Here is a 56309-nt window from a genome sequence, read left to right as displayed (position 1 = left end):
TGCGCTTCTACGCAGGTGAGGCACTGCGCGCCACCGGCGCGACCTTCCCCGGTCCGGGCTCCACCACCGTCTACACCGTGCGCGAACCGATCGGGATCGTCGGTGCGATCACGCCGTGGAACTTCCCGCTCAACATCCCCTCCCGCAAGCTCGGGCCCGCGCTCGCCGCCGGCAACACGGTGCTGTTCAAGCCGTCCGAGATCACCCCGCTGATGGGACAGCGACTCGTCGAGGCCCTGCTCGCCGGTGGTCTGCCGGCCGGCGCGATCGCACTCGTACAGGGCGACGGCAAGGCCGGTGCGGCAGTCTCCGGCGACGAGCGGATCGCCGCGGTGACCTTCACCGGGTCCACCGAGGTCGGACGCGCCATCCACCGCAGCGTCGGCCCCGACCGGCGCGTACAGCTGGAGATGGGCGGCAAGAACCCCGTCGTCGTCCTGGACGACGCCGATCTCGACGCGGCGGCCGCACTGATCGTCAAGGGCGCCTTCGGACTGTCGGGCCAGGCGTGCACCGGCACCAGCCGCGTCGTCGCCGTCGACGCGATCCACGACGAGTTGCTCGAGAAGGTCGCCGAACGCACCCGCGCCCTGCGGGTGGGACCGGGTTCGGGTGCCGCCGTCGATGTCGGCCCGCTCGCGAGTCGCGGTCAGCTCGACAAGTTCCTCGAGTACGTCACCATCGGCACGGACGAAGGCGCACGGCTGGTGTGCGGCGGCGTGCGATGCGAGGACGACACGCTGCGTGGCGGATTCTTCGTGCGGCCCACGGTCTTCGCGGACACCGCACCGGGGATGCGCCTGCTGACCGATGAGATCTTCGGCCCGGTCCTGGCCTTCCAGCGCGCCGGTTCCTTCGACGAGGCCCTCGCCCTTGCGAACGACACCGCCTTCGGGCTCAGCGCCTCCGTCGTCACCCGGAGCCTGTCCGCCGCACAGCGATTCATCGCAGGGTCGCGGACCGGACTCGTGAAGGTCAACCAGCCCACCACGGGAATGGCCATGAACGCGCCGTTCGGCGGCTACAAGCAGTCGAGCACGCAGACCTTCAAGGAACAGGCCGGCCCCACGCTCATGCAGTTCTACCAGTCCGAGAAGACCGTCTACCTCTCCCCCGACGCCTGACCGGCGACACCGACCCTCGACAAGCCTGGAGGAAAGACCATGGAGTTCAAGCGAGTGGCCCGATCCGGGCAGGTGCCCGAAGGCATCGTCCGCCGGTTCTACGCCGAGGACTACGAGTTCGCCATCTCCCGACTGGACGGCAAGGCGTACGCCACGTCCAACTACTGCTCACACCTCGACTGCCTGCTGTCGTCCGGCAAGCTCGTCCAGGACGGCATCGGATGCTCCTGCCACGGAAGCGCATTCGACCTCGAGACCGGCGAGCCGATCTGCCCGCCGGCCACCGAACCCATCAAGACCTATCCGTGCGAGGAGCGCGACGGCGAGATCTTCGTCGGGATCGACCCCGCCGAGCCGCCGGAAGGACCCCGTCGACGTCGGATGCGGTCGGCATGACCCGGCGCGCGACACGACCGGCGACGCTCGCGACCGGAGGCATGGTCGCGTCCAGTCATCCACTCGCGAGCCTCGCCGGGGTCCGCGTCCTCGAGGACGGTGGCAACGCCGTCGACGCGGCCCTGGCGATGGCAGCGGTCACCTGGCTGACGCTACCCGGCCAGTGCGGCATCGGCGGTGACGCGTTCGCCGTGGTCCGCGAGCCCGACGGGTCGGTGTGGACCGTCAACGGCAGCGGTTACGGACCCGACGGCGGCACACCGGACTTCTACCGGGAGCGGGGACTCGACGCGATCCCGCTCGACGGGGCGCTCGCCGTCGCCGTCCCCGGCGCGCCCGCCGCGCTGGCCGCACTGCACCGGCGGGGAGCGAGCAGGTCGCTGCCCGAACTGTGGGCGCCGGCAGCCCGGATCGCCGAGAGCGGCCTGCCGTGCTCGGCGAAGACCCGGACCGATGTGCAGGTCGCGCTGCGTGCGATCCGCGGCGACGCCGGACTCGCCTCGGTGTACACACCGGGCGACCACGTCCCGCGCCTCGGCGACGTGCTTCCCCAGCCCGATCTGGCCCGCACGATCCGTGCGCTGGCCGAGGATCCGGGCTCGTTCTACACCGGCACGCTCGCCGAGCGCTGCGTGGCTACGCTGCAGGGGGGCGGAGCACCGTTCAGCGGCGACGAATGGCAGGCCGGGGCGGCAGTGGACGCGGAGGCGGCTCTCACCGGCACCTATGCGGGGCACGTCGTGCACCAGACCCCGCTCCCGACGCCGGGATGGATGGTCCTGCACCAGGCCGCCCTGTGCGACGACGCGCTCGGTACCCACCCTGTGCTCGGCGCGGCGTCGATCGACCGGATGGCCCGCGCGGCCACCGTCGCCTTCGAGGACAGGCTCCGCTGGTGCTCGTCGGACAACGACGGGGTCGCACGGGTGCTCGAGCCCGCGAACATCGCAGCCGGTCGCGCACGGATCGAAGAGCGTGCACTCGCCGAGGCCTTCTCGGTCTCCGCCGGGGACACGACGTCGTTCGTCACCGTGGACTCCGAGGGGCGGGCGGTGTCGTTCATCCATTCGCTGGCGTTCACCTTCGGAGCGAAGCTCACGGTGCCCGGTACGGGCATCGTGCTCAACAACCGACTCGGTCGCGGTGCCTACCTGATCGACGGGCATCCGAACGAGGTGGCGCCGCGCCGCAAGCCCCTGCACACGCTCAACGCGTGGATCGTCACCGACTCGGCGGGCGAACTGCGGCATGTGGGCAACACGCCCGGCGGCGACGGGCAGGTGCAGTGGAACATGCAGTTGCTGTCGCACCTGCTCGACCACGGTCTCGACCCCCAGGAGGCGGTCTCGGCGCCGCGCTTCACCGTCTTCCCGGGATCGGACGCCAACGTGCTCGGCGAACCGACCGCGTTGCGGATCGAAGGCGACGTCGCCGACGGCGTGTGCGACGAACTGCGCGAACTCGGTCACCGGGTGGAAGTGCTCGAACCACTGGGCGCAGACGGAAGCGCACAGGTGATCTCGATCGACGACCGCGGAGTGCTGTCCGGAGGCAGCGATCCACGACAGGAGGGGGTGGCGCTGGGTGTCCTCTGACATTGCTGCTGTTGCACCTCGGCCGCAGGGCCGGTACGTCCCGGCCGTGCTGGCCGGTGACACCGTCCGCACGGCGGGCATGACCCCGCGTCGCGACGGCGAACTGATCCTCACCGGACGGGTCGGCGCGGAGGTCACCGTCGAACAGGCCCGGGCCGCCGCGGTCGTCGCGGTGGGCAACGCGTTGGCGGCGATCCGCGCAACGGTGCCGGAGGGCACGTCGTTCCGGCCGGTCGAGATGGTCGTCTACATCGCGAGCGCGCCCGGCTTCGTCGACCTGTCGGTGGTCGCGGACGGCGCGTCGGACGTGATCGAACGCGAACTCGGTGTGGACGCACTACCGGCACGCACCGCAGTCGGCGTCCACACCCTGCCCGGTGGAGCGCCGCTCGAGATCGCGCTGACCGCCGTGTGCCGGTAGGCGGGGGTTCACAACCGAGAAACGAGGCTCACAACCCTGGTGGTCGACCCTCAGGGTTGTCAGCCTCCTCTGTGGGTTGTGAACCTCGGCGACGAACGCTCAGCGCTTCGCGCCGATGTCCTCGAGTTCGGCTGCAAGATCGACGCTCTCGGACGGTCGCTGCCACCGATACACTCCCCCGCCCTGGGCGTAGGAGAGGTGACCGCCGAGGGCACCACCGACACCGACGGCGCCGAGACCGATCAGGGTCCACACCGTCCCCGCCCGGTCGTGGCGGGCACGTCGCGCGCGATAGGACGTCGCCATGCAGATCACCCCGATCGCGTTCGACACGGCGTGCACCGCGCCGACCCTGCGCTGAGGGACCTCCTCCAGCGTGGAGAAGTCGGTGTACCCGGTGACGATCGTCGGGACGGCCGCGCCCAGTCCCAACGCGACGAGTCGCCGGGACGCGGTGCGCTGCCCGGGCAGCGCGTCCAACGCCGCCGCGGACACCCACGACCCGATCGGGACGGTGACGAGAAGGGGATGGACGGGGTGTCCGAGCCAGGAACCTCGGAGCAGGTCGTCGACGACGGAGCCGTCGAGGACTCGCCGTATGCGCTGCGCGATGCGCTCGGCGGGCCGATCCACAGCGTCGAAGGATTCGACGGCGCGCAGGAGTTCGTGCAGGTTCATGATGAGGCCATACCCGTCGACAGCAGAGACGAATCGCCGACGCGGTCGATGCGACCTGGGACTCGGTACGACTACTTCTCGTCGAGCGGTTTCGCTCCCAGCACGTCCTTGAGCAGCTCGATCGCGACTTCCTCCGGATCGCGGCGCGTCGACGGGTCGCCGGGCGTGGCGGCCTCGGCGAACATCTCCTCGACGTCCGCCTCCGTCATCTGCGACGGGTCGGGCGGCGGCGCGTCGTAGCCCGAGCCCGGATCGTCGGGAAGGTCGGGCGCTTCGGGCGGCGGAATGTCGTCGACGTTCTCCGCGGACGGACGTGTGAACGTCGGAGCAGCCGACGGTGCCGCCGCCGGTCGCTGCGGTGGGGCGGGGGCTTCGACGGGAGCGGGCGCCGCGGCGTTCTTCGCCTGACTCGGCCGGGAGAAACGCGGTTGACCCGCCGGACGCGAATTCTTCTCGGGCGCCGGGGTTCTGGCAGGCGCCTCCGCAGCAGCGGAACCGTGGACGCAGGTGACCTCGAACTCCCCGCCGAAGACCGCCTTCAGCGCATCGGCGATGACCGTGGCGTTGCGCGCGTCGGCGAGTCGCTTCGCGAGCGGAGCGGAGTCGTGCACGAGCACGACGCGGGTGCCGTCGACCGACCGCACGGTGGCGCCCGAGAGCATCACTTCGACGGTGCGGCTGCGTTCGCGGACCTTCGCACGCACCTCCGACCACACACCCCGCATCTGGGCCGCGTCGGGACCGCCTGTCGCGCGGGCGGGTTCGGGTTCGGGTTCGGGAGCAACCGGCTCCTCGGGGGCGGGCGGCGGAACCTCCTGCGCGGCAACCTCGTCGGGCACACTCTGCGGCTGCGGCGCCTCCGGGACGACGGGAGGTTGCGCGGCGGCGGGAGACGGCGTCGGGGTCGGTACCGGCTGGGCCGGTTCGGGCTGCACCGGTTCGTGCTGGGCAGGGGGTTGCTGGGCAGGAACTTCCGGTTGCGGCTGCGCGGCCTCGCGGGGCTGAGCAGTCTCGGTGGACGGTGCGGCAGGTGCCACCTCGGCTGCCCGGCGCTGGGAGGGACGCTGGAAACGTGCCGCGGGTTCGTCGGGCGAGATGGGCGGTGCGGCAGGCGCGGCGGGTGCTGCCACTGGCTTCGGCGCGGCACCTCCGACAGGAGCCGCGACGATGCCCTGTTCGAGTCGTTCGAGACGTTGCAGGACAGCAGTTTCCCCGTCGGACGCCGCGGGGAGCAGCATGCGCGCGCACATCACCTCGAGCAGCAGACGCGGCGACGTCGCACCGCGCATCTCGCCGAGCCCGGCGTGCACGATCTCGGCGTAGCGGGTGAGGGTGGCCGGGCCCAAGCGGGTCGCCTCGTCGCGCATCCGCTCGAGGACGTCGCCGGGTGCGTCGACGAGTCCGCGCTCGGCGGCGTCGGGGACGGACTTCATGAGGATGAGATCGCGGAGGCGTTCGAGGAGGTCGACGGCGAAGCGACGCGGGTCGTGCCCGGCGTCCATGACCTTCTCGACGGTGCCGAACAGCGCCGCGCCGTCGCCGGCCGCGAGCGAATCGACGGCCTCGTCGATGAGCGCGACGTCGGTGACGCCGAGCAGCGACAGGGCGCGCTCGTAGGTGACACCCTCGGGGCCGGCACCGGCGAGGAGCTGGTCCATCACCGACAGCGAGTCGCGGGGGGATCCACCGCCGGCACGGATGACCAGCGGATAGACCGCGTCCTCGACCGGCACGTTCTCCTGGCCGCAGATCTGTTCGAGCAGACCCCGCATCGCCGTGGGAGCGAGGAGCCGGAAGGGATAGTGGTGCGTGCGCGACCGGATGGTGGGCAGCACCTTCTCGGGCTCGGTGGTCGCGAAGACGAAGATGAGGTGCTCCGGCGGCTCCTCCACGATCTTGAGCAGGGCGTTGAAGCCCTGCGTGGTGACCATGTGCGCCTCGTCGATGATGAAGATGCGGTAGCGCGACTCGGCCGGAGCGTAGAACGCGCGGTCGCGGAGTTCGCGGGTGTCGTCGACACCGCCGTGGCTCGCGGCGTCGAGTTCGGTGACGTCGAGGTTGCCTCCACCGCCCGGGCCGAGCGACACGCACGACCGGCACGTGCCACACGGCGTGGACGTGGGGCCGGTCTCGCAGTTGAGCGAGCGGGCGAGAATTCGGGCCGAGGACGTCTTGCCGCATCCCCGAGGACCCGAGAACAGGTAGGCGTGGTTGATGCGGCCCGTGTCGAGCGCCGTGCTGAGGGGCACGGTGACGTGCTCCTGCCCCACCACCTCCGCGAAGGTCGCAGGTCGATACTTCCGGTACAGAGCCACGCGCCGAGCGTACCGGCGGCTCCCGACATGCACGGAGGTCGGTCCGTCGACATCTGTGGCCGAGACCACTCTTGCGTTAACGATATATCGAGATCTATCGTGATCGTATCGACAAAGAAGGAGACGCACAGATGCGCACCCACGAACATCCCCGCGGCCGTCGCCGCGCTATGCACGATCGAAATCTCCCCGGCGGCCCGTTCCGCGCCGACGGACCCCACCGTCGCGGACACCACCCGCACGACGACGAACCCGGCTTCCACCCGCACCGCGATGGCGGCGGACGGGGACGCGGAGGCCCGCGAGGAGGACGACGCGGCCGAGCACAGCGAGGCGACGTCCGCGCGGCAGTCCTGCGCCTGCTCGGCACCGAGCCGATGCACGGCTACCAGCTCATGGAAGCGATCGCCGAACGGACCGGCGGCGCCTGGCGCCCCAGCCCCGGCGCGATCTACCCGACGATCTCCCAGCTCGAGGACGAAGGACTCGTCACGGTCGAGAAGGAGGGCGGACGCAAGCTCGTCTCACTGACGGACGCGGGCCGCACGTACATCGACGATCCGGGGAACGAACTCATCGACCCCTTCGCCGGTCACGACGCCGATTCCGGCGCCCCCGACCTGCGACTCGCACTGCGCGAACTGCAGGTCGCGACTCGGTCGGTCGCCATGAGCGGTTCCGACGCCGAGGTCGCCGCGGCACACGCGGTCCTCACCGAAGCCAAGAAATCCCTCTACCGGATCCTCGCCGGCGACGTCGACACGTCCGATCAGGAGTGAGGGCTCAGCCGCGGGCGAAGAGACGGATGCGCTGCTCGCGGCTGCGCTCGAGATGAGCACGCATGTGCTCGCGGGCCGCGGACTCGTTCCGCGCCCGCAACGCGTCGAGGATCTGCGCGTGCTCCTGGTTGAGCAGATCGGGCTCGCCGTAGTTGGACGGCGGCCCGGAGTCGTAGATCCGCAGCTGGGTGGTCAGTCGCACGAGCAACGCCATGATCGTCGAATTGTGCGCGGCCTGCCACAACGCCTCGTGGAACCGGAAGTTCCCGATGCGCACCGCGGCGTCGTCGGTGGCGGAGCAGCACGAATCGTGCAGCCGCTCGAGCCGGGCCATGTCGAGATCGGTGTGCCGGATCGCCGCGGCACCGGCCGCCTCGGATTCGAGCGCGACGCGCGCCGCATAGATCTCGATGACGTCCTCGGGGGTGCCCGAACGCACCCGGAAGCCGCGACTCGCCCGCTCGAGCAGACCGTCGTGCGCGAGCCAGTTGAGCGCCTCGCGGATCGGGGTGCGCGACGCCCCGTAGGTCTCGCTGAGCTGGGTCTCGTGCAGAGCGGCGCCGCGCGGGAACTTCCCCGCGAGGATGTCCGAGCGCAGGCGCAGGTACTGCTTGGAGGTCTGGTCGTCGCGCCCGGTGGGCGATTCGACGAGAAGAGAGCTCTCCAGCTCGGCCGTCGCGTCCTGCTCGGTCATCTACATCCTCCGTAGGCATGCCGTTTACGTGCGCCGATTATGCCACCGTCAACGTACGCATACTTGCGTATACGTTATTCGTCGTTTAGCGTCGCTCCTCGAACACGACGAGAGGACCCAACGCGTGACCGAGGCGGCTTTCCGGGACGAACAGGTGCTGATCAGCGCCGAAGAGCTCGCGAGCGACCCCGGCGCCCACACGGTCCTGCACGCCACGGTCGCCTTTCCGAAGCCCCGTTTCGACGGCGACTACCGTCCGGAATCCGGCTACGCGACCTGGCGCGCCGCGCACATCCCGGGCTCCGTGCACGCCGATCTGCTCGGCGGATTCAGCGCCCCCGGCACCGACCTGCACTTCTCTCGTCCCGCCCCGGACGACCTCGCGGCGGCCCTGGCCGAACTCGGCGTGACTCCCGACACCGACCTCGTGATCTACGACGACGGCGGCATGACCTGGGCGTCCCGCCTGTGGTGGATGCTGCGCAACATCGGTGTCTCCGCCCGCGTCCTCGACGGCGGTTTCGCCCGCTGGACCGCGCTCGACCTGCCCGTGGAGACCGGCGACGCCGCCGAGCGCACTGCCACCACATCCCGGACCGGGTTGCCCGACCACGGCCTGTGGCGCGATCGCGACGACGTGCTCGCCGTGGTGTCCGGCGATGCACCGGGCACTCTTGTCTGCGCGCTCGACGCCGAGCAGTTCGCAGGCACCGCCACCACTCGTTACGCGCGCCGCGGGCATATCAGCGGGAGCCGGAACCTGCCGGCCAAGAGCCTGCTCGGCGACGGCGTCCTGCGGAGCACCGATCGGATCGCCGAGCTGGCCGAGCAGGCCCTCGCCGATGCCTCCCGGCCCCTGATCCTCTACTGCGGTGGCGGCGTCTCGGCCTGCCTGGTGGCGCTCGCACTGGTCCGGACGGGCCACGACGATATCGCCGTCTACGACGGATCCCTCGAGGAGTGGACGGCCGACCCCGCGCTCCCCATGCGGACACTCGGAGAAAGGGAAGGGCGACGCATGATGCGATGTCCGCGATCCTGACCCGCTTCATCCCCTCCCCCATCTCCCGACAGGATCTTCCGTGACCACGACCCCCACCGTCGACGATCTCGCCGTCACCCTCGACGCCCTGCGTGCCCGGACGCCGCTCGTGCACTCGCTGACCAACATCGTCTCGGCCAACTTCCTCACCAACGTGCTGCTCGCCGCAGGCGCCAGCAACGCGCACATCGACAACGCGCACGAGGCAGGCGATTTCGCGCGCATCGCCGGTGGAGTGCTCGTCAACCTCGGTACGCCCTTCGACGAGACCTCGGTGGCCTTCACCCGCGCGGCGGAGGCCGCGCACGACGCCGGCACCCCGTGGGTCCTCGACCCCGTCGGCGTGGGCGGACTCGCGTGGCGCACCTCGCTCGCCGCCGACCTGCTGAAGTTCCACCCCACCGCGATCCGCGGCAACGCCTCCGAGATCATCGCGCTCGCCGGCCTCGGCGGCGATACGCGCGGCGTCGACAGCGCCGACGAGGCCGCTGCCGCCGTGCCCGCCGCGCTCGCGCTGCTCGACCGCGCGGATGCCGTGTCGGCCTCCGGTCCCGTCGACCACCTCGTCGGCCGCGACCGCGACGGTGGGATCGTCGGGCTGCGCATCGCCGGTGGCAGCGCCATGCTGCCGCGTGTGACCTCCACCGGATGCTCCCTCGGCGGACTCGTCGCGGCCTATCTCGCGGTCGCGGAGACCCCTCTCGTCGGCCTCGCGGCCGCCCACGCGCACGTCGCCGTCGCGTCCGAGATCGCCGAGGAGAACTCCACCGGCCCCGGCTCGTTCGCCGTCGCCTATCTCGACGCCCTGTTCGCCGTGGACGCCGACACGCTGCGTGCTCGCGCCCGCGTCGAACCGTTCGAACTCCTCTCGAAGGACACGAAGTAATGCCCATCAAGACCTTCTGGTATCTCACCCAGGCCGACGGCGACTACCCCTGGAGCCCCGGCGGGTTGTACCCGGTGGACGGGCAGCGGCAGATCGAACTCGCGAAGACCATCGACGACGGCGGCTTCGAAGGTGCGCTCGTCGCGACCTGGCCGAACGACCCCTTCATCTCGGCGACCTGGGCCGCGGCACACACCAGCCGGATGAAGTTCCTCGTCGCGATCTACGCGAACATGACGCCCGCGCGACTGCTCGCCGAGAAGGCCCTGACCTTCGACGCGTTCAGCGGTGGTCGTCTGATGATCAACTCGGTCAACGGCCGGGAGAACATCCTCACCAAGTACGACATGAACGTCGAGCACGACCGTCGGTACGAGCTCGGTGAGAAGTACTGGGCGGAGTTCCGGCGCATCTATGCCGAGGGCACCGCGTCGAACTTCCCGAACACCCCGCTGCGCATCGATGCTCCTGCGGACCACTCGGTCCCGCTGTGGGGAACGGGCGACTCCCCCGCCGGTCTGCAGAACGCCGGCAAGGTGCTCGACGCCTACCTGATCATGCTGCGCGAGACCTCGTTCGTCACGGAGAAGTTCACCGCTGCACGCGAATCCGCTGCAGCGGAGGGGCGCGGGTACACCGACTTCGGCGCCCTGTCCGGCGTCATCGTGCGTCCGAACCGGGACGAGGCACTCGAGCGGTTCCGGTCGCTGTTCGAGAAGGCCGGGATCGAGCAGATCCAGGACGTGCTCGACAAGGCGGTGCGCCGCCGCACGCACGGCAAGCAGGATCTGAAGACCTTCACCGCGCGCGACGCGCAGCGGCAGGGCTGGGTCGACACCATCAACGCCGGCAAGCTCCCCGAACCCGAGGACCTGTATCTCGGCGACGGACTCTACGCGGGCATCACCGCGTGGTCACCGCTGGACATCTTCGCCACGGGCTCGTCGGCGGTCTATTACGTCGGCGACCCGGACGAGATCACCGGCCACGTGCGCACCCTGCGCGACGCGACCGGACTGACCTCCCTGATCCTCGCCGGATGGCCGCTCATCGACGAGGCGAAGAACGTTGCGGAACATCTGATTCCGCGTTTCGACACGCTCTGACGGTAACGCGGGCGGGATCGGTCAGGGGGTGTCGACGAGACGGAACCCCGAGCCGATCCCGTCGCGCGCGTCGATCTCGGCGAGGATCCGATCGGCCCGCTGGTAGGCGGCGAACCTCGTGTCGGGAACCTGCCGGTCGTCGGAGACCGCGGTCTGCGGGAACCGGTAGCCCACCGACAGTCCCATCCATTCCCCCGTCTCGGCGCGCACGAGCGGACCGCCGGAGTCGCCCGGCCGCATGAGCAGCGGCGACGACATCAGGTTCCCGTCCACCCGCACATCGCCGGTCGCGCAGGCCACCGACGTGCTCCGCCCTGCCGCACAATGTGTTCCGACCGGCAGTTCACCCTCGCCGAACGCCGCGACCGATTCGAGCACGACTCGCTCTCCCCGGTCGTTGGGCACCGACGTATTCGATCCCCGCACGCGGGTCTCGTCGAGCACGACCACCGCGTAGTCGGCGATCTCGTCGGTGGGGAATCCCAGCTGATCGACCGAACCCGTACTCGCGACGTCCGTTTCGGTTCCGATCGGCCCTCGATGCTGCTCGTCGACCTTCCAGACGGGCGACGATCCCGTCTGGTAGCAGTGCCCCGCCGTGATCGCGACGAGACGACCCGCGTCGTCGTGTCCGACCGCTGCCACGGAACACCAACCCGGTGTCGGCTCTGCGGAGAACACGATCCCGTCGCCGGGCCGGAGGACGACCCGGTCGTCTCCCCCGCCGGCCGAGGCCACGCCCACGGCCCCCGCGGCGAAGGCGACGGCGGCGCCGCACACTGCTACGACACGCCTCATGACTTCTTCGCTGCCTTCATCGACTTCTTGAACTCGCGCACCTCGCGCAGCGACTGCTCGTCGACGACGTCGGCGATCGACCGGCGCGCATCCTCGTGCCCGTAGTCGCCGGCGGCCTCGCGCCATCCCTCGGGCCGCACACCCATCTGCTTGCCGAGCAGCGCCAGGAAGATACGTGCCTTCTGGTCGCCGTAGCCCGGCAGCTTCTTCAACCGTCGCAGCACTTCCTTGCCGTCCGGGTCGCCGGAGGTCCACAGTGCGGAGGCGTCTCCGTCGTAGTCCTCGACGATCGCCGCGCACAGCGCCTGGATCCGCTGTCCCATCGACTTGGGGAACCGGTGGACGGCCGGTTGCTGCGCGCACACCGCGACGAACTCGTCGGGATCGGCCGACGCGATGCGGTCCACGTCGAGACCGCCGAGACGGTCGGCGAGTTTCTTCGGTCCCGCGAACGCGACCTCCATCGCCACCTGCTGGTCGAGCAGCATGCCGATGAGAAGCGCCAGCGGGTTCTCGGCCAGCAGTGCGTCGGCGTCGGGATCTCCGACCAGGTTCAGCGTCGATGACATGCAGACGATCATGCCCTGCGCGTCAGGGGCGGCGCCACACGACCACCGCGATCACGATGCCCAGCGTGAGCGCGATCGACGTGGTCAGAGCATGCAACCAGTGCGGGAAGAGCGTCGGTTGTGACGTTGCCGGGACGGCAGCGAGTGCGGCGAACAGCGCCACGACGGCGATGACCGAGGCCGCCGCGGACCAGCCCTGGGCCAGGCGGGTGTGCCTCGCGCCGCGCAACTCCGCACTGCGCAGCAGGGCGTGCTCGACGACGTCCACGGCATCGGACAGTTCCGCGTCGAGTTCGGCCATCTCGTCGGCGACCCGGCCGGCCATGAGCGCTCGCAGCTGGGTGGGTTGTGTCCACGAATGGAACCGGTCGTCGTGGATCGATTCCTTGCGCAGCAGGGCACGCTCCATCCGGCGGGCCTGCATGACCGCGATGTCGTCGAGGACCGTGGCCAGCCGATCGCCGTCGAGCCCGTCGGGGTGGCGCAGGTGCTCCACGGTCGTCCAGTAGTCGGCGGAGGCCCGTGCCCGCACCGCCACCCACGGGATGAGCCCGTAGATCATCTCGCGGGTGCCGTGCCCGACGTAGTCGCTGCCGAGGGCGGTGGCTTCGAGGTCGAACAGCACCGCACCGGAGTCCTCCCGCACGGCGATGGCCGCTCCCGGCTGCACGGGCCGGTCCACCAGCGGAACCCGATCCCACTTCCACAACACGCCCCAGGACCGAGCGGCGGCGCGGGCCTGGGGTCCGATGCGCGGACCGTCGACGAGCGAGCGGACCCGTTCGCCGCCGCTCGAGACCACTTCCACGACCATCCCCTCGACGACCTCCCGATCACCGACCCCCCGGTGACGGTGGACGACGAGTTCGTGCAGGGGCCGGTAGGTCGTCGGCGCGCACAACCGCCTGTTCAGTCCGGGAAACACGTCGTTCAGGCAGGCGTCGGAGGTCAGTTCGAAGGGCGCGAGGAACTCGCCGAGCACCGGGCGCAGACCGGCGCCGTCGCGGTCCTGCAGCGGGTCGCTGCGCCAGTCGATCAACGGCGGGCCGTGGTCCGTCAGCGACTCCAACGCCAGGACGAGGCCATGGCCGGGGACGTCCCACAGCGACACGCATGTCGCGGGGTGTCCCACATACGGCCGGGTCGCGTCCGGCGCCTCACGCAGCGAACCCGTCGATGCACCGAACGAGACCTCCGGTCGTGTCGGGTCGACGACGTGCCGGAACGCGAGCAGACACGGCGGACGAACACCGTGGTCCGAATCGGGCCGATCGGCGATACGTGCCGGCAGGAAAGGCTCCACCTTCTCGACGGGCGGGACCCGCGGTGGCGTCTCGGGCGCCGCCTCGATGTCGAGCGCCAGGAGGAACACCTTCAGCACACCGAGACACCCCGTGACAGATCCGACGGCCGATGCGCCGACTCCGGAGTTCACGAGAGCGCGGTTTTCCATCACACTCACCACTTCCGAACCCGCCGCACGGTATGCGGCGACCCTGACCAGCGAGTATGTCAGGTCGGTCGGGGAAAGCAAGTCGCTGTCACGACGGGTACCGATAACGCCCCGACCAGGGGTGATCCGAGTTGTCCACCGTCGGTCCACGTGTTGTGCACAACTTTATCCACAGGTTGGGAACAAACTCACACTCGGAGTGCAGATTGTTGCCGACGGAGGCACGCAACAAAGAAACGAGGCTCGCAACGTCGGCAGTGACTGCCGATGTTGCGAGCCTCGTCCTCGCGTTGCGTACCTACCCGCGCACTACTTGTCGGCGAGCGCCTTCTCCGCCGCGGCCAGCAGCACGCAGGTCGCGACGCCGTCCATGGCCTTCTCGAGCTCGCCGAGCGAAGGGAAGCTCGGCGCGAGGCGGATGTTCTTGTCCTCGGGGTCCTTCTTGTACGGGAACGCCGAACCGGCACCCGTCAGCGCGATACCCGCTTCCTTCGCCAGGGCGATGACGCGGGCCGCCGTGCCCTCGACGACGTCGAGGCTGATGAAGTAGCCGCCCTCGGGCTCGGTCCACGACGCGACCTTCGACGAGCCGAGACGCTCCTCGAGGATGCGGCGCACCAGCGCGAACTTCGGCGCGAGGATCTCGCGGTGCTTGGCCATGTGGGCACGCACGCCCTCGGCGTCGCGGAAGAAACGCAGGTGACGCAGCTGGTTGACCTTGTCGGGGCCGATGGTCTTGATGCCCAGATGCTTCTGGTACCAGGTGAGGTTCTCGGTGGAGCTGCCGAAGAAGCTCACGCCCGAACCGGCGAAGGTGATCTTCGAGGTGGACGCCAGCGCGAACACACGGTTGGGGTGACCGGCCTGCGCGGCCAGACCGAGGATGTCGATCGCGGGCGCGAGGTGCTCGGTGAGCGGGTGCACCGCGTAGGCGTTGTCCCAGAAGATGCGGAAGTCGGGAGCGGCCGTCGGCATCGACACCAGCTCGCGGGCGATCTCCTCGGAGTACACCGCGCCGGTGGGGTTCGAGTAGGTCGGCACGGCCCACATGCCCTTGATCTGCGGGTCGTTCGCGACGAGATCGGCGATGAACCGCACGTCGGGGCCGTCCTCGCGCAGCGGCACGGGGATCATCTCGATGCCGAGCGACTCGGTGATCGCGAAGTGCCGGTCGTAGCCGGGCGCCGGGCACAGGAACTTGACGACCGATTCCTGCGACCACGGGCGCGGCGAGTCGACGGTGCCGTGCAGCAGCGACCAGACGACGAGATCGTGCATGATCTCGAGGCTCGCGTTGTTGCCGGCGAGCAGGTTCTCGACCGGGATGTTCAGCAGCTCGGCGAAGATCGCGCGCAGCTCGGGCAGGCCGGTGAGGCCGCCGTAGTTGCGGGTGTCGGTGCCCTTGCCGTCGCGGAAGTCGTCGGCGCCCGGCAGCGACAGCAACTCCGCGGAGAGGTCGAGCTGCTCGGGCGAGGGCTTGCCGCGGGTCAGGTCCAGCGTCAGCTTCTCCGACTTCAACCGTTCGTAGTTGGCGGACTGGCGCTCGTGCTCTGCAACGAGTTCCTCATGGCTCATCAACCCGTACTGGGTCTGCGTAGGCATGCGGAGGGACCTTTCACCGTGCACGGCGACACGGGCATCGGCGGAAATTAAGAGGACCCCGCGCACCCGGCAGAGCCCGTTGACCCTTGCTGCCTTCCGGCCCTGGGGGAGTTCACAGGATGCGCGCCGCGCGGGATCCATCGGCAAGTGTAGAGGAACGAGCGCCCCGGCGGCGAACCCGCCCCCGCAGCACCGCCGGAATCAGGGTGCGACGTGCTCGTTTGGCAAGTTGGGGTCTCCATTCGGTATGCTTCCCCACGGAGGATTCGCCTAGTGGCCTATGGCGCTCGCCTGGAACGCGGGTTGGGTTAACGCCCTCAGGGGTTCAAATCCCCTATCCTCCGCCACGGAACCCCGTGGGGCGCACAGCGTCCCACGGGGTTTCTGCTTTTCCACCGCCCCTGTTCGCGTACCGGGCCGATCTCGGGCACGATGCGTCTCGTGACCGCGGACGACAATTTCCCGCTCGCCGGCGACGCCGACCACGAGCAGGCTTCGGTCTGGGTGGAGATGCTGGACCGGGAGATCGACGAGGTGTCCGCAGCCATCGAGAAGACCGAACAGAAGGCCCTCGCCGAACACCGGGTGGGGGCCGTGGACCGGGCGCGCCGGTTCGACGCCGAGGTCGAGCGGCTGGGCGCCCAGCTCCGCGAGCTGCACCGCATGCGCCGCAATCTCACCGACCGCTTCAGCTGACCTGGAGATCACGGCGGTGTGCGCTACTCGCAGGCGACGCCGTCCCCGTCACCGTCCATCTTCGGCCGGTAGCCGGGCTCACCCACATACAGCGGCGCAGCTCCGGCGGCCCGGGCCGCCGCGCAGTTCTTGTAGTACACGTCCGCCGGAGCAGGGGCCGGCTCGGCGGGTGCGGGTGCGGGTGCCGGAGCCGGAGCCGGTTCGGGTGCCGGCGCAGGCGCGGGGGCCGGTCGCGTCGTCGTGGTGGGTGCGGGAGCGGGTGCAGCGGCGGGAGCTCCGCCTCCGCATTCGGTGAGGACCCGCACCATCGCGTCGTGCTCGGCCTGCGTCACCCACAGGCCGTAGATCGCCTTGACCTCGATCTGCCGCGCGACGTACGTGCAGCGGTACGCGCGGTTCGGCGGCAGCCAGGTCGCGGCGTCGCCGTCGCTCTTCTGCTGGTTGGTCGGCCCGTCCACGGCCTGGAGGTTGCGCGGGTCGTTGGCGAAATCGGCACGGGTTCCCGCGTCGAGCTGCTGCGCACCCTTCTGCCACGCGTCCGACAGCGCGACGACGTGATCGATCTGCACCGCGGTCGAGGTGTCCTGGCCGCGCGTGAACGCGATCGTCGTGCCGGTGTACACGTCGTTCAGGGTTCCGGACGCGACGACGCAGTCGCGGGTACCGGGCCGGTAGACGATGTCGACGAGGTCGCGTCGCAGGATGTCGTTGCGGGTGTCGCAGCCGTTGCCTCCGAACTCCACCGACACGTCGTCGCTCCACGCCTGGCCGAACAGGTCGCGGCTGTACCCGGTCTTGGGTGCGCGCCCCTTGACGGGCAGGGTCGCCAGCCGGGCCAGGGCCTCCGACGAATCCGCCGACGCTGCCGGGTTCGACACTGCCGGGTTCGACGCAGCCGGACTCGGTGCAGTCGTCGAGGTGGGGCGCGTCGTGGTGGGTGACGGTGTCGTCGTGGGAGTTTCGGAGCTCGGCGCCGGGGACTGTTCGGAAGTCGCCGCCGGAGCGACGGAGGTGTCCTCGGTGGTCGAATCGCACCCGGTGAGGGTCAGACCCGCGACCGTCGCGACGACGAGCAGGGACAGCCGGGACGACAAGCAGGGCAAGGACATCGAGGGAACTCCTGAGAACGACGGTGCCGGACGGCTCCCCTTGTCCATCGCGCCCATGACGCCCGGTCGTTACACCGCGTAAGTATCCGGGAGCCGACGTCGTCGGCATCCCGGCGGGAACGGTTCCTACTATCGTCTGGTGGTCGGTTACGGCAGGCAGTTGCAGGGACTCGCCATCGCGCTGTCCTCTCTCGCAGGGTTCATCGATGCCCTCGGTTTCATCACCCTGGGCGGCGTCTTCGTGTCGTTCATGAGCGGCAACTCCACGCGTTTCGCGGTCGGGGCGGCCGACGGTGCGTGGCAGACGGTCGCCCTCATCGGCGGCGTGCTCGCGCTGTTCGTGGTCGGGGTGATCCTCGGCAGCGTGGTGGCGGAACTGACGGACCGAGATCGGCGGACCCGCAAGACCGCGGTTCTGGCGACGGTGACGGTGTTGCTGACGATCGCCGCCGCGGCCGTGCTCGTGGGCTGGACGCCGGTCGCTGTGATCGCGATGACCTTGGCCATGGGAACGGAGAACTCGGTGTTCCGGCGGCACGGGGAGACGACCGTCGCCCTGACCTACATGACGGGTGCGCTGGTCAAGATCGGGCAGCGGATCGCGGCGGCGTTCTTCGGTGGTCCGCGCTGGAGCTGGCTGCCCTATCTGGGTCTGTGGGGCGGTCTGGTGACGGGTGCCGTTCTCGGCGCGCTCGCCCACCGGGTGCTGGGTTTGCACGCCCTGTGGATCGCAGCGGCGTTCGCGGCCGCGCTGACGGTATCGGTCCGTTTCCTCTCCGATCGCGAGCTCACCGGCGGGATGTGATTCCCGCCTCCCCGTACGTTCGTACGGTGGAGAGCTCGGCTACGGTGCTCCCCATGCGCACGCGCCCCTACGTCACCACCAGCCCCACCAGGCTCGCTGCGGCCCTGCTCGACGTGGCCGCACGCAACGGTCTCGACGCGGCGAGTGTGCGGGAGGTGGCCAACGAGGCAGGGGTCTCGATCGGGGCGGTGCAGCACCATTTCCCGACCAAGGACGAGATGCTCGCGTACTCGTTCCGCACCCTCTCGGACCGGGTGCTGAACCGGTTGACGAACGTCGATCCCGACATCGATCCGGCGCGCACCCTGTTTTCCGCGCTCAGCCAACTGCTCCCGCTCGACGAGGAACGCGGCAGCGAGGTGCACGTGATGTCGGCGTTCGCCGTGCGGGCGGTCACCTCCCCCGCGCTGAGCGCCATCCGCACCGCCACCCTGTTCACGATCCGCACCGGCATAGCGCGCGTATTGATCCGCGCGGGTACACCCGATCCGGAGACCCGGGCCGCCCTGCTGCTCTCGGCCGCGAACGGGCTCGCGCTCGACGCGGCGGCCAGCCCCGAGCTCTACCCGCGGGAGTATCTGACCCACGCTCTGCACGCCCAGGTCCAGCTCGTCCTCGACGGCGCCGACGCGCACTGACCCGCGCCCCGGAATCCGGGACGCGGGTCGGTGAAGGCGATCGCACAGTGCGATCAGTGCGGTCAGTGGGCCGACCAGCCGCCGTCCATCGTGTACGACGCGCCGGTGACCATCCCGGCCTCGTCGGAGGCCAGCCACGACACGAGCGAGGCCACCTCCTCCGGCTCGACCAGCCGGGTCACCGCCTGATCGGTGAGCAGGACATCCGAGAGCACGCGATCCTCCGGGATGTCATGCGCGCGAGCCTGTTCCGATATCTGCTTCTCCACCAGCGGGGTACGCACGTAACCCGGATTGACGCAGTTGCTCGTCACGCCGTGGGGGCCACCCTCGAGCGCGACGACCTTGGAGAACCCCTCGAGGCCGTGCTTGGCGGTGACGTACCCGGCCTTGAAGGCCGACGCCCGCAGCCCGTGGACCGACGAGATGTTCACGATCCGGCCGAAGCCCCGCTCGTACATTCCGGGCAGCGCGGCCTTCACGAGCAGGAAGGGCGCCTCGACCATGAGCGTCTGGATGCGGCGGAAGTCGGCGAGGGCGAAGTCCTCCACCGGCCGCACCACCTGGATGCCGGCGTTGTTGACGAGGATGTCGACGTCGAGGCGGAAACCGTCGAGGCCGTCGGTGTCGAGCAGGTCGACGCTCCACGCCTCTCCCCCGATCTCGTGGGCGAGCGTCTTCGCGGCGACCTCGTCGACGTCGGCGACGGTCACGCGGACTCCCTGCCGAGCGAGCGCGCGGGCGCAGGCCGCCCCGATCCCGCCGGCACCACCGGTCACGAGTGCGGTGCGGGCCCTCATGCCGAGACCCTGGTGTTCTCGGCGGCCTTCTCCTGGGCGACCGTCTCCGCGTCCGCGGCGTCGATGTCGCGCAGCGAGATGCCCTTCGTCTCCCGGGCCACGATCACCGCGACGATCGTGATCAGCGACGATCCGAGCAGGTAGAAGGAGATCGGGACCGACGAATCGAAACGGCTGAGCAGGCTCGCGGCGATGATCGGGGCGAGCGACCCGGCGACGATCGAGGTGACCTGGTAGCCGAGCGAGACGCCCGAGTAGCGCATGCGGGTCGGGAACATCTCCGCCATGATCGCGGGCTGCCCGGCGTACATGAACGAGTGGAAGACGAGTCCGATGACGATCGCCGAGACGATCCACGCGCTGTTGCCGGTGTCCATCATCGGGAAGGCGAGGAAGCCCCAGGCACCGGCGGTGACGGCACCGATCATGTAGACGGGGCGGCGTCCCAGCGTGTCCGACAGTCGCCCGACCACCGGGATGATCACGAAGTGCACGGCGTGCGCGGCGAGCATCCACCACAGGATGTGGCTGGTGTCGGCACCGACGACGATCTTCAGATAGGTGATCGAGAAGGTGACGACGAGGTAGTACATGACGTTCTCGGCGAACCGCAGGCCCATCGCCGTGAACACGCCGCGCGGGTAGCGCTTGAGCACCTCGAAGACGTTGAACGACGTCTCCTTGAGCTTGTCGGCCTCCTGCTGCGCTTCGAGGAAGATCGGCGCGTCGGTGACCTTGGTGCGGATGTAGTAGCCGATCAGCACGATGACGGCCGAGAGCCAGAACGCGACTCGCCAGCCCCACGACAGGAAGGCCGATTCGGGCAGCGTGGTGGTGAGAACGAGCAGGACGATCGTCGCGAGAAGATTGCCCATCGGAACGCCGGCCTGCGGCCACGACGACCAGAACCCGCGCGAGCGGTTGGGGCTGTGTTCGGCGACCAGCAGCACCGCGCCGCCCCACTCGCCGCCGACCGCGAAGCCCTGGACGAACCGGAGCGTCACGAGCAGCGCCGGCGCCCAGTACCCGATGGCACCGAAGGTCGGCAGGCAGCCCATGAGGAAGGTCGCGACGCCGACCATGATGATGCTGGTCTGCAGCAGCTGCTTGCGTCCGAACCGGTCACCGAAGTGGCCGAAGACGATGCCGCCGAGCGGCCGGGCGACGAAGCCCACGGCGTAGGTGACGAACGCCGCGATGATCGCGTCGAGTTCGTTGCCGCCGTCGGGGAAGAAGACCTTGGCGAAGACGAGGGTCGCGGCGGTGCCGTAGAGGAAGAACTCGTACCACTCGACGACGGTGCCCGCCATGGACGCACCGACGACCCTGCGCAATGCCGACGGCGAGCTCTCCGGCCCGTCCGTTCGTGCCTGTTCGACGCTCATGCCTGCACCCTCCCGGAATGCTCTGTGACGGGGAACACTTCCAAACACATATGCCGAGTATCGGTACGCACATATGCATCCACAATGACGCGATTCGCAGATGCGATCTGCAAAACTGCACACATGAGCGTGCCTTCGGCCGATGACCTCCTCGTCCTGCTCGCCGTCGGGCGCAGTGGCAGGTTCACCAGCGCCGCCGACGACCTGGGCGTCAACCACACCACGATCTCCCGGCGGATCGCCGCGCTCGAGCGCAGCCTCGGCGGTCGCGTGCTCACGCGGTCGGCGGCGGGATGGGAACTGACCGACCGCGGTCGCGAGGCGCTCGAGGCCGCCGAACGCATCGAGGCCGCGGTCGGAAGTCTGCGGAACCCCCGGGGCGAGCGCCGCCTCGAGGGCGTCGTGCGTATCTCCGCCACCGACGGCTTCAGCGCCTACATCGCCGCCCCGGCCGGCGCGCTCGTGCGGCAACGCCACCCGGGTATCTCCGTCGAGATCGTCGCGACCACCCGTCGCGCCTCGCAGCAACGATCCGGCATGGACATCGAGGTGGTCGTGGGACGCCCGCAGGTGCATCGGGCCGAAGCGCACCGCCTCGCCGACTACAACCTGGGCCTGTACGCCTCGCGCGACTATCTCGCCACGCACGGCTCCCCGTCGTCGGTCCGCGACCTGCGCGAGCACACCCTCGTGTACTTCATCGATTCGATGCTGCAGGTCGACGATCTCGACGTCGCGCGGCGCATCGCCCCCGACATGCAGGATTCGATCAGCTCGACGAACGTGTTCGTGCACGTCGAGGCGACCCGCGCCGCCGGAGGCCTCGGTCTGTTGCCGTGCTTCATGGCCGACCGGCACCCCGATCTCGTCCGGGTCCTGCCCGGCGAGGTCGAGGCGCGTCTGGCCTACTGGCTCGTCGCGCGCTCGGAGACGCTGCGGCGGCCGGAGGTCGCGGCCGCAGTCGCGGCGATCCGGGAGGTCGTGCACGCCCAGCGAGCGGTGCTCCTGGGTGTCGCTCGATAGAGTGCACGGGTGTCACTTTCGGACGAGGACGAAGCAGGAGCGGGTCGCTTCGCACCGAGTCCCTCCGGCGACCTGCATCTCGGCAATCTGCGCACCGCCGTCCTGGCGTGGTTGTTCGCGCGGTCGACGAACCGCCGGTTCCTCGTGCGCGTCGAGGATCTCGACCGGGTGCGTCCCGGCGCGGAGCAACGCCAGCTCGCGGATCTCGCGGCGATCGGTCTCGACTGGGACGGTCGGGTGGTCCACCAGTCCCGCCGCCGGCGCCTGTACGACGAGGCGATCGCGCGGCTCGAGCAGGCCGACCTGACCTACGAGTGCTACTGCACCCGACGCGAGATCCTCGAGGCCACCTCCGCACCCCACGCCCCTGCGGGCGCCTATCCGGGCACCTGTCGCAATCTCACCGACGAGCAGCGGGCCGAGCGCCGGGCCTCCGGCCGCGCCCCCGCGATCCGGCTGCGGGCGACCGAGGAGTGGTTCACCGTCCACGACCTGCTGCACGGCGATTTCACGGGCATCGTCGACGATCTCGTGTTGCGCCGCAACGACGGAACCCCCGCGTACAACCTCGCGGTGGTGGTCGACGACGCCGACCAGGGCATCGATCAGGTGGTGCGCGGCGACGATCTGCTCACCTCCGCGCCCCGACAGGCCTGTCTCGCACACCTTCTCGGACTGTCGGAGCCCGTCTACGCGCACGTGCCGCTCGCGCTCAACAAGGAGGGCAAGCGACTGGCCAAACGGGACGGCGCGGTGACACTGGCCGATCAGCTCGCGCTCGGACACACGGCCGCCGACGTGCTGGGCACGATCGCCGTGTCGCTGCGACTCGCCGACCCCGGCGAGCCCGTGTCGCCGGAACTGTTGCTGGACCGCTGGAATCCCGTGCTGCTTCCCCGGGATCCGTGGGTGTTCACCCCGTCGGAGGAAGGCATCCGATAGGACACGATGCGGACATAGCGGATGCAGACCCGAGGTGATATCCGTACTCTCTCGGAAGTGTCCGATCCCGGAGACGAGAGGCAGCCATGACCACCGGTGGTTACGACCCGAATCAGGATCCGAAGAACCCGGGTGGTTATCCGCCACCCGGAAACTACCCGCCACCCGGAAACTATCCGCCGCCCTCGGGCGGTGGCACTCCTCCGTCGGGTGGGAACTATCCTCCGCCCGGCAACTACCCGCCGCCGGGGAGCTATCCCCCGCCCTCGGGTGGCAACTACCCGCCGCCGGGTGGGTCCTACCCGCCGCCGGGGAACTATCCGCCTCCTCCGTCGGGTGGTGACTACCCGCCTCCGCCGGGTGCATACGGCGCCGGGAGCTTCGGTGGTCCGCCCCCGAATCAGCTGAGTGTCGGCGACGCGATCTCCTACGGCTGGTCGAAGTTCAGCGGCAACGCCGGCGTGTGGATCGTCTTCATGCTCGCCGCGTTCGTCCTCCAGGGCCTGATCAGTGGCATCTTCAACGGGTTCGACTTCACCGACGAGGCGACGGACTTCACCCTCCTGAACGCGATCGGCAGCATCGTCACGACGATCGTCGGATACCTGATCCAGGCCGCCTTCGTACGCGGCGCACTGGCCGAAACCGATGGGCAACGACCCGCTTTCGGAACGTTCCTCCAGATCGGCCCGATCGGCGCGGTCATCGTCGCAGGTCTGCTCGTGGGCATCGGCACGTCGATCGGTCTCGTGCTGTGCATCATCCCGGGCCTGGTGTTCGCGTTCTTCGCGTGGTGGACGATGCAGTTCGTCATCGATCGCAATCAGGACGCCGTCACCGCGATCAAGTCGAGCTTCAATGCCGTGAAATCGAATGCGGGAACGCTGGTGCTGCTCGCCCTCGCACTGCTCGGCATCAACCTCGTCGGTGCCCTGCTGTGCCTGATCGGCCTGCTGGTCACGGTGCCGGTGTCGATCATCGCCGTCACGTACGCCTACCGGGTCACCACGGGTGGTCCCGTAGCGGCCTGACACAACCCCCGGCGGGATCCTCCCGTCGCATCCGGAGGCATCTACCGACGCGCCACGGCACGCTGTACCGTGGCGCGTTGCCATGCCGATCGCGACAAGGGAGACATAAGTGACCACTGGTGGCTATCCACCCCCTCAGCAGGATCCTCGGGCGACGGGCGGTCATCCAGGCGGCGCCCCGTCCTACGGCGCCACCCCGCCCGACTACACCCAGCAGTTCCCGCAGTACGGCGCGCCCCAGAACGGTAGCCCTCAGTACGGCGCGCCCCAGTACGGAACACCGCAGTACGGAACCCCGCAGAACGGATCGCCCCAGTACGGTGCTCCCCAGTACGGTGCACCGCAGTACGGGGCGCCGCAGGGCGGTGGGTTCGGCGGCCCCGGATTCCCCGGCCCGGATCCGAACTTCGGCACCGGCGCCCCGGGAGAGCTGCTCCCGCGTCTCGGCGCCCGCATCATCGACGGCCTCATCGTCGGTATCCCCATGGGGATCCTGACCGCGATCATGCTCCTCGCGAGCGGCGGAAGCGGCTTCGTGAACTTCTTCATGACGGTCGCCAGCGGTATCGTCGCCTTCGGCTACTGGACGTACATGGAGTCCGCTCGGGGCGCGACCGTCGGCAAGAAGCTCCTCGGCCTGTCGGTCGCCGGTCCCGCCGGTGGCAACCCCACCCTCGAGCAGGCCGCCAAGCGTAATGCCTTCGTCGCGCTGCAGATCCTCACCGGCGTCCCGCTGCTGGGCTTCCTCGCCGGTCTGCTGTCGCTCGCCGCATACATCGGTATCGCGGTCACCATCGAGCAGGACGGCGACAAACAGGGCTTCCACGACAAGTTCGCCGGCGGCACCCGGGTACGCAAGTCCTGATCTCCCGCGCGCTCCGGGTCCCGTCCTCGTCAGGACGGGGCCCGTTCGTCGCATATGGGGTGTTCGCGCACGTACAGACCGTCCGCAACTTCGTGATCACCCTGTGGTGATGCTTGGATGTCCGGGTGACCGAGCACGGATCGAACACCTCCCCCGCCCTCTTCGACCACGCCGCCTTCGCGCGCGTGGGCCGCAGCCCGTACACGGGGATCGTCGTGCTGTTCACCGCGGTGCTGATGATCTCCAACATCTCCGCGACGAAGGGCATCGCGTTCTTCACCGGCTCCGAACTCACCGCCGGTCCGCTGCAGATCCTGCCGATCATCACCGACGGCGGGTTCTTCCTGTTCCCCCTCGCCTACATCCTCGGCGACGTGCTCAGCGAGGTGTACGGCTTCGCGGCCACCCGCCGCGCCGTCTTCTACGGCTTCGGGGCGGTCGCGCTGTCTGCGCTGTGCTTCTGGATCACGCAGCAGCTACCTCCGGCCGACTTCTACGCCGGTCAGGAGTCCTTCGAGAACGTGCTCGGCGTGGTGCCCCGGATGCTCATCGCCGGGCTCGCCGGGTACGCGGTCGGGCAGCTGCTCAACTCGTACGTGCTCGTCCGCATCAAGGAACGCACCCGGGAGAAGCACCTGTGGGCGCGGTTGATCGGGTCGACCGTCGTCGGCGAGTTCGCCGACACCCTCATCTTCTGCTCGATCGCCGCAGGTGCCATCGGCATCACGACCTGGGCCGACTTCGTCAACTTCGTGATCGTCGGGTTCCTGTGGAAGACGCTGGTCGAGATCGTCGTGCTCCCGGTGACCTACCGCGTGATCGCGTACGTCAAGAAGCGCGAACCCTCCTACGCGTGACGACTCACGCCTGACGACTCAGGCCCGACGACTCAGGCCTGGCGCCGGCTCGCGTAGAACCGGCCGAGCGTCTCGGCCTTGAACTCGGCGAGGGTGCCGTTCTCCATGTTCGTCCGGATGTCGTCGACGAGGCGCACCGTGAACCGTTCGTTGTGGATCGTGCACAACGTCGAGGCAAGCATCTCCTTCGCCTTGAACAGGTGGTGGATGTACGCCCGCGTGTAGTTCCGGCAGGTGTAGCAGTCGCAGTTCTCGTCGATCGGCGTGAAGTCGCGCCGGTGACGGCTGGTGTTGATGTTGAACCGGCCGTCCGGATGGTAGATCGCGGCGTTGCGCGCGACCCGCGACGGATTGACGCAGTCGAAGGTGTCGACGCCGTGCTCGACCGCGACGAAGATGTCGTCGGGTTCACTGATGCCCAGCAGGTGCCGCGGCTTGTGCTCGGGCAGCTCCTCGGTGCACCACCGCACGATCGTGCCGAGATTGTGCTTCTCGAGCGCCCCACCGATGCCGTAGCCGTCGAACCCGCGGCCGGTCTCGCCGACGATGGACTCGAGGCCCCGGCACGCCTGTCGTCGCAGGTCCTCGTACTGCGCGCCCTGCACGACGCCGAACAACGCCTGGTAGGGACGGTGGGCACGTTCGGCGGTGAGCTTCTCGTGCTCGGCGATGCACCGCACCGCCCACGCCTGGGTCCGCTCGAGGGAGCGTTCCTGATAGCCGCGGGTGTTCATGAGGGTCGTGAGCTCGTCGAAGGCGAACATGATGTCGGCGCCGAGCTCGTGCTGGATGCGCATCGACACCTCGGGGGTGAACCGGTGCCGCGCCCCGTCGAGGTGCGATTTGAAGGTCACCCCGTCGTCGTCGACGTGGGCGAGCCGTTCCTTGCCCTTGGCGATGACGTCGTCGTTCTGGACGCCGACGGACTCCATCGCGATGACCTTCTTGAACCCGGCCCCGAGCGACATGACCTGGAATCCGCCGCTGTCGGTGAAGGTCGGGCCGGGCCAGTTCATGAACTTCCCGAGCCCGCCGGCCTCGTCGACGATGTCGGAGCCGGGCTGCAGGTAGAGGTGGTAGGCGTTGGCGAGCAGCGCCTGCGAGCCGAGCTCGGCCATCGTCTCGGGCAGCACCGCCTTGACGGTCGCCTTCGTACCCACCGGGACGAAGGCCGGGGTGCGGATGTCTCCGTGCGGGGTGTGGATCGTGCCCGTGCGGCCGAGTCCGTTGTCGAGACGCGCTCCGACCGTGAAGAAGGGATCGGGCGGGGTCGGAATGCTGGAATCGGTCACTTCCGTATCCAATCACGTCGGGAAGGTGCGGCCTTCTCACGGCGGCGAACGGAGATCGCGAACACGGCGACACCGGCGAGCGCCAGCAGCACACCGACCGCGGCGGGAGCGGTGTAGCCGAATCCGGCCGCGATCACGACCCCGCCGATCCACGCACCGAACGCGTTCGCCAGGTTGAACGCGGCGTGGTGCAGCGACGCCGCGAGCGTCTGGGCGTCCTCCGCGACATCCATCAACCGCACCTGGAGAGCCGGGCCCACCGCGGCGCATCCGACACCCAGACCGAAGACCATCACGAAGGCGGTCCACGGGTTGTGGGCCGCGGCGACGAACAGCGCGAGCAGCACCGCGAGCGAAGTGATCGACGCGTAGACGCCGGGGATCACACCGCGATCGGCGACGCGACCACCGATGGCATTGCCGACGACCATGCCCACGCCGAAGAGCATCAGCGCGACCGGCACGAGCGATCTCGACACTCCGGCGACGTCGGTCAGCGTGGTGCTGATGTAGGTGTACACCGCGAACACACCACCGAAGCCGATGACGGCCACGGCGAGCGTGAGCCAGACGGTGCTGCTCTTCAACGCCCCGAGTTCGACCCGCACGCTGGTCGTCGGTATCGACAGTGTCGGCACCCAGGCGGCGAGAGCGACGACGGTGGCCACTCCGATCACCGCGACCAGCACGAACGCCGCGCGCCAGCCCAACGCCATGCCGAGCCACGAGGCGGCGGGCACCCCGACGACGTTCGCCACCGACAGCCCCATCATCACCAGCGACACCGTACGCGCGCGGCGACCGGGTCCGGCGAGATGCGCCGCGACCAGCGCGGCGACCCCGAAGTACGCGCCGTGCGGCAGGCCGGCGACGAACCGGGAGACGACGAGCAGACCGTAGTTCGGGGCCAGCACCGTGGCGGCGTTGCCGAGGGTGAACGCGACCATCAGCGCGACCAGCAGTGTCTTGCGCGGCACGCGGGCGGCGATCGTCGCGATGAGCGGGGCACCGACGACGACACCGGCCGCGTAGGCGGAGACGACGTGGCCCGCGGTGGGTTCGGAGACCCCGATGCTCGTCGCGATCTCGGGGAGCAACCCCATGGCGACGAACTCGGTGGTTCCGATCCCGAACCCGCCGAGGGCGAGCGCCCACATCACGAGCGTGCGCGCGGGATGTCCGGAGTCGGTGTGGGCAGGATCGTCGAGTGGGCGGCCGGAAGCCGTGGTGGTCATCGGTGAGGAAACCTTCGATCTGTCGATGGTCCCGGAGCCGGAGGTCGTGCGGGCCGGGACGCGGGCGCGCTCGGGGAGCGACGCGGGGCAGCCTCCATTCTGGGGCAGTCCGGCCCCGCACTTCTCCCCGCGGCGACGTGAGTTCCGCCATCTCCCGATCGTCAGGTGAGGAAGGTCGTATCCGCCCGCTCGGCCCTGCGCGCCTCGATCCTCCTGGCGACGAACTTGCCGAGCTCGTCCACCCACAGCACCGACGAGCCGACGGCGACCGCGAGCAGCCACTGTTCGGAAGTGAGCGAGGTGGTGTCCATGAATCCCTGCAGGGCGCCGAGTTGCACGACGCAGATCTGCAGGACGACGACGGCGATGATCGCGATCCAGATGGTGTGGTTGGTGAACGTCTGTGCCGAGAACACCGATCCGAGATCCGAACGCACGTTGAACAGGTTGAACACCTGGTAGAAGACGAACGTCGTGAACGCGAGGGTCGTGGCGAACAGCGGGTCGGATGCGCTGTCGGGGAACAGTTCCGGGCCGAAGTGCAGCACCGCGATCGTGCCCACCGTCATCACGATGCCGAGGCCGAGGATGCGCTGCACCCGGGAGCGTTCGAGCAGGGCCTCGTTCGCGGGCCGCGGTCGTCGCCTCATCGCGTCGGGGGCGGTCGGGTCGACACCGAGGGCGAGCGCCGGCGGTCCGTCCATGATGATGTTCACCCACAGGATCTGCAGTGCGCTGAAGGGCGCGCCACCCGCGAGTCCGAGCACACCGGCCGTCAGGAAGATGAGGACGAAGCCCCACGCCGTGGTGAGCTGGAACTTCACGAATTTGACGATGTTGTCATAGATTCCGCGTCCCTCGGCCACGGCGGCGACGATGGTCGCGAAGTTGTCGTCGGTGAGGATCATGTCCGCGGCGCCCTTGGAGACGTCGGTTCCCGTGATCCCCATGGCCACACCGATGTCGGATTGTTCGAGCGCGGGAGCGTCGTTGACGCCGTCGCCCGTCATCGCGACGATCTGCCCGTCGGCCTGCAGCGCTTCGACGAACCTGATCTTGTGTTCGGGCGCCACGCGGGCGAGGACGCCGAATTTCTTTGCCCTCCGGCGCAGTTCGTCGTCGGTGAGTTTGTCGAGATCCGAACCGGAGGCAGCCGACCCGCGGATTCCGAGTTCCTCGGCGATCGCGGAAGCCGTCACCAGATGGTCGCCGGTGATCATGTGCACCGAGATGCCCGCCTCGTGGGCGACGGCGATCGCATCCTCGGCTTCGGTCCGCGGCGGGTCGACGATGCCGACGATCGCGTGGATCGTCAGGTCGGCCACCTTCTCCTGCAGCGCATCGGTGTCGCCGCGGGGAACGGCATCGAGGTCGCGACCGGCGATCATGAGGGTTCGCAGACCTTCCGACGCGAGCGCCTCCACGGCCCGGTGGATCCTCGCGCGACCGTCGTCGTCGAGCGGAATCGGGCCGTCGGGACCGGCGATCGAGGTGGCACGATCGAGGAGCACACCCGGCGCGCCCTTCACGAAACAGCGGTATCCGCCGTTCGGCAGGGTGTGGAAGGTGGCCATGTACTTGTAGTCCGAGTCGAACGGCACCTCCGAGATGCGGTTCAGCGCGGCCCGCGCACCCTCGACGTCGATGCCGCCCTTCTCGGCGAGCACCACGAGGGCACCCTCGGTGGGATCGCCGACCAGCACTCCGTTGCGCACGGTCGCGTCGTTGCACAGTCCCATCCCGAGCAGTGCGTCCGTGAAGTCCGGTGCGGGCAGACCGTCACCGACGAGGATCTTGCCGTCGGTTCCGTACCCGGTGCCGGTGACGCGGAAGGCACGACCCGCGACGAGCAGTCGCTGCACCGTCATCTCGTTGAGGGTGAGGGTGCCGGTCTTGTCGGTGCAGATGTGGGTGGTGCTGCCGAGCGTCTCGACCGCGGCGAGGCGTTTGACGATCGCACCGCGGGCCGCGAGACGTGAGGCTCCCATCGCGAGGGTGAAGGCGACGACGGCCGTGAGCCCTTCGGGGATCGTCGCGACCGCCAGCGACACCGCGGTGACGAGGAGATCCGACCAGGTCTGTCCCCGCAGCAGACCGAGGACGAACACCAGCGCCACTGTCACGATCGCGACGATCGTCAGGGTCTGGGCGAGCTGGCCGATGCGCCGTTGCAGCGGCGTCTGTTCGCCACCGGCCGATCCGAGAAGGGTTGCGATGGCACCCATTTCGGTACGCATGCCCGTGCCGGTGACGATCATCGCGGCACGTCCGCGTGTGACCTCGGTGTTCATGAACAGCATGTCGGTGCGGTCGCCGAGCGGCGCGTCGGGATCGTCGACGACGTCGGCCTGTTTGTCGACGGGCTGGGATTCACCGGTGAGGGCGGCCTCCGCGACCTGCAGCCGGACGGCGGTGACGAGTCGGCCGTCGGCCGGGACGGTGTCGCCGGCCTTGAGGAGCACCACGTCTCCGGGGACGAGTTCGGCGCGGGGCACCTCCGTCCCCCTGCCGTCGCGCAGCACCCGGCTGGTCGACACCGACATCTTCTTCAACGCGGCGAGGCTGCTCTCGGCCCGGGATTCCTGCACGTAGTTCAGCACGGTGTTGAGCGCGATCACCGCGAAGATGACGACGGGGGTCTCCCACTCGCGGGAGACGGTGGCGCTGACCACCGCCGCCACGACCAGAACGAGGGTCATCCTGTCGGCCAGCAGCGAGAGCACGCGCCGCCAGGTCGGTACCTTCTTCGCCTCGTCGAGCAGGTTCGGGCCGTACTCGCCACGCCGTCGTTCGACCTCGTCCGCACTCAACCCTCGTTGCGGATCGACCTCGAACGCCTCGGCGACGTCGGTCGCGGCGCGGGTGTGCCAACTCGAGGTGGTCGCGGGAGCTTGTGCGGACATCGGCACTCCTCGTTCGGGCTGCTCTCGGCGGATCGGGCGAACACGGTCCTGACGGCCGGTTTCACCGTAACCGGCGGAGCGTTCCACTGCGCCGGAAGCCGGTTCGTGATGTGCTGGATACGGCAGCGGAACCGGAGGAGTGAACGCGATGAGCGACAACCCGAACACCGACGATCCTGTCGTCCCACTCGACGAGGACCAGTGCTGGGACCTGCTCGCGACGGGCAAGGTGGGCCGCCTCGTCACCGTCGTCGGCGGGCGACCGGAGATCTATCCCGTCAACTACGTCACCGACGATCGCACGGTGTACTTCCGCAGCGGTGAGGGCAGCAAGCTCTCCGAACTGGCGGTGCACCCGCAGGTGGCCTTCGAGGTGGACGAGATCCGCGAGGACTCCGCGTGGAGCGTCGTGCTGCACGGGCACGCCCGGATCCTGCGGAGCTTCGACGACGCGGCGCGGATCGACGCCCTCGGACTGTCGCCGTGGGTTCCCACCCCGAAATACGACTACGTCGCGCTGACGGCCACCGACCTCACCGGGATGCAGCTCACGCTCGTCAAGCGGTGAACGGTGGCGCCCTCTGCGCAGCAGCACCGCCTGTTGATGCGGTTCATGCTGCTGTCGGTGGCGACCGCGCTCGCGACGATGCTGCTGAAGGCATCGGCGGCGTGGATCACCGGATCGGTGGGTCTGTTGTCGGACGCGCTCGAATCCGGGGTCAACCTCGTCGCGGCGCTCGTCGGTCTCGCGGCGCTACGTCTCGCCGCGAAGCCGGCCGATGCGAACCACGATTTCGGGCACGGGAAGGCCGAGTACCTCTCCGCCGCGGTCGAGGGCACCATGGTCTTCGCCGCCGCGACGGTGATCCTGTGGACCTCGGTCGAGCGCCTGATCTCCCCGCAGCCGGTGACCGAGGTCGGACTCGGTCTCGTCCTGTCGGCCGGATCCTCGGCGCTCAATCTCGTGGTCGGTCTCCTGCTCATCCGGCAGGGCCGCGCACACCGGTCGATCACGCTGGTCGCCGACGGGAAACACCTGCTGACGGACGTGTGGACGTCGGCGGGCGTGCTCGTCGGCGTGGCGCTGGTCGCGCTGTCCGGCTGGGACGTGCTCGACCCGATCGTGGCGATCCTCGTCGCCCTGAACATCCTGCGGATCGGTTTCGGGCTCGTGCGGCAGGCGGTCGTCGGCATGCTCGACGCGGTTCTTCCCCCGGAGGACGTGACGGCGGTGAACGCCGTCCTCGACCGCTACCGGGAACCGGGGGTGGTGACGATCCTGCCGCCGCGCACCCGCGAGTCGGGACGGCAGCGCTTCGTCTACCTCGTCGTGCGGGTGCCGGGTGACTGGACGGTGCGCGCCGGCCACGACCTGCTCGACCGCATCGAGGCCGATCTCGGCGAGGCACTACCCGGCGTCGTGGTGTTCAGCCATCTCGAACCCGACCGCGCCCCCACGGGACGCAGGTGAGGTGATCAGGCCGAGGCGACGAGTCCGGCACCGAGGCCGAGCATCAGGACCGCGACGCCGCCGTCGAGGATGCGCCACGAGGACGGCTTGGCGAACCAGGCACGCAGATAACGGGCGCCGTACCCGAGGGCGGCGAACCACACGACGCTCGCGGTGATCGCCCCGGCACCGAACCACCACCGGCCGGGGTTGCCGTAATGGTTGGCCACCGAACCGAGCATGAGCACGGTGTCGAGATAGGTGTGCGGGTTGAGCCAGGTCAGCGCCAGGCAGGTCAGCAGGGCCGCGCCGATGGTGACGGCACCGCCCGGGGCGGCGGACAGTGCCGACGGCTTCAGCGCGCGGCGTGCCGCGAAGAGTCCGTAGCAGATGAGGAAAGCGGCACCCGCCCAACGGATCACGTCGATCGCGCCGGGAGCGTGGTCGAGGATCGTCGCGATCCCGGCGATGCCCGCGGTGATGAGCACGGCGTCGGAGATCACGCAGATCGCGATCACAGGCAGCACGAATCGTCGCGCGATGGCCATGCGCAGGACGAAGGCGTTCTGCGCACCGATGGCGACGATGAGGGACAGACCTGTGACGAATCCGGCGACGACGAGTGACATGGCATCGACGCTAGGAATCCTGTCGAGATAAGAACAGTTGATTTTGCTGTACCTGCATTAGAGTTTCTTGATGTGGATCTCGACTTCGCTCAACTTCGCACTTTTGCAACGGTATTGGACGAGGGCACTTTCGAGGGTGCGGCGGCTGTTCTTCGCGTCACACCGTCCGCGGTGAGCCAACGCATCAAGTCGCTCGAACAACACGTCGGTCAGGTGCTGTTGCGACGGACCCGGCCCGTCAGCGCGACCGCGGCCGGCGAGGTGGTGATGCGGCTCGCCCGGCAGGTCGCGCGGCTGGAACAGGACGCCTCCGAGGAACTCGGGCTCGGCGCCGACACCGGGAGCTACGCCACGATCCCGCTCGTCGTCAACGCCGATTCGATGTCCACCTGGTTGCTGCGCGCCCTGGCCCGGATGCCCGTGCGGTATCGGGCACTGTTCGAACTGCACCGCGAGGACGAGTTCCACTCCACGGATCTGTTGCGCGACGGCACCGCCATGGCGGCGGTCACCTCCGTCCCCGAACCCGTGCAGGGTTGCACGTCCGAGAAGCTCGGCGCCATGCGCTATCACGCGATGGCGAGCGTGGACTTCGCCGAACGCTGGTTCCCCGAGGGTATGACCCCCACCGAACTGCGGGAAGCCCCGATGCTCACCTTCGACCGCAAGGACGACATGCAGGATCGCTTCGTCCGCAAGCGGACCCGGCGGCGGCTGAATCCGCCGCGCAACTACGTTCCGGGCGCCCTCGAATTCGTCGAGGCCGCGCGGCTGGGGTTGGGCTGGGCCATGCTCCCCGATGCGATGGTCGCCGACACCACCGATCTCGTGAGCCTGGCCCCGGACGACCCGATCGCCGTGCCGCTGTACTGGCAGCGGTGGCGGCTGGACTCCCCCGTACTCGACGCGCTGACCGATGCGGTCCGTCGCACCGCGCGCGAAGTGCTGCACTGAAATCCGGGACGATTCGATCACACCGGTGCCCGGACGCCCGTTCTCACCGCGCCTGCATCGCGCCGACCGGATCGACGTACATCACCCGCGACGCCGCACCGAGCGCCGCCGCCGACCGCAGATCGTCGTCGGGTTCCGAGAAACGCAGCGGCACATCGTTGTACGACGACCGCTGCCGGTAACCGTCGGACACGTCCTCACGCTCCCGTCCGTGCCGGGCGAACGCCTCACCACCGACGGTCACCACGTCGGGATTGACGACGTCCCGCACCGACGCGACCGCACGGCCGAGGAGCACCGCCCGGTTCGGCGACGGGTCGGTGCCATCGGCGCTCCCCGGTTCGAGTACAGCACAGAACGATTCGATGTCGTCTGCCGAGGACCGTGCGAGGCCGTCCACGAGCCACGCCATCGAGATCGATTCCTCCGCACACAGATACAGCCAGCTCTCGGGTCGTCGCCGGAAGGCACTCTCGAACCGGCGGTATTCGACCTCCGCGACCGCCTCCACGTACGGAACGACCGTGTACGGCGTGGGCACGATCGCCCGGAACAACACGTCCACGGGCGCTTCGCACCAGCCCAGCCGCGGGTGGTCGAGCGCCCCTCGGCGCTCGTCGTACAGACCACCCACCGCGAGGCCGGCCCACAGCGGCTGCCTGCCGTGCAGCTGTGACTCGTGCACCCGCAGCGCCGCACCGATCGCGGCGAAGACATCGAACGCCGACGCCGGTGTCGCGAAGGTCGTCCGGTGCAGCTCCCGTCCGAGCAGGTCGCCGGAGACCAGCCGGGTCTCCCGCTCCCCCAGATGGATACCGGTGAGGAAGCCCCGTTCGGTGTCCACCTCCACCGGCACGTGCGGCCGTCCCACCCGCCCCCGCGGAGCGAGATCGGGACGGTCGCGCAGCAACCCGTGATCGAGCAACGACGTCACCGCCCGGTTGACCGTCGACGCCGACAGGCCCGTGAAGTCGGCGAGCATCGTGCGCGTCGCCGGTCCCCCACGTCGTAGGTGCTGCATGATCCACCCCGCCGGTGTGGTCTCGTCGGCCCGGAAGACCGCCGGTCGTGAGCGCACAGAGACCCCCGGTCGCGCAGAACGCACGAGATCGAGAGTCGACCGTACCGCCGTTGTCCGCACCCCCGTCATGGCCAGAAGTGTCCCGCTCCGCCCGCGAGGACGGAATGGTTTGTATCAGGCCGCGCCGAAGTCTCCCGCGTTCACTCCACGAGTGCCTTGAACTGCGCGTCGTACAGCCTCGCGTACGCACCGGCCGCCTCGAGCAGCCCCTCGTGCGTGCCCTGTTCGACGATCCGTCCGTCCTCCATCACCACGATGCGGTCGGCGTTGCGGATGGTCGACAGGCGGTGGGCGATGACGAAGCTGGTGCGGTCGTCGCGCAACCGCGCGGTGGCCTGCTGGACGAGCAGTTCGGTGCGGGTGTCGACCGAGCTCGTCGCCTCGTCGAGGATGAGGATCGACGGCTTGGACACGAACGCCCGCGCGATCGTGATGAGCTGACGCTCGCCGGCGCTGAGGTTGCCGTCGTTCTCCTCGTCGATGATCGTGTCGTAGCCGTCGGGCAGGGCCCGCACGAAACGGTCGACGTAACTCATCCTGGCCGCGGACATGATCTGGTTCTCGGTCGCGTACGGGTTGCCGTAGGCGATGTTCTCGCGAATGGTGCCGCCGAACAGCCAGGTGTCCTGCAGGACGATGCCGATGCGCGAGCGCAGTTCGTCGCGGGACATCGAACGGATGTCCACGCCGTCGACGAGGATCCGGCCCGCGTCGACCTCGTAGAAGCGCAGGATCAGGTTGATGAGGGTGGTCTTGCCGGCGCCCGTGGGTCCGACGATCGCGATCATCTGGCCCGGTTCGGCCCGCAACGACAGGTTCTCGATGAGCGGCCGGTCGGGGGTGTACGAGAAGGCGACGTTCTCGAACTCGACGAGTCCGTGCCGGCTCCACGGCATCGTCGGCGCCGCGACCTCCGGTTCCTCCTCCGGTTCGTCGAGCACCGCGAACACCCGCTCGGCCGACGCCGACGCCGACTGCAGGAGGTTGACCATCGCGCCGATCTGCGCGAGCGGCTGCACGAGCTGACGCGAGTACTGGATCATCGCCTGGATCTCGCCGAGCGTCGCGGTGCCCGACGCGATCCGCAGACCACCGAGCACCGCGATGACGACGTAGCCGACGTTGCCGAGGAAGGTCACGAACGGCATCACCAGGCCGGACACGAACTGCGCGCGATAGGAGGCCTGGTACAGCGACTCGTTGGTGTCGGTGAAGCGTCGCTGCACCTCCGCGGTGCGGCCGTAGGCGGTGATGAGCTCGTGCCCGGTGAAGGCCTCCTCGATCTGCCCGTTGAGCTTGCCGGTCGTCTCCCACTGCGCGAGGAAGTGCTTGCGCGAGCGACGCGCGATCACTGCCGTCGCCACGACCGACGCCGGGACGGTCAGAATCGCGACGAGCGCGAGCATCGGCGAGATGAACAGCATCATCACCACGAGACCGAGCAGCGTCAGCACCGCGAGGACGAGCTGGGAGATGGACTCCTGCATGCCCGCGGCGACGTTGTCGATGTCGTTGGTGACGCGGCTGAGCAGGTCGCCGCGCGAATGCGTGTCGAAGTACCGCAGCGGCAACCGGTGGATCTTGCGTTCGATCCGCGACCGCATGTCGCGCACGACGCGCTGCACGATCTCGTTGAGGCCGTAGGCGGCGACCCAGATCAGACCGGACGAGAGCAGGTACAGCGCCAGGACGATGACGAGGATCCGGCCGAGGGCCGAGAAGTCGATGCCGAGTCCGGGCACCACGTCCATCCCCGAGACCATGTCGGCGAACTGGTCGCGGCCCTCGGCGCGCAGACCGGCGACGGCTTCGTCCTTGGTCTGTCCGGCGGGGAGCTGCATGCCCACCACCCCGTCGAAGATGACGTCGGTGCCGCGGCCGAGCACGAAGGGCGCCACCGACATGCTCACGACACCGAGGAAGGCGGACAGCAGCACCGAGTAGACGGCGTAGCGGTGCGGGTGGAGCAGGCCGAGCACCCGGCGGATGGTGCGCAGACGCGACGGTGCCGCCGCTTCCGGAGTCGTCATACCGTGGCCATCCTCTGCGACTCGACGATCTCCGAGTACGTCCGGCACCGGCCGAGCAGACCGAGATGCGTCCCGGAATCGACCATGACGCCGTTGTCGAGGACGACGATGCGGTCGGCGTCCTGCACGGTGGAGACCCGCTGCGCGACGATGAGCACGCACGCGTCGCGCGTCTCGGGTTCGAGCGCCGCGCGCAGGCGGGAGTCGGTCGCCGGGTCGAGTGCGGAGAAGGCGTCGTCGAACAGGTAGATGGCGGGCCGGCGGACGAGGGCGCGGGCGATCGCGAGTCGCTGCCGCTGTCCGCCGGAGACCGTGGTGCCGCCCTGGGAGAGAACCGTGTTCAGTCCGTCCTCGGTCTTGTGGACGAAGTCGGCGGCCTGCGCGACCTCGAGGGCGTGCCACAGTTCGTCGTCGGTGGCGTCGGCGCGTCCGTACCGGAGGTTGTCGGCGATGGTGCCGGAGAACAGGTAGGCCTTCTGCGGCACGACGGCGATGCGCGAGCGCAACACGTCGGTGTCGAGTGCCCGGACGTCGACACCCGCGACGAGCACCTGCCCGGCGGTGACGTCGATCAGCCGCGGCACGAGCCGCATCAGGGTGCTCTTGCCCGAGCCGGTGCCGCCGATGATCGCGGTGGTGGAACCGGGGTCGGCGCGGAACGACACCCCGCTGAGCACGGGAGCGTCGGCACCGGGATACGAGAAACCGGCATTGCGGAGTTCGAGGGTGACGCGGGTCGGGAGTTCGCGGACCGGTTCGGCGGGGGAGGACACCGTCGGTTCGGTGTCGAGCACGTCGAGGATGCGCTCGGCGCAGACCGCGGCGCGCGGAGCCATGATCGCGACGAACGACGTCATGAGCACGGCCATGAGGATCTGGGCGATGTAGGTGATCATGGCGGTAATGGAGCCGACCTGCATCGCACCGGAGTCGATGCGGTGGGCGCCCACCCACAGGACGCCGACGGTGCTCACGTTCGAGATCAGCAGCACCGCCGGGTACAGCACGGAGTTCACGCGGCCGACGCGCAGGGCGGTGGCGGTGAGGTCGTCGTTGGCGCCGTCGAAGCGGGCCTTCTCGGTCTCGTCGCGCACGAATGCCCTGATCACGCGGATGCCGGTGATCTGCTCGCGCAGCACCCGGTTCACCGAGTCGATGCGCTTCTGCATGACCCGGAAGCCGGGCAGCATGAGCGCGATGAGCGTGACCATGGTGAAGATCAGCACCGGGACGGCGACGACCAGCACGAGCGAGGTGCCGGGGTCCTGGCGGATCGCCATGATGACGCCACCGATCCCCATGATCGGGGAGGTCACGACGATGGTGCAGGTCATCAGCACCAGCATCTGGACCTGTTGCACGTCGTTGGTGTTGCGGGTGATCAGCGACGGGGCACCGAACGTCCCGAACTCGCGTGCCGAGAACCGCCCCACATTCCGGACGAGCGCGAGCCGCACGTCGCGGCCGAAGCCCATCGCGGCACGCGCCGCGAAGTAGACGGCACCGGTCGCGGCACCGACCTCGACGGCGCTGATGACGAGCATCAGCAGACCGGTCCGGACGATGTAGTCGATGTCCCCGGTCGCCACGCCGTTGTCGATGATGTCGGCGTTGAGACTCGGGAGCAGCAACATGCCCCCGGTCGCGACCAGCTGCAGGAGTACGACCCCCGCGAGGGCACCCCGATAGGGCGCCATGAAGCGGCGCAACAGCCGTAGCAACATGGGCATTACGCTACCTGCGACTCCCTGCAGCAATCCTCACGAACCACCCGGACGGCCACGTACCGTGTCGGGTACGTGGCCGGGCGGGGTTCGTCACACTCGTGCGGATTCCGGTGCGGGCTCGGTGGCGCCGAGCTCGCGGGTGAGCTTCTCGCCCTCGACGTCGACGTTCGGAAGGATCCGGTCGAGCCACTTCGGCAGCCACCACGCCTTGTCGCCGAGCAGCGCCATCACCGACGGGATGATGACCATGCGGACGATGAAGGCGTCGAAGAAGACCGCCGCCGCGAGTGCGAAACCGATCGACTTGATCAGCGAGTCCGGTTCGGCGATGAACGCCGCGAACACCGAGATCATGATGATCGCCGCTGCGCTCACCACGCGGGCGCCGTGCGCGAAGCCGCTGCGGACGGCCTCGAGTGCGCTCGCGCCGTGGACGTAGTCCTCACGCATACGCGTCACCAGGAACACCTGGTAGTCCATCGCGAGACCGAAGACGACGCCGATGAGGATGATCGGCATGAAGCTCACGATGGGCTGCGGGTTGGCGATCAGGCCGCCCCAGCCCTCCTGGAAGACCGCGACGGTGGCACCGAAGGTCGCCAGGACGCTGAGCAGGAAGCCGAGGGTCGCGGTGAGCGGGACCAGGATCGAGCGGAACACCAGCATCAGCAGGATGAAGGCGAGGCCGACGACGACCGCGAGGTACGGAGCCAGTGCGCTCTGGAGGCTGTCGGAGATGTCGCCCTCGAGCGCGGTCTGGCCGGTCACGCCGTAGGACAGGCCGAACTCCTCGTTCAATTCGGTCTCGCCGTCGCGGATGCTCTGGACGAGGTCCATCGTCGCGGGATCGGTCGGGCCGCTGCGCGGGGTGACGAGGATCTGGGCGGTGTCGCCCGCCTCGTTCACCGCGACGATCTGGGCGTTGACGACCTCGTCGTTCTCGTAGAGCTTGCCGACGACGGCACCGAACGCGACCGGGGCCTCCACGTCGGCGTCCTGGGTGTCGACGACGACGACCAGCGGGCCGTTGCGTCCGGGACCGAATCCCTCGTCGACCAGGTCGTAGGCCTTGCGGGCGCTGGTCGCCGGGTCGGAGGTGGCCTCCGACGGCAGGGCGAGGTTCAGTCCGGTGGCGGGCAGCGCGAGCGCGCCGAGGACGACCACAGCGGCAACCAGCGGGATGGCCGGGCGGCGCGTGATCAGACCGACGAACTTGGCACCCGCCTTGGGGGTGTCGTCGTCGGAACCGCGCTTGTTCAGGAACGGGATGCGTCCGGCGAAGGCCTTCTCACCGAACAGTCCGAGCACGGCGGGCAGCAGCGACACGGCGATGAGCACGGCCATGAGCACCGTGAACGCGGCGGCGTAACCCATGACCGACAGGAACGGGATGCCGACGACGCTCAGCGCCATGAGGGCGATGATGACCGTCAGGCCGGCGAAGACGACCGCGGAACCGGCGGTGCCCACGGCGCGGCCGGCGGCCTCGGTGCGATCCGCGGTGACGGTGAGTTCGTGCCGGAAGCGCGAGACGATGAACAGCGAGTAGTCGATCGCCACGGCCAGGCCGATCATGACCGCGAGCGTCGGGGTCATCGAGCTGAGGTCGGCGAAGCCGGAGGCGATGGTGATGCCGAGGCTGCCGATGCCGACGCCGACGAGTGCGGTGATCAGCGGAAGTCCGGCGGCGACGAGCGAGCCGAAGGTCAGGGTGAGCACGATCGCGGCGATGCCGATGCCGATGAGTTCGGCGGTGCCACCGGGCATGCCCATCTCGGCGGCGGCCGTACCGCTGACCTCGACGGTCAGGCCGGCGTCACGGCCGATCTCGGCGGCGTCGAAGATCTGGTCGCGCAGGGCCTGGTCGACGTCGGTGATCTCGCCCTCGAACGGGACGGTGACGAAGCCGACGGTGCGGTCGGCGCTCAGCGGCGACAGGGCCTGGGCGTCGGACAGCGCAGCCTCTTCGGGAGTGCCCTGCTGTGCGGCGACGGCCTTCATCTGCTCGACGAGACCGGCGTCGGCAAGGACCGGGTTCACCAGCGCGCCGGCCTGTTCCTCCGGCGAGGCGGTGGCGGGATCGACCTTGGCGGGCGGCGAGACGCGGTCGATGCCGCGGACCGCGGCGAGGACCTCGTCGACGGCGGCCAGGTTCTCCGGGTCGTCGAGCGTCTGCCCGTCGGGCGCGGCGAAGACGTAGCGCGCGCTGAGCCCGTTCATCGGGTCCTCTGTCGACGGGAACCGCTCCGCCATGAGGTCCTGGGTCTTCTGCGCGGGGGTGCCCGGAAGCGTGAACGCATCCGTGGTGGGCCCCGACAGGGTTGCTGCACCGACCCCGAAGAGGACGAGCAGCGCGATCCAGAAGGACAGCACTGCGCCCTTCCGTCTGTGGGCGAACTTGCCCAGCCGGTACAGGTAGGTCGCCACGGGGCACCCTTTCTATGTCGGAAGATCCTGCGGGGTCGGATGGTGGGGCGGAGACAGCGGTCGGGCGGAACTACGGAGAACCAGGGCTACGGGAAACCACGGCGGAGCCGGTCGAACGCCTCGCGGATGAGCTCTTCGACCGACCGGTCCGTCGTCCCGGTCGCGTGTGTCTCCATGGCTGCGCGCACTGCGCCCATGGCGGCGTAGTTCAGCAGTGAGGGGTACAGGTCGGAGTCGGGGTCGGTGCCGGTGCGTTCGGCGATGATCTCGACGAGCAACTGCGACGAGCGCCGCTCGACCTCGATCTGCCGGGACAGCAGCACATTGCTCTCCTCGAGCAGGGTGATGCACGCGACGATCTCGTCGAACGGCCAGGCAGGGTTCTGCACGACGTCCAGGGCCACCGTGAGCAGCGAGTCCATGATGTCCTCGTCGGCGGGACGATCGCGGAGCAGGTCGATCCACTCCTCGACCCGGGTCTCGAGATACGCGAGGACGGCGTCTTCCTTGCTGGCGAAGTAGTTGTGGAAGGTGCGGGTCGAGACGCCTGCGCGCGCTGCGATCGCATCGGCCGTCACGGCGGGCAGACCGTGTTCGCGGGCCAGTTCGGCCGCGGCGGTCGCGAGGGCCGCGCGAGTGGCTGCCTTCTTGCGGTCGCGCAGGCCCGGAGAGGTGGTCACTTCATCCAAGGTACCGATTTTGCAGAGCTCTGTAAGTTTGCAGAGTCGTGCAAAGTTATGACATCGCCCACACGCGCCCGAGGGCTATTGCGGGTTTCACACCCGGCGTCGCTCCCACGCTCCGGGATCCTTTGTGAGGTCCTCCACGAAACCCGGAAGATCTCCCGCGACGACGTCCGCGAGCGACACCTCCTCGAGCACGGCGCGCAGGTTCACGCGCACCGCGATCCACACGTCCTGCAGTCGTTCGGCCGCCCCGCTGTAGACGACGTCCTCGGGCCGCTCCCCGCGCACCGATGCCAGCGGGCCCTCGACCGTGCGGATGATGTCGGCGATGGAGATCTCGGTCGCGGGTCGCGCGAGCCAGTAGCCGCCTTCCGGTCCCCGCCGGCTGTTCACCAACCCGCCGCGGCGCAGGTCGGCGAGAACGGCCTCGAGAAACTTGTGCGGGATGGTCTGCGCCGTCGCGAGGGTCTCCGCCTTCGTCAGGCGACCGTCCTCGATCGCCGCGAGTTCGAGCAGGGTCCGCACGGCGTAGTCGACCCTCGCGGTGATGTGCATGCCATGCCTCTCGCGCTGCCTGATGTCGTCGACCGGCCCGTCTCGACGGGACGGGTCAATTCCTACCAGCAATACCGGACCACCCGGAATCGTGCGGACGCGAGTCGCGACCCGGGTCGCACGGCAGGGCTCTGGTGATCCATGCCACACCAGCGGTAACGTGGACGGTTGTTCACAGCTATCGGAGGTCGTTGCGATGTGGGAAACCCTGCAGGAATCGTGGGGGTCGCTGCTCGACCCCCTCCACGATCCGGTGACCCTGGCGATTCCCGCCTTCCTCACCTTCCTGATCCTCGAATGGATCGCGGCCCGCACCCTCGAACACGTCGAACCGGGCCCCGACGGACGCGCCCATCCCCCGCGCGGCGGCTACGAGAAGCGGGACGCGCGCGCGAGCATCTCGATGGGCCTGGTCTCCATCGTCACGAGCGCCGCCTGGAAGGTGCTGGCGCTCGTCGGATATTCGGCCCTGTGGGTCTACGTCGCGCCGTGGCACCTGCCCGCCGACGCCTGGTACACGTGGGTGATCCTGCTCGTCGGCATCGATGTCCTCTGGTACTGGTACCACCGGATGGCGCACCGCGTCCGCCTGGTCTGGGCGACCCACCAGGCGCACCACTCGAGCGAGTACTTCAACTACGCGACCGCGCTGCGCCAGAAGTGGAACAACAGCGGCGAGATCATCATGTGGCTGCCGCTCCCCCTGATCGGCATCCCACCGTGGATGGTCTTCGTCGGCTTCTCCGTCAGCCTCGTCTACCAGTTCTTCGTGCACACCGAGCGGGTCGGCAAGCTCCCCCGCCCGATCGAGTTCGTGTTCAACACGCCGTCGCACCATCGGGTGCACCACGGCTCCGATCCCGATTATCTCGACCGCAACTACGCCGGCATCCTCATCATCTGGGACCGGATGTTCGGCACCTTCAAGGCCGAGGACCACCGGCCCACCTACGGGCTCACCAAGCCCGTGGGCACGTACAACATCTGGGACCTGCAGACGCACGAGTACCGGGCGATCGCCCGCGACTGGCGTACGGCCGGCAAGTTCCGCGACAAGCTCGGTTACGCCTTCGGCCCGCCCGGCTGGGTGCCGAAGCAGACCCGCGCGGAGGAGACCGAGAGCGTCAGCTTTGCTCGAGCGTGACGAGGAAGTCGACGCTGCCCGCGCCGTCGACTGTCACGAATCCGAGGTTCGGCGGCTCGACGCCGTAATCCGTCCAGGTGGTGGGGATGCTTCCCGACGCCACGAGGCGCTCACCCGTACGCAGGACGTCGACGTCCACGGTCACGGGCCGTTCGGCGCCGCGCAGGGTGAGCGTGCCGGTCGCGGTGACGGAACCGATGCTGCCGTCGTCGGGCAGGGACGACAGGTCCACCGGCTCGGTGAGGGCGAACGTCGCCGTCGGGTGCGCCGCGGTGTCCATCACCCGGGTGCGGAACTGGTTGTCGCGCTGGCCGCTGTCGGTGGTGATGCCCTCGACCTGCACGACGACCTCGGCGGTCTCGAGGGTGCCGTCGGTGATGGTCGCCGAACCGGAGACCTGATCGGTGCTGCCCACCACGGTGACGTCGGCCCCGCGCAGGATCTCGTGCACGGTGTAGCCGGCGGCGGTGCGGTTGGGTTCGGCACCCTCGACGACGGTCCACTCCCCGTCGAGCTCACCGGTCGCGGCTTCGGCGCCCTCGGTCGAAACGGACGCGGCGGGTGCGTCGTCCTCGGCGATGAACGTCCCGTATACCCATGGGGCAACGAAGAAGCCGAGCAGCGCCACGACCACGACGGCGACGAGCGCCCACACCAGTTTCCGCATCCTGCAAATTTAAACGATGTCGGATTCCGCGTGGGGTGCTACGTCACGGGCGGCGTCGCAGCGTGAACCACGCGATTCGGGCGCAACGTGAACCACGCGATTCCGGCGGAGGCGATCATGAGGACCACGCCGATTCCGGAGGTGATGGTGACGCCGCTGTCGAACGCCGATCCCGCTGCGGCGAGCAGTGCGTCGGCCCGGTCGGCGGGCAGGGTCCCGGCCACGGCGTGGGCGCCGCCGAGTGTCTCGCGGGCGGCCTGCGCCTGTTCTGCGTCCAGCCCGGCGGGAAGCAACAGGTGTGCGCTGTAGGACGCGGACAGCACCGACCCGAGGATCGCCGTACCGAGCACGGCACCCATCTCGTAGGCCGTCTCCGACACCGCCGACGCGGCACCGGCCTTCGCGGGCGGGACGCTGGAGACGATGAGGTCGTTCGACAACGTCTCCGCCGCACCGATACCCGCGCCGAGGACCGCGAACGCCACGATGATCGGTGCGAATGCCGACGGTGAGGCCAGCAGGAACACCAGCGCGTAGCCGGTCGCCGAGAGCAGGAGCGCGCAGACGATGATCGACGACGGCTGCACCCACCGTACGAGCGCGACCACCGACATCCCGGCCACGACCATCACCGCCAGTCCCGGGACCAGGCTCAGTCCGGCTTCCATCGGGCTCTGCCCGAGCACCAGTTGCAGGTGCTGGGACACGAAGAACAGGAAGCCCACGAGGGAGACGACGGACAGCAGGTTCACCGCGACGGCACCGGAGAAGGTGGGCACGCGGAACAGACGGACGTCGAGCATCGGATTCGGGCGACGCAGCTGCCGGCGCACGAAGGCGACGAGCGCGACCACGCCGACCACGGCCGGGACGATGACGACGGCACCGACGCCGCTGTCGGCGATCTTCTTGATCGCGAAGACGATCGGGGCGAGGGCCAGCATCGACAGAGCGATGCTCACGACATCGATGCGGCCCGGATTGGGGTCCTTCGACTCGGGGACGAAGATCGGCGCGAGCACGAGCAACGGAATCAGCACGGGCACCGCCAACAGGAAGACCGAACCCCACCAGGCGTGTTCGAGGAGGAATCCGCCCACGATCGGCCCCAGCGCGGCACCCGCCGCGAAGCACGACGCCCAGATCGCGATGGCGAGGCGCCGCTGGGCGGCGTCGAGGAAGATGTTGCGCAGCAACGACAGTGTCGACGGCATGAGCATGGCGCCGAAGAAGCCGAGCACGCCGCGCGCCGTCACGAGCAGTTCCGCGGAGGGTGCATAGGCCGCGGCCACCGAGACGGCGGCGAAGCCGGTCGCGCCGACGAGCAGCAGCCGGCGTCGCCCGATGCGGTCGCCGAGACTGCCCATCGCCACCAGCAGGCCCGCGAGCACCAGCGGATAGATGTCGATGATCCACAGCTGTTGCGCGGCGGTGGGCTGCAGCGCGGACGAGATCCCGGGCAGTGCGAAGGCCAGGACGGTGTTGTCCACCGACACGAGCAGCACGGGGAGCATGAGCACCGCGAGGGCGACCCAGTCCCGAGCAGCCGCCTTCACCGCGGTGGGTTCCGAAACAGGCACAGATGTCGCCACGGATATCGAACTTTCGCGAGAGAGGAAACGAACCCCCGTTACTGTACCAGCTGGACGGTACAGTAACGAGGTCGTACGATCGGGCCGTGCCACCCGCCCCAGCCGCCCGCGCCAAACTCCTCGACGCCTTCGTGACGATCCTGCTCGAACAGGGCGAGCGCGCCGCGACCCTCGAGGCCGTCGCCGCAACCGCCGGCGTCTCGAAAGGTGGTCTGCTCTACCACTTCCCGTCGAAGGACGCTCTGGTCGAAGGTCTCGCCGAGCACGTCGAAGCGCTCGGGGCCGAGGACGTCGAACGCATGCGTGCGGCTCCCGAAGGGCCGGCGGCGTATTACATCCGCACGTCGGTCTTCGCCGACACTCCGATCGACCGGGCCATCGTCGCCCTGACCCGCCTGAGCCAGACCGCGAACCCGCGCGCCCAGCAGGCACTGCGTCATATCCACCAGGGCTGGTTCGACGCCCTGGCGGAGGAGGTCACCGATCCCGCGGCAGCGCGCGCGGTCGCGCTCATCGGCGACGGTCTCTACTACGGCGCCGCCATGTCGGGCGAGACGAGCACGACGCCGCCCGAGGACGTCGACGAACTCCTGAAGGTCGTGCGGAAACTGATCGGCCCGGGCGACTGAGTTCGGGGAGGTTGCGTGCGTCCGTTCGCGAAAATACGCACACAACCTCCCCTTCGATCGCCCTCACCCGAGCCGATGCAGTTCGACGTCGCGGAGCACGCCGTCGTCGATGGTCGCGGTCATGTAGGTGCAGTACGGCTGCCGACGCCGGTCGGTGGGTGAACCCGGGTTGAGCAGGCGCAATCCGCTCGGCGCGGTCGTGTCCCAGGGGATGTGCGAGTGGCCGAAGACGAGGACGTCGGTGTCGGGATAGGCCGCGGCCATCCGCTTGTCGCGCCCGGTCGACGCTCCGGTCTCGTGCACCACCGCGACGCGCACACCGTCGAGGGTCACCCGCGCGACCTCCGGCAACCGTTCCCGCAGGATCGGACCGTCGTTGTTGCCCCAGCACGCCACCAACTGCTGCGACCGTTCCTCCAGCGCGTCGAGCAGCGCCACGTCCATCCAGTCGCCCGCGTGGATCACCACGTCTGCGCGGTCCACCTCGTCCCACACCTGCGACGGCAGGTCGCGGGCGCGCGTCGGTACGTGGGTGTCGGCGAGCAGCAACAGACGCATGGTCCCAGTCTGCCGTGGGGTCACAGTGTGCCGCGGGCACTCACGGGTAACCACGACCCATGACCACTCCAGCTCACGACAGACTCGCCATCGTCACCGGCGCCGACTCGGGGACGGGCAAGGCGACCGCCGAACTGCTCGCCGCCGAGGGGTTCGACGTCGGTATCACCTTCCACACCGACGAGGCAGGGGCCGAGGACACCCGCGCCGCGGTCGAACAGCGCGGGCAGCGGTGCTTCGTGGCCCGGCAGGACCTGACCAGCCCGGACACCGCCGACGTGATCGACGAGCTCGCCGAGAAACTCGGCGGCCTCGGGGTGCTGGTCAACAACGCCGGCACCGGTCACCGCGACGAGGTGCTCGACCTGTCCTTCGAACGGTGGCGGGAGATGCTCTCCACCGACCTCGACGGCCCGTTCCTGTGCTCCCAGCGCGCCGCGCGACACATGATCGACTCCGGGCGCGGCGGCCGCATCGTCAACATCACGAGCGTCCACGAGCACGTTCCCCGTTACGGGGCCTCCGCGTACTGCACGGCGAAGGCCGGTCTCGGCATGCTCACCCAGTGTCTCGCCCTCGAATGGGCCCGGTACGGCATCACGGTCAACTCTGTGGCTCCCGGTGAGATCTCCACGCCGATGACCGGCATGGACGAATCCGAGGCCTTCCACGAGGAGCGGCCGGGCAACCCCACCGGGCGCCCCGGGCACGTCAACGAGGTCGCCTCCGTCGTCGCCTTCCTCGCGTCCCCACGCTCGTCGTATCTGACGGGCCGCTCGATCCCTGTCGACGGTGGTCTCATGTTGATGGCCGCGCACGGACACGACATGAACGACGGGAGTTGGCGCGAACTCTGACGACGACCGACCACCCATCCGCTAGCGTCCACAGGACCGGTGGTCGACTCGGAGTTGGGGGAACTGGATGCGCACGACACCGCCTGCGGAGCGATTCGGAGCGGGAACGGCAAGAGGTTACCGAGCGACCCATCGTCCCGAGGTGTGGGGAGCGCTGATCGGCGCGGGCGGCGCGTCGGCCTTCATGCTCGTGAACGGCGCCGCTCTGGGATCGCCGTGGACCGGGATCGTCGTTGCCGGGTGGGTCTGCGCCATCGTTGTTTTCGTCTGGGCCGTGCTGGTTCGGCCGCGGAGATTCGAGCAGTTGGAGCCGCCCTCGAAGCAGGCGTCGACGATCTATCTCGTGTCGGTCGTGGCAATGATCGTGCTGATCGTCGGTGGGGCACGGCTTCTCGCGTCGTTCGATCGTTCGGAACTGACGGTCGCGTGGGTGGTCTGCGTCGTCGGTGCGCACTTCGTTCCCTTCGCACGGGCCTTCGGCCGCGCGATGTTCCGGGTCATGGGCTGGGGAATGCTGGTGATCGGAATCGTCGGTCTGGCAGGAGGTCTCGCATCGCCTGCCGTGGCAGCCGTCGCCGGTGTCGCGGCGGGGCTGTGGATGTTCGCCGTGATGGTCGCCGACGCCGTCGGCCGACCTCTCGTCACCGGGCGTCGGCCCGACTCCACAGTTCCTCGAGCGCCTCGTTGACTCGTTCCGGCTGCTGGACGTGCGGGTAGAAACCGGGAACTTCGAGCAGTTCTCCCCCGATCCGGTCGGCGACGACCCGCGCCGTGACCGTCAGCGGATCTCCCGCCAGCCGCTTGTACTCGTCGGGTGCGCCCGCCCAGTCACCGACGACGACGAGCTTCGGCCACGGCGCCGCCGCGAGCGACTCGAGGGGGATGTCGGCGTCCCAGCACGGTCTCTCCCGCATCGACGTCGCCGCTGCGCGTAGTCGCTTCGGGGTGGGTTCCGCCGGCGGCATGCCGACGCTCTCCGTGATGAGACGCAGATAGTCCTCCGCAGTGAGCTCGGGCGGGAGCGTCACCTGGGACGCGCGAGCGCGGGCGAGGTTCTCGGCGACCACCGGTTCGCTCTCCGCAACCTTCAGGCACCCGGGCTGGATCAGGCACAGCGACCGCACCAGGTCCGGCCGTTCCACCGCCGCGAGCATCGCTGCGACCGCACCGTACGAATGTCCGACGAGATGGGCGCCGTCACCGAGCAGTTCGACGATGTCGGCGGCGTCCACCTCGTAGTCGGTGCGATGGGCCCCGTCGAGATCCGGCGAGTCGCCGTGCCCGCGGCGGTCCATCAGGATCAGCCGACGTGACGCCCCCAAGGGCCGCTGCCGACCGAATCCGTAGGTCTCGTCGTCTCCCCAGGCCAGCACCCCGTGCACGAGAACGGCCGGCGGGACGTCGGATTCGGCGGGTCCGACGATCGTCGAGCAGACGCGATCCACAGTTCCCCTTCCGATTGCGAGCATGCAGACGCGAACCTATCGGAAGACCTGGGCGGATGCAGGTAGCCCGACCCACACTCCCTCGGGCGCTTCGTCGACTCCGCAGTCCACTCGCAATCAAGTTCGCTATCCGCCACAGCAATTGCCGCGGCGGATAGCAAAAGCCGTAGCGGATGCTTCGGACCCCGGCCTTGGCGACCTGCAGGCATGAGAAAAGCCCCTCACCTGCACTAACAGGTAAGGGGCTCTCTGGCGGTGGCGGTGGGATTTGAACCCACGGACGGGGGTTACCCGTCACGCGCTTTCGAGGCGCGCTCCTTCGGCCGCTCGGTCACGCCACCGCTGACGACTCTAGCGGATTGCATGCCTCATCCTGAAATCGCCTGGTCACAGCTCCGAGGCCGGACCTCGGTGTTCCCGGAAGAACGCTTCGAGCACGGCCGCGCACTCGGCTTCGAGCACACCACCGCGCACTTCCGGACGGTGCGTGAGGCGCCGATCGCGCACCACGTCCCACAGCGACCCGACGGCGCCCGTCTTCGGTTCCCACGCCCCGAAGACCACCCGCGACACCCTGGAGAGCACCAGCGCGCCCGCGCACATCGTGCAGGGTTCGAGGGTCACGGCGAGGGTTGCGCCCTCGAGACGCCATCCGTCGCCGTAGACCTGCGCTGCCGCGCGCAGGGCGAGCACCTCGGCGTGCGCTGTGGGGTCGCCGGTGGCCTCGCGGGAGTTCGCCGCCCGCGCGATCTCGGTGCCGTCCGGTCCGAACACCACCGCGCCCACCGGTACGTCACCGGCGGGCGCGGCAGCGGCGGCCTCCAGCGCGACCCGGATCAATGCCTCGTCGTCGCGCAGCCCCATCTAACGGAGCTTGTCCAGGGTGTTGCCCAGGACGTCGTCGAACCCGAGTCGCTGGGCGATCTCGTCGAGCTGCTCGTCGGGATACAGGTCGGTCTCGGACAGGATCACCGAGAGCACCGGCTCGGGCAGACCCATGTCGGCCAGGATGCCGAGGTCGCCCTCCTCCCACGGCTCGATGTCGTCGAGCTCGTCGGGATCGATGTCGGGGATCTCGATGTTCAGCGCATCGAGGACGTCGGCGGCGATGTCGTAGTCGACGGCCATCGTCGCGTCGGACAGCAGCAACCTCGTTCCCGCAGGTGCGGGACGCACGATGATGAAGAATTCGTCGTCCACGTTCAGCAGACCGAACACTGCACCGGAGCTTCTCAGCTCCCGCAACTCGGTCACTGCGGTATCGAGACTCGTCAGTGCGGCACCGGACAACGCCCGGCACTTCCAACGACCTTCCTCCCGCGTCACGGCGACGGCGAAGCCGTCGAGGTCGTCGCTCGAATTCCCGGCGGTGTTCCCGCTCTGGGTCACGGAAGGGCTCTTGTTCCCTACACGCTGTGCAGCCATGGGCGCAACGGTAGTCGGCCATGTCCGGTGAATGAAGCCCAGCACGGGATATGCCAACCTGATGAGGTGTCCTCAGCCGTCTCTTCCCCGCCCGTCTGTGTCCTCGGCCTCGGTCTGATCGGTGGTTCGCTGCTGCGCGCCGCCGCGGCGACCGGAAGGCAGGCGTGGGGTTACAACAGGTCGTCGCAGGCCGTGGAGGCCGCCGTCGCCGACGGCTTCGACGCGTCCACCGACCTCACCGCGACGCTGCGTCGCGCCGCCGACACCGACGCCCTGGTGGTGATCGCGGTGCCGATGCCGGCGGTGGGCAGCATCCTCGAGGCGGTGGCCGAGCACGCCCCCGACGTCGCACTCACCGACGTGGTGAGCATCAAGGCGGAAGTGGCCGCTGCCGTCGCCGCTCACGGCCTGTCGCGGCGTTTCGTGGGTGGGCATCCCATGGCGGGTACGGCGGAGTCCGGCTGGACCGCTGGGACCGCCGACCTGTTCCGCGATGCGGTGTGGGTGGTGACCGTCGACGACGGCACCGATCCCGAGGTGTGGCGGCAGGTCGCCGACCTCGCGCTCGACTGCGGATCCGTCGTCGTGCCCGCCGAGTCCCGGGAGCACGACGCGGCGGTCGCACGGGTCTCCCACCTCCCCCACCTCCTTGCCGAAGCGTTGGCCCTGTCGGGCGCCGGAGGCGGCGATCTCGCACTCGGTCTCGCCGCCGGCTCCTTCCGGGACGGCACGCGGGTCGCAGCGACGGCCCCGCCTCTGGTGGACGCGATGTGCGAGGGCAACGCCGAGGCTCTGCTGGTCGCGCTGGACGAGACGCTCGAGGTGCTGAGGACGGCCCGGGAACAACTGGCCGACCGCAGCACCTCCGACCTCACCCGCGCCGGTCACGCGGCCCGGACCCGCTACGAACAGCGTCGTCGCGACCCCATCGTCGGCACGCAGCCCGGCGACGAGGGCTGGATCGAGACATTCCGCGAAGCCGGACGACGTGGTGGAGTGTGGACGCGATGAACCTCCGCGACATCGCCTCGGCGCTGACCACCGGCAAGACGACCCCGAGCGAGCACGTCCGCTCGGTTCTCGCCGGACTCGACGCCCTCGTCGGAACGCCTTGGGAGAACGCCGTCGCCGCCCGCAACGACGAGGCGGCACTCGAAGCCGCAGCGCTCGCCGACGAGCAGATCGCCGCCGGAAACTGGATCGGTCCCCTGCACGGTGTCGCGGTCGCGGTGAAGGACAACATCGACGTCGCCGGGTTCCCCACCCGCTGCGGCAGCGCGGTCCTCGCCGATGCGCCTCCGGCCCGGCGCGACGCTCGAGTCATCGAGAAGCTCCGCGAAGCCGGAGCCATCGTGGTGGCGAAGACCCATCTCCACGAGTTCGCCTACGGACCCACCGGGTTGATCAATGTGTCCGGCGCGGCCCCCCATCCCCACAACCCGGACCTGATCAGCGGTGGTTCGTCGTCGGGCTCCGCAGTGCTGGTCGCGAGGGGAATCGTGCCCGTCGCGCTGGGAACCGACACCGGCTGCAGCGTCCGCACCCCGGCGGCGCTGTGCGGGATCGTCGGATTCAAGCCCGGTTTCGGTGTTCTTCCCGAGCAGGGCGTGTTCCCGCTGTCGACGACCTTCGACCACGTCGGTCTGCTCACCGCCGACGCCCTGGACGCCTCGCTCGCATGGGGCGCGCTTCCGGGTATCGCGCACCTGCGCACTCCGGTCTCCGAACTGCGCATCGGACGCCTGCGGGGCGGCATCTGGGATCTGTCGCCCGTCTTCGACGAGGCCGTCGAGACGGCGTGCCGCACCCTCACAGATCTGGGCGCCCGCGTCGTCGACGTGGAGCTGCCCGAGACCGACGAGATGCTCGAGCTGTATCCCGTGGTCACCGGCTCGGAAGCGTACGAGACACATCGCGCCTGGTTCGAAGCCGACCCCGGCCGTTACCAGCCTCCGACGGCCGCCTTGCTCGCCGCGCAACGCGCCCGGCCGGCCTACGAGTACATCCACGCCGCCCGGGCGGTGGCGCGACTGCGTCACGACGTCGTGCACCGCCTCCGCACCGTGGACAAGCTCGACGCGCTGATCACCGTCACCACCGGCGTGCGTTCGGCGCCGCTGACGAGCGATCCCGTCGAGCTGCGCGCACCGCTGCTGCAGATGTGCATCCCGTTCAGCGTCCTCGGTGTCCCGGCCGTGTCGGTGCCGGCCCCGGACGGCGGGTCGTCGCCGGTCGGACTCCAGATCGTCGGCCTCACCGGCGGCACGCACGGGCACGGCAGCCACCCCGCCGAATCGGCCGCGTTCGCCGTGGCCATGGCGGTGGAGGCGTCGGGGCAGCCCTAGATTCGGGACGCGAGTCCTCGGTACTCGAGGACGAAGCCGTCCTCGTCGACGGTCACCGACGACGAGGAGCGCGGCGACAGTACGTGGATGCCGTCGGACGCACTGCTGTAGACGACCGTGGCCTCCTCGATGCTGAGATCGATGAGGTTGACGTAGACGACGGGCACCTCCACGTCGTCGGCTCCGGCCTGCAGGTCGTGCCGGCGGATGGGCAGGGCGTTGAAGAACGGGCTGAACACCACGTCGACGTCCAACGCCCCGCCGAAGGTGGACCGCTGATGGTTGATGCCGTTGTCGGACATCCAGATGCCCTCTTCGGACCGGGTGAGGGACATGTGCCGCTCACCCGAAGCGAGGGTGGTGCGCACCGACAATCGGCGGGTGACGCCGTTCTCGTCCGTCACCAGGTCGTACGACGCGCTGAAGGCCGGATGGTCGGTGCACTCCGCACCCACGATGCGACCGGACGCCTTGATGCGGCGGCCGGAGAGCTGTACTCGTACCGACTCCATCCGAGACACATCGGCCGCACGCCACGTGAGTAGCGCGGGCCAGGTCGACGCGGAACCGGTGGCGTCAGAGGCTGGGGTGCTCACGGTCTATACGGTATGCGACGAAGCGCACACGGTGGGCAGCGGCGCCGTGATTCGTCCGCCACGGTCTCGACACAAGTGCTCACCTGCTCACGCCGTGTCGGGCAGCGCCTCGTGCCGGGACACCTGACGCAGGTGGTGTGAGAACACGGACAGCGCAGCAGCACCCACGGCGACATTGAGCAACGCCCCGAACTCCTGCACGGCGAACTCGACCACGTCGACGAAGAAGACGGTGATCAACGCGGCCGTCCGCAGAGCACGCACCGCCCACCTCCGCCGGCGCCACAGGCCCACCGATCCCACCACGCACAACAGGACGGTGACACCGGAACCGACGAGCTGGATCACGGTCACCACGTCGCTCGTCCGCGCGGCGAGATCCTCCTCGAAGGTGGCGGCCGCGTTGATGAGGATGCCGACGGAGAACACGGTGAGCAGCGCCGCCGCGACGCGGACGCTGCGCTCACCCCGCAGCGGCTCCGGCAGCCGGAGCGACACCCACGAGAAGCGCGACGGCACCTCCCGGCACCGGGCGAGCAGGAGATCGATCTGTTCGACGACTTCGGGATCGACTCCGCCCTCCCGAGCGCGTTCGAGTTGCACTCGCGCCTGGTCGCGATCGGTCGGGGTCAGGCCGTGGGTGAGCCCGTCCGTCGCCGTGAGCGCGGCGTTGGCGAGATACTCGTCGGGCGAGGGCCCGCGACGGAGATGCACCGCTCGATTGACGACGAGCAGCAGCACGACCACCACGTACATGATCGCCACCGAGGGCCGGTAGAAGTAGTCGTTGGTCTTCGTGACGAACTTGCCGACCTCGTCGAGGAACAGACCGAACCCGATGCCGCCGAGCACCACCGCGATACGGTCGGGAGCCCGGCCGATGAAGGTCATCGAGACCATCAACGCGGCGACCATGAGCAGACCGCCCCACAGCACGTGAGCGATGTGCAGGACCGACCCGCCGACCTGCGGATAGCCCGTCAGGTGCAGGTACAGACGTGTGACGAGGATGGTCGCGACCGCGATGATCAGGAGTGCTTCGACCTGCGCGGACGACGCGGTGTCCCGCAACAATCGAGAACGGGAACGGGTCCGCACCGCTGTCATGGCACGCGAGCTTATCCCGCCCGGGTTCGCCTCGGGTTCTTCCTCCGGATTCGGCGGCGCGGCGCCTGCGCGGAGCGGCTCCCCAATCTTGTGTGTGGCCTAGAGTCGCTCTATGCGCACAGTGTGGACAGTTCCTCCGAACATTGCCCAAACTCTGCTGGAATCTCCCGAGATCCAGATGTTCCTGACCAGCAACGAGTTGCCGGATACAGCGGACGATCCACGCCAGAGACTTGCGGAGTTCACCCACGCGCTCGGCGCCCTCAGCCGTCACATCGGACGCACCTTCGGCTCCGTGGACGCAGCCAACCGCGAACTGTTCGGCGGGTCCGCCGGCAAGGTCCCCGTGGCGCTGCGCCTGACGGTCCTGCGTGCTCTCGTGAACCATGTCGAGGACCGCGCTCCCAGCCCGAAACTGCTTCCGAAGAACATCTGCGATCAGCTCGGCGCCTACGTCTACGCCCTGCTCGACCCTCGTGATCGGAGCATCTTCTACGTCGGCGCCGGACGCGGAAATCGCATCTTCACCCTCGTCTGGACGGCGCTCGGAGAGACCTCGAAGCTGACCGAGGCCGGTGAGAAGACACCGCTGGCCACACCCGAGACCGAGGCGGCTCTGCGGCGCATCCGAACCGTCTACGAGTCCGGCTACGCGGTGGAGCACTTCGTCGTCGCCGACGCGCTGAACCCGAAGACCGACGCCGACCACACCGCCGCAGTGACGGCCGAAGCGGTCATCGCGGCACTGGGACTGACCGAACCGCACCGCGGCGAATGCGTACTCACCAACCTGGCGGGTGCAACAGAGGAGTCGGAAGCCGACCGCGCCGCCATCCCGATCGCCGAGCTCGTTCGTCAGTACTCGGCCTCCCCCGCTCCCGAACTGCCGACGCCGTGCGTGGTGCTGCGGGTCAACGAGGCGAAGAAGGCGTCGCCGGCGGCGGTGCGCGAACTCGCGTCGAAGCCGTGGCCGGCGGGATCGGCAGCGCGTGGGATCGACGGGCTGCCCATCATCGTCGTCGCCGACAACATCGTCCGCGCGGTCTATCGAGCCACCGGGTGGGAGGCGGCCGCTCGCACGGAGGAGAACGGCGGCACGATCCTCTACCGGTTCGTCGGGGAGGCCGACGAAGAGCTCGAAGGCAAGTTCGTCAACACTCGCGTCACGCCGGACCGGCTGGGTCTCAAGCGTTGGCCGTCGCACGGTTGGGCTCCGCGTCTGACGCGTGCTCTGCCGCGGCCGGTCGCGCGTCCGAAGGCGCCGCGCCCCTGATTCTCCGGCTGCTTCCCGGTTCGTCTGCGAACCGGGAAGCAGCTCGTGCCGGTTCTCGAAAACCGTTGGGCCGGCACATTTTCTGCATACGAA

The 56309-nt window shown here is 69.0% G+C and carries 54 protein-coding genes, 2 tRNA genes and 1 other RNA gene (1 of these 57 running past the window's edge); 27 read left to right on the top strand and 30 right to left on the bottom strand.

All coding sequences use genetic code 11. The features are described from left to right. The 4 genes in view from ACPCXD_RS21710 to ACPCXD_RS21695 are tightly spaced (at most 39 nt apart) and all read left to right on the top strand, a layout consistent with a single transcriptional unit that may run on beyond the window. Nucleotides 1–1124, top strand: the 3' portion of a protein-coding gene (locus ACPCXD_RS21710; RefSeq protein ID WP_088899625.1) for an aldehyde dehydrogenase family protein. 331 nt of this gene lie to the left of the window's left edge; the window shows 1124 of its 1455 coding nt (coding positions 332–1455); the start codon falls outside the window, past its left edge; it ends in the stop codon at nucleotides 1122–1124. A gap of 39 nt (nucleotides 1125–1163) precedes the next feature. Further along, nucleotides 1164–1520, top strand: coding sequence for a Rieske (2Fe-2S) protein (locus ACPCXD_RS21705; protein WP_006552493.1), 357 nt, complete (start codon nucleotides 1164–1166; stop codon nucleotides 1518–1520). Then, nucleotides 1517–3115, top strand: a complete 1599-nt coding sequence (locus ACPCXD_RS21700) for a gamma-glutamyltransferase family protein (protein WP_229566843.1) — start codon at nucleotides 1517–1519, stop codon at nucleotides 3113–3115. The genes ACPCXD_RS21705 and ACPCXD_RS21700 overlap by 4 nt, the downstream gene beginning before the upstream one ends. Beyond that, entirely contained in the window at nucleotides 3105–3536 is a 432-nt protein-coding gene (locus tag ACPCXD_RS21695; protein WP_229566842.1) for a RidA family protein, read from the top strand. Before ACPCXD_RS21700 ends, ACPCXD_RS21695 begins: the two co-directional genes overlap by 11 nt. A 99-nt stretch (nucleotides 3537–3635) precedes the next feature. Here ACPCXD_RS21695 and ACPCXD_RS21690 read toward each other — a convergent pair whose 3' ends face one another. Continuing rightward, complete coding sequence (locus ACPCXD_RS21690; RefSeq protein ID WP_088899627.1) at nucleotides 3636–4214, bottom strand: DUF2231 domain-containing protein; 579 nt, start codon at nucleotides 4212–4214, stop codon at nucleotides 3636–3638. 71 nt (nucleotides 4215–4285) lie between these two features. After that, complete coding sequence (locus ACPCXD_RS21685) at nucleotides 4286–6529, bottom strand: DNA polymerase III subunit gamma and tau (protein ID WP_229566840.1); 2244 nt, start codon at nucleotides 6527–6529, stop codon at nucleotides 4286–4288. Nucleotides 6530–6660: 131 nt separating this feature from the next. Between ACPCXD_RS21685 and ACPCXD_RS21680 the strand changes: the two genes are divergently transcribed. Continuing rightward, nucleotides 6661–7308: a PadR family transcriptional regulator gene (locus ACPCXD_RS21680; protein WP_423661122.1), complete on the top strand. Its 648-nt coding sequence runs from the start codon at nucleotides 6661–6663 to the stop codon at nucleotides 7306–7308. Nucleotides 7309–7312: 4 nt separating this feature from the next. On the opposite strand, the gene ACPCXD_RS21675 is transcribed toward ACPCXD_RS21680, so the two are convergent. After that, entirely contained in the window at nucleotides 7313–8002 is a 690-nt protein-coding gene (locus tag ACPCXD_RS21675) for a GntR family transcriptional regulator (RefSeq protein WP_258260807.1), read from the bottom strand. A gap of 124 nt (nucleotides 8003–8126) precedes the next feature. Between ACPCXD_RS21675 and ACPCXD_RS21670 the strand changes: the two genes are divergently transcribed. From ACPCXD_RS21670 to ACPCXD_RS21660, 3 genes are read left to right on the top strand one after another with little or no spacing between them, the layout of a single operon-like run. Beyond that, nucleotides 8127–9044 (top strand): sulfurtransferase, encoded by a 918-nt coding sequence (locus ACPCXD_RS21670; protein ID WP_423661121.1) that lies wholly within the window; start codon nucleotides 8127–8129, stop codon nucleotides 9042–9044. 40 nt (nucleotides 9045–9084) lie between these two features. Continuing rightward, a complete protein-coding gene (thiM, locus tag ACPCXD_RS21665; RefSeq protein WP_423661120.1) occupies nucleotides 9085–9930 on the top strand; it encodes a hydroxyethylthiazole kinase in 846 nt (281 codons plus the stop codon). Continuing rightward, entirely contained in the window at nucleotides 9930–11036 is a 1107-nt protein-coding gene (locus ACPCXD_RS21660; RefSeq protein WP_088899127.1) for an LLM class flavin-dependent oxidoreductase, read from the top strand. Before thiM ends, ACPCXD_RS21660 begins: the two co-directional genes overlap by 1 nt. Before the next feature lie 21 nt (nucleotides 11037–11057). Here ACPCXD_RS21660 and ACPCXD_RS21655 read toward each other — a convergent pair whose 3' ends face one another. From ACPCXD_RS21655 to ffs, 5 genes are all read right to left on the bottom strand, one after another. Next, the gene (locus ACPCXD_RS21655) at nucleotides 11058–11834 is read right to left on the bottom strand and encodes a trypsin-like peptidase domain-containing protein (protein WP_088899128.1); all 777 of its coding nucleotides are present in this window, start codon (nucleotides 11832–11834) and stop codon (nucleotides 11058–11060) included. Continuing rightward, nucleotides 11831–12403 carry an HhH-GPD-type base excision DNA repair protein gene (locus tag ACPCXD_RS21650; RefSeq protein ID WP_088899157.1) on the bottom strand — a complete coding sequence of 191 codons (573 nt, stop codon included), beginning with the start codon at nucleotides 12401–12403 and terminating at the stop codon, nucleotides 11831–11833. The genes ACPCXD_RS21655 and ACPCXD_RS21650 overlap by 4 nt, the downstream gene beginning before the upstream one ends. Nucleotides 12404–12425: 22 nt before the next feature. Next, nucleotides 12426–13784, bottom strand: coding sequence for a hypothetical protein (locus ACPCXD_RS21645; RefSeq protein WP_232622074.1), 1359 nt, complete (start codon nucleotides 13782–13784; stop codon nucleotides 12426–12428). Nucleotides 13785–14165: 381 nt separating this feature from the next. Next, nucleotides 14166–15458: an aspartate aminotransferase type Ic gene (locus tag ACPCXD_RS21640; RefSeq protein WP_088899130.1), complete on the bottom strand. Its 1293-nt coding sequence runs from the start codon at nucleotides 15456–15458 to the stop codon at nucleotides 14166–14168. 47 nt (nucleotides 15459–15505) lie between these two features. Then, nucleotides 15506–15600, bottom strand: an RNA gene (gene ffs, locus ACPCXD_RS21635) — signal recognition particle sRNA small type. 117 nt (nucleotides 15601–15717) lie between these two features. Here ffs and ACPCXD_RS21630 point away from each other — a divergent pair. Together ACPCXD_RS21630 and ACPCXD_RS21625 are read left to right on the top strand one after the other, a co-directional pair. Beyond that, nucleotides 15718–15805 (top strand) — tRNA-Ser (locus ACPCXD_RS21630). 85 nt (nucleotides 15806–15890) lie between these two features. Continuing rightward, complete coding sequence (locus tag ACPCXD_RS21625) at nucleotides 15891–16154, top strand: hypothetical protein (protein ID WP_016691009.1); 264 nt, start codon at nucleotides 15891–15893, stop codon at nucleotides 16152–16154. A 23-nt stretch (nucleotides 16155–16177) separates the two neighbouring features. Here the strand turns inward: ACPCXD_RS21625 and ACPCXD_RS21620 are convergent, their stop codons facing one another. After that, nucleotides 16178–17263, bottom strand: coding sequence for a GmrSD restriction endonuclease domain-containing protein (locus ACPCXD_RS21620; protein WP_423661119.1), 1086 nt, complete (start codon nucleotides 17261–17263; stop codon nucleotides 16178–16180). 139 nt (nucleotides 17264–17402) lie between these two features. Between ACPCXD_RS21620 and ACPCXD_RS21615 the strand changes: the two genes are divergently transcribed. Continuing rightward, nucleotides 17403–18068: a YoaK family protein gene (locus ACPCXD_RS21615; RefSeq protein ID WP_088899131.1), complete on the top strand. Its 666-nt coding sequence runs from the start codon at nucleotides 17403–17405 to the stop codon at nucleotides 18066–18068. A gap of 53 nt (nucleotides 18069–18121) precedes the next feature. After that, nucleotides 18122–18706, top strand: a complete 585-nt coding sequence (locus ACPCXD_RS21610) for a TetR/AcrR family transcriptional regulator (protein ID WP_088899132.1) — start codon at nucleotides 18122–18124, stop codon at nucleotides 18704–18706. Between the two features lie 62 nt (nucleotides 18707–18768). On the opposite strand, the gene ACPCXD_RS21605 is transcribed toward ACPCXD_RS21610, so the two are convergent. Both ACPCXD_RS21605 and ACPCXD_RS21600 read right to left on the bottom strand, forming a co-directional pair. Then, on the bottom strand, nucleotides 18769–19506 hold the full coding sequence (locus tag ACPCXD_RS21605) for a 3-hydroxybutyrate dehydrogenase (protein WP_088899133.1): 738 nt from the start codon (nucleotides 19504–19506) through the stop codon (nucleotides 18769–18771). Further along, complete coding sequence (locus ACPCXD_RS21600; protein ID WP_016691003.1) at nucleotides 19503–20891, bottom strand: MFS transporter; 1389 nt, start codon at nucleotides 20889–20891, stop codon at nucleotides 19503–19505. Before ACPCXD_RS21600 ends, ACPCXD_RS21605 begins: the two co-directional genes overlap by 4 nt. Nucleotides 20892–21014: 123 nt before the next feature. On the opposite strand from ACPCXD_RS21600, the gene ACPCXD_RS21595 reads away from it, so the two are divergent. From ACPCXD_RS21595 to ACPCXD_RS21575, 5 genes are all read left to right on the top strand, one after another. Then, the gene (locus ACPCXD_RS21595) at nucleotides 21015–21914 is read left to right on the top strand and encodes a LysR family transcriptional regulator (RefSeq protein ID WP_016691002.1); all 900 of its coding nucleotides are present in this window, start codon (nucleotides 21015–21017) and stop codon (nucleotides 21912–21914) included. 9 nt (nucleotides 21915–21923) lie between these two features. Then, nucleotides 21924–22856: a tRNA glutamyl-Q(34) synthetase GluQRS gene (gene gluQRS / locus ACPCXD_RS21590; RefSeq protein ID WP_423661118.1), complete on the top strand. Its 933-nt coding sequence runs from the start codon at nucleotides 21924–21926 to the stop codon at nucleotides 22854–22856. 86 nt (nucleotides 22857–22942) lie between these two features. Next, nucleotides 22943–23887 (top strand): DUF2189 domain-containing protein, encoded by a 945-nt coding sequence (locus ACPCXD_RS21585; RefSeq protein ID WP_088899135.1) that lies wholly within the window; start codon nucleotides 22943–22945, stop codon nucleotides 23885–23887. Between the two features lie 109 nt (nucleotides 23888–23996). Further along, nucleotides 23997–24752 (top strand): RDD family protein, encoded by a 756-nt coding sequence (locus ACPCXD_RS21580; RefSeq protein WP_423661117.1) that lies wholly within the window; start codon nucleotides 23997–23999, stop codon nucleotides 24750–24752. Nucleotides 24753–24877: 125 nt separating this feature from the next. Continuing rightward, complete coding sequence (locus ACPCXD_RS21575) at nucleotides 24878–25609, top strand: queuosine precursor transporter (protein ID WP_120281144.1); 732 nt, start codon at nucleotides 24878–24880, stop codon at nucleotides 25607–25609. A 32-nt stretch (nucleotides 25610–25641) separates the two neighbouring features. On the opposite strand, the gene tgt is transcribed toward ACPCXD_RS21575, so the two are convergent. The 3 genes from tgt to ACPCXD_RS21560 form a co-directional block, all read right to left on the bottom strand. Beyond that, entirely contained in the window at nucleotides 25642–26901 is a 1260-nt protein-coding gene (tgt, locus tag ACPCXD_RS21570; RefSeq protein WP_423661116.1) for a tRNA guanosine(34) transglycosylase Tgt, read from the bottom strand. Continuing rightward, on the bottom strand, nucleotides 26898–28136 hold the full coding sequence (locus ACPCXD_RS21565) for an MFS transporter (protein WP_420714469.1): 1239 nt from the start codon (nucleotides 28134–28136) through the stop codon (nucleotides 26898–26900). The genes tgt and ACPCXD_RS21565 overlap by 4 nt, the downstream gene beginning before the upstream one ends. Before the next feature lie 161 nt (nucleotides 28137–28297). Then, on the bottom strand, nucleotides 28298–31039 hold the full coding sequence (locus tag ACPCXD_RS21560) for a calcium-translocating P-type ATPase, PMCA-type (protein WP_423661115.1): 2742 nt from the start codon (nucleotides 31037–31039) through the stop codon (nucleotides 28298–28300). A 148-nt stretch (nucleotides 31040–31187) separates the two neighbouring features. Here ACPCXD_RS21560 and ACPCXD_RS21555 point away from each other — a divergent pair, with 148 nt between their 5' ends. Then, nucleotides 31188–31607, top strand: coding sequence for a pyridoxamine 5'-phosphate oxidase family protein (locus tag ACPCXD_RS21555; RefSeq protein WP_026060903.1), 420 nt, complete (start codon nucleotides 31188–31190; stop codon nucleotides 31605–31607). A gap of 36 nt (nucleotides 31608–31643) precedes the next feature. After that, nucleotides 31644–32510, top strand: coding sequence for a cation diffusion facilitator family transporter (locus ACPCXD_RS21550; RefSeq protein WP_183070781.1), 867 nt, complete (start codon nucleotides 31644–31646; stop codon nucleotides 32508–32510). Between the two features lie 5 nt (nucleotides 32511–32515). Here the strand turns inward: ACPCXD_RS21550 and ACPCXD_RS21545 are convergent, their stop codons facing one another. Next, nucleotides 32516–33118 (bottom strand): LysE/ArgO family amino acid transporter, encoded by a 603-nt coding sequence (locus ACPCXD_RS21545; RefSeq protein WP_145691022.1) that lies wholly within the window; start codon nucleotides 33116–33118, stop codon nucleotides 32516–32518. Nucleotides 33119–33190: 72 nt separating this feature from the next. Between ACPCXD_RS21545 and ACPCXD_RS21540 the strand changes: the two genes are divergently transcribed. Continuing rightward, nucleotides 33191–34072: a LysR family transcriptional regulator ArgP gene (locus tag ACPCXD_RS21540; protein WP_160876132.1), complete on the top strand. Its 882-nt coding sequence runs from the start codon at nucleotides 33191–33193 to the stop codon at nucleotides 34070–34072. Between the two features lie 43 nt (nucleotides 34073–34115). On the opposite strand, the gene ACPCXD_RS21535 is transcribed toward ACPCXD_RS21540, so the two are convergent. From ACPCXD_RS21535 to ACPCXD_RS21510, 6 genes are all read right to left on the bottom strand, one after another. After that, entirely contained in the window at nucleotides 34116–35150 is a 1035-nt protein-coding gene (locus tag ACPCXD_RS21535; RefSeq protein WP_423661114.1) for a MarR family transcriptional regulator, read from the bottom strand. 143 nt (nucleotides 35151–35293) lie between these two features. Continuing rightward, nucleotides 35294–37183: an ABC transporter ATP-binding protein gene (locus tag ACPCXD_RS21530; RefSeq protein WP_016690972.1), complete on the bottom strand. Its 1890-nt coding sequence runs from the start codon at nucleotides 37181–37183 to the stop codon at nucleotides 35294–35296. After that, nucleotides 37180–38907, bottom strand: coding sequence for an ABC transporter ATP-binding protein (locus ACPCXD_RS21525; protein WP_160876134.1), 1728 nt, complete (start codon nucleotides 38905–38907; stop codon nucleotides 37180–37182). Before ACPCXD_RS21525 ends, ACPCXD_RS21530 begins: the two co-directional genes overlap by 4 nt. A 93-nt stretch (nucleotides 38908–39000) precedes the next feature. Further along, nucleotides 39001–41337, bottom strand: a complete 2337-nt coding sequence (locus ACPCXD_RS21520) for an MMPL family transporter (protein ID WP_160876136.1) — start codon at nucleotides 41335–41337, stop codon at nucleotides 39001–39003. Between the two features lie 86 nt (nucleotides 41338–41423). Then, nucleotides 41424–42017 carry a TetR/AcrR family transcriptional regulator gene (locus tag ACPCXD_RS21515; protein WP_423661113.1) on the bottom strand — a complete coding sequence of 198 codons (594 nt, stop codon included), beginning with the start codon at nucleotides 42015–42017 and terminating at the stop codon, nucleotides 41424–41426. 96 nt (nucleotides 42018–42113) lie between these two features. Next, nucleotides 42114–42578 carry an RrF2 family transcriptional regulator gene (locus tag ACPCXD_RS21510; RefSeq protein WP_016690968.1) on the bottom strand — a complete coding sequence of 155 codons (465 nt, stop codon included), beginning with the start codon at nucleotides 42576–42578 and terminating at the stop codon, nucleotides 42114–42116. Between the two features lie 196 nt (nucleotides 42579–42774). On the opposite strand from ACPCXD_RS21510, the gene ACPCXD_RS21505 reads away from it, so the two are divergent. Then, entirely contained in the window at nucleotides 42775–43722 is a 948-nt protein-coding gene (locus tag ACPCXD_RS21505; RefSeq protein ID WP_423661112.1) for a sterol desaturase family protein, read from the top strand. On the opposite strand, the gene ACPCXD_RS21500 is transcribed toward ACPCXD_RS21505, so the two are convergent. Together ACPCXD_RS21500 and ACPCXD_RS21495 are read right to left on the bottom strand one after the other, a co-directional pair. Further along, nucleotides 43703–44389 carry a YceI family protein gene (locus tag ACPCXD_RS21500; protein WP_160876140.1) on the bottom strand — a complete coding sequence of 229 codons (687 nt, stop codon included), beginning with the start codon at nucleotides 44387–44389 and terminating at the stop codon, nucleotides 43703–43705. The two genes, ACPCXD_RS21505 and ACPCXD_RS21500, sit on opposite strands and share 20 nt — an antisense overlap. A 38-nt stretch (nucleotides 44390–44427) precedes the next feature. Continuing rightward, on the bottom strand, nucleotides 44428–45969 hold the full coding sequence (locus ACPCXD_RS21495) for an MFS transporter (protein ID WP_160876142.1): 1542 nt from the start codon (nucleotides 45967–45969) through the stop codon (nucleotides 44428–44430). Between the two features lie 98 nt (nucleotides 45970–46067). On the opposite strand from ACPCXD_RS21495, the gene ACPCXD_RS21490 reads away from it, so the two are divergent. Next, entirely contained in the window at nucleotides 46068–46610 is a 543-nt protein-coding gene (locus ACPCXD_RS21490) for a TetR/AcrR family transcriptional regulator (RefSeq protein ID WP_026060897.1), read from the top strand. A 63-nt stretch (nucleotides 46611–46673) separates the two neighbouring features. On the opposite strand, the gene ACPCXD_RS21485 is transcribed toward ACPCXD_RS21490, so the two are convergent. Next, nucleotides 46674–47168 carry a metallophosphoesterase family protein gene (locus ACPCXD_RS21485; protein ID WP_088899154.1) on the bottom strand — a complete coding sequence of 165 codons (495 nt, stop codon included), beginning with the start codon at nucleotides 47166–47168 and terminating at the stop codon, nucleotides 46674–46676. Between the two features lie 59 nt (nucleotides 47169–47227). Here ACPCXD_RS21485 and ACPCXD_RS21480 point away from each other — a divergent pair, with 59 nt between their 5' ends. Continuing rightward, nucleotides 47228–48025, top strand: coding sequence for an SDR family oxidoreductase (locus ACPCXD_RS21480; protein WP_423661111.1), 798 nt, complete (start codon nucleotides 47228–47230; stop codon nucleotides 48023–48025). Nucleotides 48026–48092: 67 nt separating this feature from the next. Continuing rightward, nucleotides 48093–48713 (top strand): hypothetical protein, encoded by a 621-nt coding sequence (locus tag ACPCXD_RS21475; RefSeq protein WP_423661110.1) that lies wholly within the window; start codon nucleotides 48093–48095, stop codon nucleotides 48711–48713. Here ACPCXD_RS21475 and ACPCXD_RS21470 read toward each other — a convergent pair. The 4 genes from ACPCXD_RS21470 to ACPCXD_RS21455 form a co-directional block, all read right to left on the bottom strand. Then, entirely contained in the window at nucleotides 48667–49470 is an 804-nt protein-coding gene (locus tag ACPCXD_RS21470) for an alpha/beta fold hydrolase (RefSeq protein WP_088899156.1), read from the bottom strand. The two genes, ACPCXD_RS21475 and ACPCXD_RS21470, sit on opposite strands and share 47 nt — an antisense overlap. Before the next feature lie 250 nt (nucleotides 49471–49720). Continuing rightward, nucleotides 49721–49811: transfer RNA gene (locus tag ACPCXD_RS21465), tRNA-Ser, on the bottom strand. Nucleotides 49812–49857: 46 nt separating this feature from the next. Continuing rightward, on the bottom strand, nucleotides 49858–50334 hold the full coding sequence (locus ACPCXD_RS21460; RefSeq protein ID WP_006552538.1) for a nucleoside deaminase: 477 nt from the start codon (nucleotides 50332–50334) through the stop codon (nucleotides 49858–49860). Next, nucleotides 50335–50895, bottom strand: coding sequence for a tRNA adenosine deaminase-associated protein (locus ACPCXD_RS21455; RefSeq protein WP_202400029.1), 561 nt, complete (start codon nucleotides 50893–50895; stop codon nucleotides 50335–50337). A gap of 48 nt (nucleotides 50896–50943) precedes the next feature. Between ACPCXD_RS21455 and ACPCXD_RS21450 the strand changes: the two genes are divergently transcribed. After that, nucleotides 50944–51906 (top strand): prephenate dehydrogenase, encoded by a 963-nt coding sequence (locus ACPCXD_RS21450; protein WP_419957095.1) that lies wholly within the window; start codon nucleotides 50944–50946, stop codon nucleotides 51904–51906. After that, a complete protein-coding gene (locus tag ACPCXD_RS21445) occupies nucleotides 51894–53240 on the top strand; it encodes an amidase (protein WP_160876154.1) in 1347 nt (448 codons plus the stop codon). The genes ACPCXD_RS21450 and ACPCXD_RS21445 overlap by 13 nt, the downstream gene beginning before the upstream one ends. On the opposite strand, the gene ACPCXD_RS21440 is transcribed toward ACPCXD_RS21445, so the two are convergent. Then, nucleotides 53237–53836 (bottom strand): putative glycolipid-binding domain-containing protein, encoded by a 600-nt coding sequence (locus tag ACPCXD_RS21440; protein WP_081314818.1) that lies wholly within the window; start codon nucleotides 53834–53836, stop codon nucleotides 53237–53239. The genes ACPCXD_RS21445 and ACPCXD_RS21440 overlap by 4 nt on opposite strands. 87 nt (nucleotides 53837–53923) lie before the next feature. Further along, nucleotides 53924–54943, bottom strand: coding sequence for a hypothetical protein (locus tag ACPCXD_RS21435; protein WP_160876156.1), 1020 nt, complete (start codon nucleotides 54941–54943; stop codon nucleotides 53924–53926). 112 nt (nucleotides 54944–55055) lie between these two features. On the opposite strand from ACPCXD_RS21435, the gene ACPCXD_RS21430 reads away from it, so the two are divergent. Further along, nucleotides 55056–56216, top strand: coding sequence for a GIY-YIG nuclease family protein (locus tag ACPCXD_RS21430; RefSeq protein WP_026061283.1), 1161 nt, complete (start codon nucleotides 55056–55058; stop codon nucleotides 56214–56216). Nucleotides 56217–56309 lie beyond the last annotated feature (93 nt).

It is taken from the genome of Rhodococcus sp. AB351 (genome assembly GCF_049538275.1).
In the GTDB taxonomy this organism is placed as follows: Bacteria; Actinomycetota; Actinomycetes; order Mycobacteriales; family Mycobacteriaceae; genus Rhodococcus.
The sequence above is the reverse complement of the archived record's forward strand: the minus strand, read 5'-3'. Positions and strand labels throughout refer to the sequence as shown.

What these genes read in the sequence shown, in the direction of transcription:
- ACPCXD_RS21705 (WP_006552493.1), top strand. Translation starts at nt 1,164, where the DNA reads ATGGAGTTCAAGCGAGTGGCCCGATCCGGGCAGGTGCCCGAAGGCATC.
- ACPCXD_RS21700 (WP_229566843.1), top strand. Translation starts at nt 1,517, where the DNA reads ATGACCCGGCGCGCGACACGACCGGCGACGCTCGCGACCGGAGGCATG.
- ACPCXD_RS21690 (WP_088899627.1), bottom strand. Translation starts at nt 4,214, where the DNA reads ATGAACCTGCACGAACTCCTGCGCGCCGTCGAATCCTTCGACGCTGTG.
- ACPCXD_RS21680 (WP_423661122.1), top strand. Translation starts at nt 6,661, where the DNA reads ATGCGCACCCACGAACATCCCCGCGGCCGTCGCCGCGCTATGCACGAT.
- ACPCXD_RS21675 (WP_258260807.1), bottom strand. Translation starts at nt 8,002, where the DNA reads ATGACCGAGCAGGACGCGACGGCCGAGCTGGAGAGCTCTCTTCTCGTC.
- ACPCXD_RS21660 (WP_088899127.1), top strand. Translation starts at nt 9,930, where the DNA reads ATGCCCATCAAGACCTTCTGGTATCTCACCCAGGCCGACGGCGACTAC.
- ACPCXD_RS21655 (WP_088899128.1), bottom strand. Translation starts at nt 11,834, where the DNA reads ATGAGGCGTGTCGTAGCAGTGTGCGGCGCCGCCGTCGCCTTCGCCGCG.
- ACPCXD_RS21650 (WP_088899157.1), bottom strand. Translation starts at nt 12,403, where the DNA reads ATGTCATCGACGCTGAACCTGGTCGGAGATCCCGACGCCGACGCACTG.
- ACPCXD_RS21640 (WP_088899130.1), bottom strand. Translation starts at nt 15,458, where the DNA reads ATGCCTACGCAGACCCAGTACGGGTTGATGAGCCATGAGGAACTCGTT.
- ACPCXD_RS21625 (WP_016691009.1), top strand. Translation starts at nt 15,891, where the DNA reads ATGCGTCTCGTGACCGCGGACGACAATTTCCCGCTCGCCGGCGACGCC.
- ACPCXD_RS21620 (WP_423661119.1), bottom strand. Translation starts at nt 17,263, where the DNA reads ATGTCCTTGCCCTGCTTGTCGTCCCGGCTGTCCCTGCTCGTCGTCGCG.
- ACPCXD_RS21610 (WP_088899132.1), top strand. Translation starts at nt 18,122, where the DNA reads ATGCGCACGCGCCCCTACGTCACCACCAGCCCCACCAGGCTCGCTGCG.
- ACPCXD_RS21605 (WP_088899133.1), bottom strand. Translation starts at nt 19,506, where the DNA reads ATGAGGGCCCGCACCGCACTCGTGACCGGTGGTGCCGGCGGGATCGGG.
- ACPCXD_RS21600 (WP_016691003.1), bottom strand. Translation starts at nt 20,891, where the DNA reads ATGAGCGTCGAACAGGCACGAACGGACGGGCCGGAGAGCTCGCCGTCG.
- ACPCXD_RS21595 (WP_016691002.1), top strand. Translation starts at nt 21,015, where the DNA reads ATGAGCGTGCCTTCGGCCGATGACCTCCTCGTCCTGCTCGCCGTCGGG.
- ACPCXD_RS21585 (WP_088899135.1), top strand. Translation starts at nt 22,943, where the DNA reads ATGACCACCGGTGGTTACGACCCGAATCAGGATCCGAAGAACCCGGGT.
- ACPCXD_RS21565 (WP_420714469.1), bottom strand. Translation starts at nt 28,136, where the DNA reads ATGACCACCACGGCTTCCGGCCGCCCACTCGACGATCCTGCCCACACC.
- ACPCXD_RS21560 (WP_423661115.1), bottom strand. Translation starts at nt 31,039, where the DNA reads ATGTCCGCACAAGCTCCCGCGACCACCTCGAGTTGGCACACCCGCGCC.
- ACPCXD_RS21555 (WP_026060903.1), top strand. Translation starts at nt 31,188, where the DNA reads ATGAGCGACAACCCGAACACCGACGATCCTGTCGTCCCACTCGACGAG.
- ACPCXD_RS21550 (WP_183070781.1), top strand. Translation starts at nt 31,644, where the DNA reads ATGCGGTTCATGCTGCTGTCGGTGGCGACCGCGCTCGCGACGATGCTG.
- ACPCXD_RS21545 (WP_145691022.1), bottom strand. Translation starts at nt 33,118, where the DNA reads ATGTCACTCGTCGTCGCCGGATTCGTCACAGGTCTGTCCCTCATCGTC.
- ACPCXD_RS21530 (WP_016690972.1), bottom strand. Translation starts at nt 37,183, where the DNA reads ATGACGACTCCGGAAGCGGCGGCACCGTCGCGTCTGCGCACCATCCGC.
- ACPCXD_RS21525 (WP_160876134.1), bottom strand. Translation starts at nt 38,907, where the DNA reads ATGTTGCTACGGCTGTTGCGCCGCTTCATGGCGCCCTATCGGGGTGCC.
- ACPCXD_RS21510 (WP_016690968.1), bottom strand. Translation starts at nt 42,578, where the DNA reads ATGCACATCACCGCGAGGGTCGACTACGCCGTGCGGACCCTGCTCGAA.
- ACPCXD_RS21505 (WP_423661112.1), top strand. Translation starts at nt 42,775, where the DNA reads ATGTGGGAAACCCTGCAGGAATCGTGGGGGTCGCTGCTCGACCCCCTC.
- ACPCXD_RS21500 (WP_160876140.1), bottom strand. Translation starts at nt 44,389, where the DNA reads ATGCGGAAACTGGTGTGGGCGCTCGTCGCCGTCGTGGTCGTGGCGCTG.
- ACPCXD_RS21485 (WP_088899154.1), bottom strand. Translation starts at nt 47,168, where the DNA reads ATGCGTCTGTTGCTGCTCGCCGACACCCACGTACCGACGCGCGCCCGC.
- ACPCXD_RS21480 (WP_423661111.1), top strand. Translation starts at nt 47,228, where the DNA reads ATGACCACTCCAGCTCACGACAGACTCGCCATCGTCACCGGCGCCGAC.
- ACPCXD_RS21475 (WP_423661110.1), top strand. Translation starts at nt 48,093, where the DNA reads ATGCGCACGACACCGCCTGCGGAGCGATTCGGAGCGGGAACGGCAAGA.
- ACPCXD_RS21460 (WP_006552538.1), bottom strand. Translation starts at nt 50,334, where the DNA reads ATGGGGCTGCGCGACGACGAGGCATTGATCCGGGTCGCGCTGGAGGCC.
- ACPCXD_RS21455 (WP_202400029.1), bottom strand. Translation starts at nt 50,895, where the DNA reads ATGGCTGCACAGCGTGTAGGGAACAAGAGCCCTTCCGTGACCCAGAGC.
- ACPCXD_RS21435 (WP_160876156.1), bottom strand. Translation starts at nt 54,943, where the DNA reads ATGACAGCGGTGCGGACCCGTTCCCGTTCTCGATTGTTGCGGGACACC.
- ACPCXD_RS21430 (WP_026061283.1), top strand. Translation starts at nt 55,056, where the DNA reads ATGCGCACAGTGTGGACAGTTCCTCCGAACATTGCCCAAACTCTGCTG.